The organism is Psychrosphaera sp. B3R10, assembly GCF_018861025.1.
In the GTDB taxonomy this organism is placed as follows: Bacteria; Pseudomonadota; Gammaproteobacteria; order Enterobacterales; family Alteromonadaceae; genus Psychrosphaera; species Psychrosphaera algicola.
Genome location: NZ_JAHKQH010000023.1, coordinates 1 through 57,671, shown reverse-complemented (window position 1 = coordinate 57,671; position 57,671 = coordinate 1). Strand labels below are relative to the sequence as shown.

General features: G+C 39.6%; 42 protein-coding genes. 16 read left to right on the top strand and 26 right to left on the bottom strand.

Going from position 1 to position 57,671, the window contains the following annotated elements; all coding sequences use genetic code 11:
• Positions 1 to 375: 375 nt before the first annotated feature.
• A complete protein-coding gene (locus KO525_RS07700; protein WP_215963213.1) occupies positions 376 to 1,401 on the top strand; it encodes a LacI family DNA-binding transcriptional regulator in 1,026 nt (341 codons plus the stop codon).
• Between the two features lie 63 nt (positions 1,402 to 1,464).
• On the opposite strand, the gene KO525_RS07695 is transcribed toward KO525_RS07700, so the two are convergent.
• From KO525_RS07695 to KO525_RS07675, 5 genes are all read right to left on the bottom strand, one after another.
• Positions 1,465 to 2,961 carry a tryptophan halogenase family protein gene (locus KO525_RS07695; RefSeq protein ID WP_215963212.1) on the bottom strand — a complete coding sequence of 499 codons (1,497 nt, stop codon included), beginning with the start codon at positions 2,959 to 2,961 and terminating at the stop codon, positions 1,465 to 1,467.
• A gap of 4 nt (positions 2,962 to 2,965) precedes the next feature.
• On the bottom strand, positions 2,966 to 4,456 hold the full coding sequence (locus KO525_RS07690) for a tryptophan halogenase family protein (RefSeq protein ID WP_215963431.1): 1,491 nt from the start codon (positions 4,454 to 4,456) through the stop codon (positions 2,966 to 2,968).
• A gap of 229 nt (positions 4,457 to 4,685) precedes the next feature.
• A complete protein-coding gene (locus tag KO525_RS07685; protein WP_215963211.1) occupies positions 4,686 to 6,110 on the bottom strand; it encodes a glycoside hydrolase family 32 protein in 1,425 nt (474 codons plus the stop codon).
• Positions 6,111 to 6,250: 140 nt separating this feature from the next.
• Positions 6,251 to 9,166 (bottom strand): TonB-dependent receptor, encoded by a 2,916-nt coding sequence (locus tag KO525_RS07680; RefSeq protein ID WP_215963210.1) that lies wholly within the window; start codon positions 9,164 to 9,166, stop codon positions 6,251 to 6,253.
• Between the two features lie 139 nt (positions 9,167 to 9,305).
• Entirely contained in the window at positions 9,306 to 10,580 is a 1,275-nt protein-coding gene (locus tag KO525_RS07675; RefSeq protein WP_252736740.1) for an MFS transporter, read from the bottom strand.
• A gap of 623 nt (positions 10,581 to 11,203) precedes the next feature.
• Here KO525_RS07675 and KO525_RS07670 point away from each other — a divergent pair.
• The 4 genes from KO525_RS07670 to KO525_RS07655 are packed head-to-tail and all read left to right on the top strand — an operon-like array spanning position 11,204 to position 15,577.
• Positions 11,204 to 12,370 (top strand): sugar MFS transporter, encoded by a 1,167-nt coding sequence (locus KO525_RS07670; protein ID WP_215963429.1) that lies wholly within the window; start codon positions 11,204 to 11,206, stop codon positions 12,368 to 12,370.
• Positions 12,371 to 12,379: 9 nt separating this feature from the next.
• Complete coding sequence (locus KO525_RS07665) at positions 12,380 to 14,314, top strand: alpha-amylase family protein (RefSeq protein WP_215963209.1); 1,935 nt, start codon at positions 12,380 to 12,382, stop codon at positions 14,312 to 14,314.
• Between the two features lie 10 nt (positions 14,315 to 14,324).
• The gene (locus tag KO525_RS07660; protein WP_215963208.1) at positions 14,325 to 15,287 is read left to right on the top strand and encodes a carbohydrate kinase; all 963 of its coding nucleotides are present in this window, start codon (positions 14,325 to 14,327) and stop codon (positions 15,285 to 15,287) included.
• Entirely contained in the window at positions 15,287 to 15,577 is a 291-nt protein-coding gene (locus tag KO525_RS07655) for a transposase (RefSeq protein WP_215963207.1), read from the top strand. The genes KO525_RS07660 and KO525_RS07655 overlap by 1 nt, the downstream gene beginning before the upstream one ends.
• A gap of 66 nt (positions 15,578 to 15,643) precedes the next feature.
• Here the strand turns inward: KO525_RS07655 and KO525_RS07650 are convergent, their stop codons facing one another.
• The 3 genes from KO525_RS07650 to KO525_RS07640 form a co-directional block, all read right to left on the bottom strand.
• Positions 15,644 to 16,270: a DUF4956 domain-containing protein gene (locus KO525_RS07650; RefSeq protein ID WP_215963206.1), complete on the bottom strand. Its 627-nt coding sequence runs from the start codon at positions 16,268 to 16,270 to the stop codon at positions 15,644 to 15,646.
• 46 nt (positions 16,271 to 16,316) lie between these two features.
• On the bottom strand, positions 16,317 to 17,147 hold the full coding sequence (locus KO525_RS07645; protein WP_215963205.1) for a polyphosphate polymerase domain-containing protein: 831 nt from the start codon (positions 17,145 to 17,147) through the stop codon (positions 16,317 to 16,319).
• A gap of 95 nt (positions 17,148 to 17,242) precedes the next feature.
• A complete protein-coding gene (locus KO525_RS07640) occupies positions 17,243 to 19,786 on the bottom strand; it encodes a CotH kinase family protein (protein ID WP_215963204.1) in 2,544 nt (847 codons plus the stop codon).
• Positions 19,787 to 20,070: 284 nt separating this feature from the next.
• On the opposite strand from KO525_RS07640, the gene KO525_RS07635 reads away from it, so the two are divergent.
• Positions 20,071 to 20,232: a hypothetical protein gene (locus tag KO525_RS07635; protein WP_215963203.1), complete on the top strand. Its 162-nt coding sequence runs from the start codon at positions 20,071 to 20,073 to the stop codon at positions 20,230 to 20,232.
• Positions 20,233 to 20,350: 118 nt separating this feature from the next.
• On the opposite strand, the gene KO525_RS07630 is transcribed toward KO525_RS07635, so the two are convergent.
• The 8 genes from KO525_RS07630 to gloA form a co-directional block, all read right to left on the bottom strand.
• On the bottom strand, positions 20,351 to 21,031 hold the full coding sequence (locus KO525_RS07630; protein WP_215963202.1) for a Fe2+-dependent dioxygenase: 681 nt from the start codon (positions 21,029 to 21,031) through the stop codon (positions 20,351 to 20,353).
• Positions 21,032 to 21,052: 21 nt separating this feature from the next.
• Positions 21,053 to 23,377: a TonB-dependent siderophore receptor gene (locus KO525_RS07625; RefSeq protein ID WP_215963201.1), complete on the bottom strand. Its 2,325-nt coding sequence runs from the start codon at positions 23,375 to 23,377 to the stop codon at positions 21,053 to 21,055.
• 336 nt (positions 23,378 to 23,713) lie between these two features.
• Complete coding sequence (locus tag KO525_RS07620) at positions 23,714 to 25,366, bottom strand: diguanylate cyclase (protein WP_215963200.1); 1,653 nt, start codon at positions 25,364 to 25,366, stop codon at positions 23,714 to 23,716.
• A 144-nt stretch (positions 25,367 to 25,510) separates the two neighbouring features.
• Positions 25,511 to 26,188 (bottom strand): SCO family protein, encoded by a 678-nt coding sequence (locus tag KO525_RS07615; RefSeq protein ID WP_215963199.1) that lies wholly within the window; start codon positions 26,186 to 26,188, stop codon positions 25,511 to 25,513.
• On the bottom strand, positions 26,154 to 26,735 hold the full coding sequence (locus KO525_RS07610; RefSeq protein WP_252736741.1) for a toxin-antitoxin system YwqK family antitoxin: 582 nt from the start codon (positions 26,733 to 26,735) through the stop codon (positions 26,154 to 26,156). Before KO525_RS07610 ends, KO525_RS07615 begins: the two co-directional genes overlap by 35 nt.
• Positions 26,722 to 27,498 (bottom strand): YHYH protein, encoded by a 777-nt coding sequence (locus tag KO525_RS07605; RefSeq protein WP_215963198.1) that lies wholly within the window; start codon positions 27,496 to 27,498, stop codon positions 26,722 to 26,724. Before KO525_RS07605 ends, KO525_RS07610 begins: the two co-directional genes overlap by 14 nt.
• Positions 27,499 to 27,796: 298 nt before the next feature.
• Complete coding sequence (locus KO525_RS07600) at positions 27,797 to 28,828, bottom strand: DUF21 domain-containing protein (RefSeq protein WP_215963197.1); 1,032 nt, start codon at positions 28,826 to 28,828, stop codon at positions 27,797 to 27,799.
• Between the two features lie 514 nt (positions 28,829 to 29,342).
• Entirely contained in the window at positions 29,343 to 29,894 is a 552-nt protein-coding gene (gloA, locus tag KO525_RS07595) for a lactoylglutathione lyase (RefSeq protein ID WP_215963196.1), read from the bottom strand.
• Between the two features lie 429 nt (positions 29,895 to 30,323).
• Between gloA and KO525_RS07590 the strand changes: the two genes are divergently transcribed.
• A complete protein-coding gene (locus KO525_RS07590; RefSeq protein ID WP_215963195.1) occupies positions 30,324 to 33,188 on the top strand; it encodes a pitrilysin family protein in 2,865 nt (954 codons plus the stop codon).
• Between the two features lie 858 nt (positions 33,189 to 34,046).
• On the opposite strand, the gene KO525_RS07585 is transcribed toward KO525_RS07590, so the two are convergent.
• The 9 genes from KO525_RS07585 to KO525_RS07545 form a co-directional block, all read right to left on the bottom strand.
• Positions 34,047 to 34,946: a tetratricopeptide repeat protein gene (locus KO525_RS07585; RefSeq protein WP_215963194.1), complete on the bottom strand. Its 900-nt coding sequence runs from the start codon at positions 34,944 to 34,946 to the stop codon at positions 34,047 to 34,049.
• A gap of 307 nt (positions 34,947 to 35,253) precedes the next feature.
• Complete coding sequence (locus KO525_RS07580; RefSeq protein ID WP_215963193.1) at positions 35,254 to 35,430, bottom strand: hypothetical protein; 177 nt, start codon at positions 35,428 to 35,430, stop codon at positions 35,254 to 35,256.
• 139 nt (positions 35,431 to 35,569) lie between these two features.
• A complete protein-coding gene (locus tag KO525_RS07575) occupies positions 35,570 to 35,992 on the bottom strand; it encodes a hypothetical protein (RefSeq protein WP_215963192.1) in 423 nt (140 codons plus the stop codon).
• 146 nt (positions 35,993 to 36,138) lie between these two features.
• Positions 36,139 to 37,434: an ATP-binding protein gene (locus KO525_RS07570; protein ID WP_215963191.1), complete on the bottom strand. Its 1,296-nt coding sequence runs from the start codon at positions 37,432 to 37,434 to the stop codon at positions 36,139 to 36,141.
• Positions 37,434 to 38,780, bottom strand: a complete 1,347-nt coding sequence (locus KO525_RS07565; protein ID WP_215963190.1) for a sigma-54 dependent transcriptional regulator — start codon at positions 38,778 to 38,780, stop codon at positions 37,434 to 37,436. Before KO525_RS07565 ends, KO525_RS07570 begins: the two co-directional genes overlap by 1 nt.
• Before the next feature lie 63 nt (positions 38,781 to 38,843).
• Entirely contained in the window at positions 38,844 to 40,049 is a 1,206-nt protein-coding gene (locus KO525_RS07560) for an ABC transporter permease (RefSeq protein WP_215963189.1), read from the bottom strand.
• A gap of 8 nt (positions 40,050 to 40,057) precedes the next feature.
• Positions 40,058 to 41,371 carry an ABC transporter permease gene (locus KO525_RS07555; RefSeq protein WP_215963188.1) on the bottom strand — a complete coding sequence of 438 codons (1,314 nt, stop codon included), beginning with the start codon at positions 41,369 to 41,371 and terminating at the stop codon, positions 40,058 to 40,060.
• A 1-nt stretch (position 41,372) separates the two neighbouring features.
• The gene (locus KO525_RS07550; protein ID WP_215963187.1) at positions 41,373 to 42,104 is read right to left on the bottom strand and encodes an ABC transporter ATP-binding protein; all 732 of its coding nucleotides are present in this window, start codon (positions 42,102 to 42,104) and stop codon (positions 41,373 to 41,375) included.
• A gap of 70 nt (positions 42,105 to 42,174) precedes the next feature.
• On the bottom strand, positions 42,175 to 43,431 hold the full coding sequence (locus KO525_RS07545) for an efflux RND transporter periplasmic adaptor subunit (RefSeq protein WP_215963427.1): 1,257 nt from the start codon (positions 43,429 to 43,431) through the stop codon (positions 42,175 to 42,177).
• A 1,132-nt stretch (positions 43,432 to 44,563) separates the two neighbouring features.
• Between KO525_RS07545 and KO525_RS07540 the strand changes: the two genes are divergently transcribed.
• Positions 44,564 to 45,154, top strand: coding sequence for a PEP-CTERM sorting domain-containing protein (locus KO525_RS07540; RefSeq protein ID WP_252736743.1), 591 nt, complete (start codon positions 44,564 to 44,566; stop codon positions 45,152 to 45,154).
• Between the two features lie 497 nt (positions 45,155 to 45,651).
• On the opposite strand, the gene KO525_RS07535 is transcribed toward KO525_RS07540, so the two are convergent.
• A complete protein-coding gene (locus KO525_RS07535; protein ID WP_215963186.1) occupies positions 45,652 to 46,041 on the bottom strand; it encodes a Cd(II)/Pb(II)-responsive transcriptional regulator in 390 nt (129 codons plus the stop codon).
• Positions 46,042 to 46,121: 80 nt separating this feature from the next.
• Between KO525_RS07535 and KO525_RS07530 the strand changes: the two genes are divergently transcribed.
• From KO525_RS07530 to KO525_RS07495, 8 genes are all read left to right on the top strand, one after another.
• Complete coding sequence (locus KO525_RS07530; RefSeq protein WP_215963185.1) at positions 46,122 to 46,841, top strand: transglutaminase family protein; 720 nt, start codon at positions 46,122 to 46,124, stop codon at positions 46,839 to 46,841.
• A gap of 1 nt (position 46,842) precedes the next feature.
• Positions 46,843 to 47,730, top strand: a complete 888-nt coding sequence (locus KO525_RS07525; protein WP_215963184.1) for a cation diffusion facilitator family transporter — start codon at positions 46,843 to 46,845, stop codon at positions 47,728 to 47,730.
• A gap of 79 nt (positions 47,731 to 47,809) precedes the next feature.
• A complete protein-coding gene (locus tag KO525_RS07520) occupies positions 47,810 to 48,151 on the top strand; it encodes a hypothetical protein (RefSeq protein ID WP_215963183.1) in 342 nt (113 codons plus the stop codon).
• Between the two features lie 64 nt (positions 48,152 to 48,215).
• Positions 48,216 to 49,445 (top strand): efflux RND transporter periplasmic adaptor subunit, encoded by a 1,230-nt coding sequence (locus KO525_RS07515; RefSeq protein ID WP_215963182.1) that lies wholly within the window; start codon positions 48,216 to 48,218, stop codon positions 49,443 to 49,445.
• A 10-nt stretch (positions 49,446 to 49,455) separates the two neighbouring features.
• Positions 49,456 to 52,605 (top strand): efflux RND transporter permease subunit, encoded by a 3,150-nt coding sequence (locus KO525_RS07510; RefSeq protein WP_215963181.1) that lies wholly within the window; start codon positions 49,456 to 49,458, stop codon positions 52,603 to 52,605.
• Positions 52,606 to 53,170: 565 nt separating this feature from the next.
• Positions 53,171 to 53,848 carry a response regulator transcription factor gene (locus KO525_RS07505; RefSeq protein ID WP_215963180.1) on the top strand — a complete coding sequence of 226 codons (678 nt, stop codon included), beginning with the start codon at positions 53,171 to 53,173 and terminating at the stop codon, positions 53,846 to 53,848.
• Positions 53,845 to 55,263: a HAMP domain-containing sensor histidine kinase gene (locus tag KO525_RS07500; RefSeq protein ID WP_215963179.1), complete on the top strand. Its 1,419-nt coding sequence runs from the start codon at positions 53,845 to 53,847 to the stop codon at positions 55,261 to 55,263. The genes KO525_RS07505 and KO525_RS07500 overlap by 4 nt, the downstream gene beginning before the upstream one ends.
• Entirely contained in the window at positions 55,263 to 57,488 is a 2,226-nt protein-coding gene (locus KO525_RS07495) for a DUF5916 domain-containing protein (RefSeq protein WP_215963178.1), read from the top strand. Before KO525_RS07500 ends, KO525_RS07495 begins: the two co-directional genes overlap by 1 nt.
• Positions 57,489 to 57,671 lie beyond the last annotated feature (183 nt).

Genomic DNA, 57,671 nt, shown 5'->3' with positions numbered 1-57,671 from the left:
CTAGCTAAACCCTAGGTGTTTTTTTGTTTTTCACTTAAAAAAACATCCATCTATTGATGATTGCATCCGTATTTAAAATACGAAAATGTTTTCGACCTCACCGTTAAAACCCGATCACACGAACGTAAATAAACTTATACGTTTTAGTTACATCATTTTCTATTCAACAATAATTCACCTGCAACACAAAAAAAACCAAGGTGTTGATTTAGATAAAAATAATATAAGTCATGAAATTTTTTGGCTAAAAAGGATAAGACACCACTCAAAACCAGTGCAAAAATTTGCCATTCGATGGGTGAAAAATATAAACGATTAAGTTACTATTATCTCTGCATTATTTTTAAATTGTACAACCACCAAAGATTAGAACTAATGAAAAAAACACGACTCACCCTAAAAGATGTTGCTAACCAATTAGGCGTTTCAACAGCTACTATTTCAAACGCATTTAATCGCCCGGATCAACTATCAAAAAAAAAGCGTATTGAAATACTAGAGCAGTGTAAAAGAATTGGCTTTGAAGGTCCTAACAAAGCGGCTCAAATATTGCGAAAAGGCCACTCCAATATTATCGGTATTGTGCTGTCAGACAATATTGATTACATCATTAGTGATCCGGTTGCGAGCACCTTTATGAAAGGCGCAACTGAAGTCTTACGTGAGCATAAAAAACATACTCTTTTGTACTCTGGCGATTCTGAAAACATAGGTGATATTGCCGACTTCGTTGACGGTTTTATTTGCTATGGTGCTCCCATCAATCAAGCGTTAGTTAGCGAATTAGCTAATCAGTTAAAGCCTGTAGTAACCGTTGATTTCGATATTGAAAATATTCCATCAATTAATGTCGATAATGAAACCGCTTGTTTTGAAATAGCTAAATCCACATTAAAAGAGTCAGATCAAGTTGCTATTTTGGGTCTGCGTTTAATTGACTCTAAAAGTACCTGCAGGATCTACGATTCGCCATTATTAGATTTTGAACACTCAATATCGCACCGCAGATTAGACGGTTATATTGCAGCGGCTAAAACCGTTGGGATCTCAATCGAAGGAGACCGAATTTGGACAATAGCCAAAAATACTTCCAAGTATGCGAGCCAAGCTGCAAACGAAGCTCTTACGAGTATTCCGCGTCCTGATGTTATTTTATGTATGAGTGATTTAATTGCATTAGAAGTATTAAAACTGGCAAAAGATAAAGGCATAAAAGTGCCAGAAGAATTAAGGATTACGGGCTTCGATGGTATCGATGAAGCGTTGCGTACTCGTCCTTCTTTGACAACGATTTGTCAGGCAAATGCGGAGAAAGGAAAAGCGGCGGCAGAAACTTTGTTGTTAGGGTTAACCACATCAAGGTTAGTTTCATACGAAATGAAGATCGGAGAGTCCACTTAGCTGCGATAGTTTCTGTAGTTGCTGAAGTTTCTGTAATTGCTATAAAACATGCACAGATCCAAGTTAGCTTGGCAAACTGGCCGTTTTAAAATTAAGCAAGCACTTCTGAAAAAAGTCTTCGATTTGATGCTCGTCAAATTGATCCCCAGTATTTGGTTGCTTAGTAGCTAGCGCAGGGAACGTGCCATAGCCCGCCAATAAGCAGTGCCATGACATATTACCAAAGTGCGAATTAAGCTTTTGCCTAGCAATTTCCTGACCTAAGTCGCCATTTCGGAACCAAACATCTAACAACTGTAATAAAGGTTCAGATAAGTTATTGTTGTCACGATTTGCTCGCCAATAATCGGTGTCATTTCGAGTATTTAATTTGTAGTGAGCAACAATATAGTCTCGTACTCGGTCAAATCGCTCAGTCGTTAAAGTGTTGTATTCATCCTTATGGGTATCTCTAAAATTCCCTTGTTCAAAACAGGCCATAAATGATTCAATTGAAATCTGCACTAAATGCAATGCGGTAGCTTCAAGAGGCTCGATAAAACCTTGGGATAAGCCTATAGCAATGCAATTTTTTTCCCAGTGCGAACTTACTTGTCCTACTTTCATTTTGAGGTGACCAGCAACCTGATCACTGTCTAACAATCCTAAAGCCTCACGCAGTTCATGTTCAGCGCTGTCGGCCGTTTGAAACTGAGAACTATACACATAACCATTGCCAGTACGATGCGTTAGAGGGATTTGCCAACGCCAACCGTTGGACATTGCGATAGACTGAGTTTCCATTTTTGAGGAAATCTCCATCGTCGGTAAAACAATCGCTGAGTCATTAAATAAATTGTCCTTGAACGAATTAAATTTTACACCCAGCGATTGCTGCAACAATTCAGACCTGAAACCTGTGCAGTCGACAAATAACGCTCCCTCGATAGATTCACCGTCGTTACATATCAACTGTTTAATATCACCATTTGGCGAAGTCTCAACGTGTTTAACCGTTGTTAACTTATGATGAACACCAAGTCCGATGGCATGTTGCATTAAAAACTGCCCTAATAAACCAGCGTCAAAATGATACCCATATTCCATTTTAAATGGAAAGTGCTCAGGCACCAGCGGCAGCTTGTCATGCGCTGCTAGATAAGCATTAAATAGAAATTTATCTGGCTGTGTGACAACGTCTAAACCGAGTCGACGCGTTAAACAATTAACAGCAAACGGCCGTTCAGTAAACGTATCTAATTGTGATAGAAAAGGGTGGCTATAGCAGTCTACACCTGATGCGGGACTCCATCCTGAAAATCGAATATTGAGCTTATAAGTGGCGTTACATTGTGCCATCCAATCTGGATCTGATATGCCCATTTTGTTAAAAAAACGTTGTAAAGTTGGTGTCGAGCCTTCGCCAACGCCCACCGTTTTGATGTCTGGAGATTCAACAACAACAATTTCCATTGGTGGAGTTTGCGCGGTTTCTGACAGCCACTGTTTGGCCATGAGATTAGCTGTCATCCAGCCCGCAGTGCCGCCGCCTAAAATAACAATGCGAAATGATTTAGTCATCCGCTTAACCAACATACTTCGTTAGGAAATCATCATGGGTCATCATTTGTGGCAAAGGAGCCATTTTTGCTTGTTTTATTTTGGCTAGTATAGAAAGCAACTCTTCGCTAGACATTGAATCCGCTGACGGGTGATAACTCGTCGGGTTAATGCCTTGCCCTAACATTACCTGTAACCAAGAGGCATCTAAAAAGATATCATGTTGCTCATTAAACATTGACCCAGTATCTTGGAAGAGTTGGATCTTCTGACTTAATCTTTCAGGTAATTTTAAATTACCCATATCTTGCCAAAAACCAGAATCGGTGCGCTCATTCGCGTAATAGTGCAAAATCACAAAATCTCGAATGGTTTCAATTTCGGTATCCGATTCTTTATTAAATGCATTTGTAACAGACCGAGTTATGCCTTGGGTTGAGAACATTTTGGCTAAGCGAACAACAGCAGATTGGATTAGATAGATACTTGTGGATTCGAGGGGTTCTAAAAAACCACTAGATAGACCAATGGCTACGACATTTTTATGCCACTGTTTTTCTACCTTACCGGTTCTAAACGTTAATTTTCGTGGCGCAGTCTGCATTCTTCCCTGGACGTTTTCGGTCAAAGTCTTCATGGCATCATCGTCAGACAAATGAGAAGAACTATAAACGATACCATTGCCAGTGCGGTGTGTAAGCGGTATTTGCCACTGCCAACCCACTTTATGGGCTATGCTTCTGGTATAAGGTGGTATCTGTTCCATCTGATCCGTTGCAACCGCTATGGCCGAATCTGCGGGTAACCAATGTGACCAATCTTGATATTTAATACCAAGTGTTTTTTGCAACAACAAACCGCGAGCGCCCGTGCAATCAACAAAAAAATCACCGTCGATTTGTGTGCCATCGGCCAGTTGTATCCCTTCGACAAAATCTGTATCGGCGTTTTGTTTAACATGCTTAATAATGCCTTCAATGCGCTTAACACCATTTTTTTCAGAGTAACGTCTTAAAAATTGACCGTATAAACCTGAATCAAAATGATATGCATAAGGAATTTGATAAATCGGATCTTGGGTGTTCATTTTATTAAATTTGTTTTGCTGGCAACAAAGATAATTGAGGTCGTAATCCCAAATCGAGTCTTCTAAACCTAATTGGGTTTTGGCTCGTAACCAATAATGTTGAAAATTACTGAAGCCAATACTTGTGCCGGGTGATCCGAACGTATGGAAATAGCTTTCACCGTCAACTCGCCAGTTTTCAAATTTAATCGCAAGTTTAATCGAGCCATTTGTTTCTTTTAAAAAAGCACGTTCGTCGATACCTAAAAACTTATTAAACGTTTGAATTGGTGGAATTGTCGCTTCACCGACCCCCACAATACCTATGGCTTCGGATTCTACTAAGGTAATCTCAACCGATTTAGGAAGAACTTTGGACAGTAATGCTGCTGTCATCCAGCCGGCAGTTCCACCCCCTGCTATTACTATCCTCTTAATCGTTTGGGTCATCATAATTTACCTTAACTTTTAATTGACTCTTTTATACCATTCCATAATACCAATTAAATTCCAAACACTATTATACGATGGTATTTATTCAGTATTTTAGGCCAATACAACTTATGCAAATGTAAAAAAAGACCCCTTAAGAAATAGCTCAAAAGGGGTTGAGATTACACAAACAAGCAGTGCATAGTAGAGGTTATTCTTTTGTCAGTGCCGAGCAAGTGCGCCAATTCTATTGGGCCTTCAACTCGAAGCACTTAACGGTACAATTACTTTTTACCATTAATTTACAATATGGCATCGATGGAAAAATATTTGACGTCAACGTCGATAGTCCATTCTCACAAAAAATCTCAGCCGTAGATCTATCAATTATAATGGACAAGGCGATTTCACTTTCATCAATTAACTTTAATGGGGCGACCGCAATTTGGCCAAAGCCTTTATCAATCCATCCAGATTGTGTCCTATCTATCTCAATCGCATTACCCTCGGCAATGTAGTTAATAACGAGCTTTTCGTCTGCGTTATTAGCGAAAGTGATCGTGTTATTACCAATTGATTTATCAAATTTCCAAATGACTTCATAGGCCGACGATTGCGGTAATGACTTAACTTGACCAACGTCTAATACATACTGAGTTCTCAACGCCAAAATATCTTCCGAAGGCAAATTTGATAAAAAGAAGTCGTTATCGGTTTCAACTAAAGTCAATTCTCTCGGTAACGTCATTCCGCCGCGCCATGGGTGTGTCGGTAAATCATTGGCATATAGCCAATTTGACATCCAAGCGATGAATATTCGTTTGTTACTGGTCGCTTGTAATCCGTCCCACGTAACACCTGCATAGTTATCTGGGCCGTAATCTAGCCACTTAGTTTCTGTTTGTGACGAAACAAAGTGAGTACCATCAAAATCCCCCAGAAAGTATTGTGTCGCGGACCCTTTGTTTGGACCGCCAGGGTGAATGCTCACAAGCAATGCCCATTTAGTAATGCCATTTGCAGTTGTAAGTGGAAACAAGTCAGGGCATTCCCAAACGCCGCCGTGTTCACCGTAACCTTCACCAAATTCGCTGACCAATTGCCAATCGATAAGATTTCTGGAGACAAAAAACTGAATGACTTGCCCAGCGGCTAAAGCCATCACCCATTGATTGCGCTCGTCGTCCCAAATAACTTTAGGGTCCCGAAAATCTTTGATCCCAGGGTTGGCAATTACGGGGTTATTTTCATACTCTTGCCAAGTTTTACCTGCATCTTGACTAAACGCCAAGCTCTGTACTTGCACTGCGTCTTCAGAATGATGAGTAAATGTAGCAACCAATGGAGGGTGATTGCCATTGCCTAAACCACTTGTATTATTCACGTCGACAACAGCGCCACCAGAAAAGATGTATCCTAACCCCTCTGGCGCAGCATATATTCCTATATCATGATGTTGCCAGTGAACTAGGTCAGTTGAGGTTGCGTGTCCCCAGTGCATATTTGCATGTTTGTCACCATCAGGGTTGTACTGGTAAAAAAGATGGTACACTCCTGCAAAATAAACCATACCATTTGGATCATTTAGCCAATTTTTTTCCGGTGTGAAATGGATGAAAGGGCGCCATTCATCTGTCATGAAGTTATCGCTAATTGTCATATCATCGCTCACAAATAATCCGCCATGTTTATTCTTAAATCCAGTTAAATGTCTAGCTATGGGCCTTGTAATATCCACTTGCTAGTTTATGTCGATAAAGGCCGCCAGCGATAAACTGACAGCCTCTTACACTCTAAATTAACTGTTACTCATTAATAGAAAGAGTAATTCACGTTAAGCATAAACGATGGTCCAAATTGGCGACGAGTGGTTACAACACCGTTATCATCTACCGTTTCTTCATCAACATCGGTCAAGTTGGTGCCCTGCAATGAGATACGTAAACCTTTTAAGTACTCGATATCTGAGTCTTCAAAGTCGTAACTAATTTGTGCATCCACTAGAGTCACTCCGCTACGGTTAGCTGATTCAATTTTGTTTGAACCACCACGTTGATACGTTGAGTAATCAGAGCGGTCTGTTCCAGCAACACGAACTTCAAAACCATCCATTGCATAGTAGGCTGTTAACGAGAAGTTTTTGTCTGACTGGCCAGCAATTGGCGAGCCATCATCAAGTTCCGCATCAATAAACGTGGCTGACGCTGCAACACCAAACCCTTCGAGGCTATCATCAAGCATACCAAATGGTACGTTTGCCGTTAGCTCAAGACCTTTAACTTCACCTTGTAAACCATCTTCAAAAAACGAATAGCTACCGTAGTCTGGTGGGGTAATTAAATCACCAGCTGCATATGGGACTTTCTTAGGACCATATTCGCCATCTTCAACAGCAACACGGTCATGGAATCCCGGGATATAATAGTCTGCACCGTCATTCGTTTCGTCATTTCTGAAGTTAATTAACGAACTTTCACCGCTACTTGCTTGAGTTAAGTTCACTAGATCTTTATAGAAAACAACCGCTGACAAATAACCTTCATCTTCAAAATAATGCTCAAAAGACAAGTCGTAGTTATTCGACTCCAACGGACGAAGTGACGGGTTACCTGCAAATTTTGACCACGGAGTCCCGTAATCAACGACATCGTCAATCGTATTTGGAATTGAAATTAGGTCGATGTTTTGATCAAACTTAACAAAACTAGACGCTTTCATCTGGTCGATTCTGGCACGGCTAATGGCTTTATTTGCTGCAAATCGAACAAACTGACTTTCGTTTAGTTCTAAACTTACGTTCAAACTTGGTAAGACATGACTGTAGTCCGCACCGCTTTCAATCTTACAACTGTCATCAATTTGCTTGTCGTTGTTGTCATCACACACCGCGTAATTAGAACCCACAATGCCGTTATAACCTGAAGAAGATTGGTCTGTTTGAATGTATTGCACACCAACATTACCCGTTACGTCATAACCACTGAGTTGAGTTTCAAAGTCACCTTTGATGTAAAAAGTTGTTACTTTTTCTTCAACTAAATAAGTATCACCGAGTCTATCTGGTTCAAGTAAACCAGCGTCGTTAAGCGTATATTCACCGTCTTGATAAGGTGCAAAACCGTCATAGGCAACAACATGTCCTAAACCTGCCCAGCTTAAATCTGCTAACCCGTCATAAACATATTTAGATGGAATTGAGTCCGAGAACGGATATGACGACGCAGTAGCAAAGAAACCTTTGTTGTCTTTGTCTTTTTTACGGTCACTATAGTTAATACCAGCGGTGACAGTATGGAATAAATCACTTTCGATGAAACCAACCACTTCCATTCTCATGGTGGTTAACTCTTCGCTGAAATCCGCGTAGTTTAAGAACCCATCCTGAGCATTAAGGTAGCTAAATTCATCTTCGCCATTAGCTGTTAATTCAGAAGTTTTAAAGTCGTCTTCAAGGTTAGCTAAACCACCGCCCCATACTTGTGGGCCAGTTAGTTGTAATGCGTCTGGGTCAGAAAATGCGTCTAGGCCCGACGTACCAACAAAAAAGATACCGTCTTGGCTCATTTCAAACGTACGTTCACCAAATTCACCTGAACTTAACGTGCCTGAACGCGCTAAACCAGAATAAGACTCGCCTTGCAAATCACGTTTACTTGACTCACTTTTAGCAACGTCAAATTCAACTGACCAATTTTCATTTAATTTATACCCAACGTTTAAGCCAAATACGCTCAAATCACCGTCTTTTTGTCTTGGGTTATTAATGAGAACTGAGTTTGCATTTACTTGCGTCCCCGTAGTATTAAAACCAGAACCAACAACATTCTCAGCAGCAAACGGTTCTACAAAACCACGAATAATCCCCGAATCTGAATAGCTAATATCTAATGCATCGATAACAATGTTTAGTTTATCATTCGGTTGGAACTGCAATACAGCAGAAACCGTATCTCGTTCTAAAACTGTGCTTTGTACTACGGTATCTAAACCAGACGGTAAAATTTGACCGTCGTCATTTGTGTTATAACCCCAAACACCATACTTTCTTTGATTGTTCGGAGACTCAGTCGTTGCAACCGCGATAGCAAGACCAATTGTGTCATCGGCAAATTTCTCTACAAATGATAAAGAATAACGCTTACCCGTGTTATCAAATTCTGGGTTATCCGATTCTCTGCCGCTAATCTCATAATTACCACTAACTGTTAAGGTTTCTTGAGCTTGCAGCGGGCGTACTGTTTCTAAATTAACCGTACCACCAATGCCTTGAACCATAAGTGATGCGTCAGTCGACTTATAAATTGTCGCACCTGTCATAATCTCTGATGGATACAGGTCATATTCAACACCACGGTTATCACCGATACCGATTAATTCACGACCGTTTAATGATGTCCCCGTAAAATCTTCTTTAAAGCCACGAACAGAAACACCTGAAGTACGACCGTTTACACGTTCGCCCGACATACCTGGTAATCGAGACAACGTTTCTGCGATTGAAGAATCAGGTAACTTGCCGATATCTTCCGCTGAAATAGCTTCAACGATAGAAGAGTTTTCCATTTTCACCGCTTGGGCTCGCATCAAAGAACCACGAATACCCGTGACTGCGATAACTTCGACTTCGTCGTCAACTGCGGTTTCAGCAGCGACTGCATTGTGTGAAAACATTGCCGCTGATACCGCTAGGGACAATATGGTTGGTGTGAATTTATGTGTGTGTTTCATTTAAAAACCCTGCCTTTTTTATTATATAAAACATATTATTACTGTTGATTATTTAACTATTTATTTCTTTATAACAAACCTGATACAAGTCGCTATTTGCGATAACTAACGTCAAATACAGATCCAAAATTTGATGTCCTCAAACGGTAATTGATTCCGCCACCACTTTTGAATGTTTCTTCTCATTGGTTAATAAAACCCAAGATACAAGTACAAAGAATGCGACCACTGAGCCCAATATTTTATAAGACAGCTGGAAGCCAAGTTGGTCATACATCATGCCAACACCAATGGACAATACCGCTGCGCCTATTTGTGCCATAAAGACAAAACCGACCAAGTAAATTGTTGCTGACAAATGCTCTTCAAAAGTCGCTGAGATGTATTTAAATATTGCAATTAACATGATTGGAAGCTCAGCTGCATGTAATAACTTCATAAACGAAATGCTGTAACTGTCGTCAGCAAAACCTGAGCCGATTATACGAAGCGCCATAATTGCACCAGCTAAAATCAAACCGTTTTTTGCACCAATTCGATTTACAATAAACGGTGCCAAAAACATTCCTAAGGCTTCCAACATGACTTGCAACGAATTTAGATAACCGTACATTGCGTTCCCTTCTTCTTTAGAAGGAAAAACCGAAGCAAAATAAGTCGAAAACTGTTGGTCATAAACGCCATATACCGTTGTTACACCAATAACGTAAACGGCCATTGCCAAAAATTGACGATTTTTGAATAACTTCAAAACGTCACTGACATTTAGCGCAGCCGAGGCTTTATCGAAAATAGATTCATCTCTACTTGATGTCGCTGGCACAACAAAGCTAATACACAATAAAAAAATCAGGCCTGATAGGCTGGCTAGCCAAAAATTCAAGTCGGGATTCACGTTAAAAATCTTACCGGTAAAGAAAGCTGCTATTGCCCAGCCAATTGATCCCCACATACGCGCTTTGCCAAATTCAAAACCGGTCATCCGGCCAACACGGTCAACATAACTTTCTATGACCCCTACGCCAGCACTAAACGCTAGCCCAAAATACACACCACCTAATGCGCCACCTAGCCACACATTTGACTTCAAAAGTGGTGAATAGAGGTATATGGCAAATGGTCCGACAAAGATCAGTAAACCAGAGATAAAAAACAGTACATGTTTTTTTAAACCAAGCTTGTCTTGTAGATAACCATATACTGGTAGTATAAACAGAGCGCAAAAAGCACCTAAACTAAAAACAACTCCTCGCTCCTCGCCATTTAATCCAACAAATTGCTCAAGCCAAATTGAAAAAATAGAGAAACAAAACGACCACGTAAGAAAAAACGTCAGTAAAGCCCCGCTAAGCAACCAATAGTTTCGTTTTGCAATACTCGTCTGCATTCCGTGATCTCTTTTAATAGCAACCATGTAATTTAACCTCTAGTGTCTAGCCATAGACATTTGTGGTTGAAACATGACTTACCAACTCAAAAATTTGTTAGTAACAAATTGACTAATTTAAGTGGTGCAACTCATTCATTAAATTCAATACTAGTTAACGTTCACTTTTTAATCAAGCATTTTTCTTAATCAATTAAGTAAAATATCATCACAAAAACACCAAGCAACTGATATATAAAATAAAAAAACCCACTAAAACATATAAAATATTTAGTTACAGGGCTTGTAGGTAACACTAACCTGGTTATTGGGTCCACAGTGCTAGGAACAAAAATCTTAATTTAATCATGAACTTAATATGTGAGAGCAGAACAGCGCTCAAATTAAACTAGACAAATGTTTACTATTTAACCTAATATTAAACTTAATCGTTTAAGTTATGAATAACTGCTTTAACAATAACTAAAAAAACTAGTGTTAAGCATAAGATTACAACGAGTCTTGCAGAGTTTGTTTTTGGTATTTCCAGCAATAACGATATTTTTATTACCGGAAACCTTCAGCATACTTAACTTGTCATCAACGGGTAGGAGAGGAACGTGGAAACAAAAGTGGCGAATAATCAACTGATACGAATTTTGACGTATTTAATGTTCATGATGTTTGCAATGACAACTGACGCAATTGGTGTGATCATTCCAGAGATCATAAAAGAATTCGACTTAAGTCATACGGCAGCCAGTGCATTTCACTATGGTCCAATGATGGCAATTGCCGCTAGTGGCATGTTACTTGGGTTTCTAGCAGACAAGTTAGGCAGAAAAGTGTCTATAATTATCGGCTTATTAATGTTTTCCGCCGCATGCGGATTATTTGCTATTGGCAGTAGTTTTGCGTTTTTCCTCTTCCTGTTATTAATCTCCGGCGTTGCGATTGGTATATTTAAAACAGCTGCGCTTGCGCTTGTCGGAGACATTACAGTATCTAATTCAGATCACACCAAAACAATGAACCTAGTCGAAGGCTTCTTTGGTGTTGGCGCTATCATAGGGCCATTTATCGTAAGCTATTTATTGGCAAACGATGTGTCGTGGAAATACCTATATATTGTTGCTGGCGTGCTTTGTATCGTTCTTTGTATTTTGGCGGCGTTTTCACATTATCCCACTTACGAAGCTAAACCAAATTCTAAACACAACTTAAAACAAACCTTCGAAATCGTTAAGCAACCAACAACGCTTGGGTTCTCAGCCTTAATAGCATGTTATGTCGCATCCGAGGCCGCCATTTACGTTTGGATGCCTTCCCTTCTCAGTGAATACACGGGTTCTCTTGAATACGTTGTGCCTTGGACAATTACCATATTCTTTACCCTACGAGCACTAGGCCGTTTTGGTGCGGTTTGGGTGTTAAAACATATTAGTTGGGAACTAGCGATGATGCTGTTCTCAGCCGCCATTTGCTTATGTTATGTATTAAGCATGGCATTGAGTTTAGATGTAGCAATTATTCTACTCCCTGCTTCTGGGCTGTTTATGGCCATGATTTACCCAACGCTTAATTCCAAAGGCATCAGCTGTTTTCCTAAAGAACAACACGGCGCCATTGCCGGTGTTATTTTATTCTTTACTGCTGTTGCGGCGTCAGTAGGCCCATTACTTATGGCAATTGTTAGCGACATGATGGGCGGCCAGGCCAAATACGGATTTTACGTTGCTACTGTATTTGCCGCGCTATTGTTTGCAGGTTTGTTCTACAACTGGAAATTTAAACCAGCTCAAGAACAGCTTCTCATTCAACAAATTGCAAATAACTAAGGTAGCCTGATGAACTTATCTAGACAAACACAACAGTGCCTTTCTCGAATTAAGCAATCGAGTAACTTTAAGGCATTAACCAACGCAAAGACTGACGTATTTGAGCAACGCTTAGACCAACACTTTCCTAGGTTGTTTGATCTATTTTTATCCATTTATGATAATCAGTACGACCTGTATTTTCATTTAGAGGCACTTGTTTGTGAACTAGCCACTAGTTTTAAAAAACGTCCAGTTGCGTTGCACCGATCTGACAAAAAAAGGTTAAACCAGCCCGATTGGTATCGAGATGAAAAAATGGTTGGTATGGCCGTTTACGTCGATTTAGTAGCTGATGACTTAAAAGATCTGATAAGTAAAGTCCCTTACTATAAAGAGTTAGGGATCACTTACTTACATCTAATGCCTTTATATAAGTCACCTGAAGGCGATAGTGACGGTGGCTATGCGGTTTCAGACTATCGTCAAGTTGACCCTAAATTAGGCACATCTAAAGACTTAAAAGCGTTATCAAATGCATTAGCAAAAGCCGACATTAATTTGGTGCTCGATTTTGTCTTTAATCATACATCTGACGAACATGAATGGGCGATAAACGCTAAGCAAGGTGATGAGAATTACCAAGACTACTATTTTGTGTTTCCAGACCGCAATGAGCCAGACGAATACGACAAAACACTTCGTGAAATATTTCCATCGGTTCGGCGTGGTTGCTTTAGTTTCGTTGAAGAGTTGCAGCAATGGGTGTGGACGACATTTAATAATTTCCAATGGGATCTGAATTACCAAAATCCATCTGTATTTAGGGCGATGACCCAGGAAATGTTATACCTAGCGAATTTGGGCTGTGACGTTTTGCGTCTAGACGCATTGGCCTTTGTTTGGAAAGAACAAGGCACTCAGTGCGAAAATTTACCTAAAGCTCATTTGCTCATCCAAGCCTTTAATGTTTGTACACAAATCGTTTGCCCAGGTGTTGTGTTTAAATCAGAAGCAATTGTGCATCCTGATGAAGTGGCAAAATATATCGACAAAGACGAGTGCCAAACGTCCTACAACCCTTTACTTATGGCGCTATTGTGGAATTCATTGGCAACCCGCGAAACTGACCTACTAGAACTAAGTTTACAGCGTAGATTTGCTATTGACGACTCATGTAGTTGGGTTAATTACGCCCGTTGTCACGACGACATAGGTTGGACGTTTGATGATGGTGACGCGGGTGAACTTGGTATCAATGGCTATGATCATCGCGCATTCTTAAACCAGTTTTATACTGGCAGCTTTGACGGTTCTTTTGCCACTGGTCGAGGTTTCCAATACAACCCAGAAAATGGTGATTGTCGCGTATGTGGTTCTCTCGCGTCTTTATGTGGTCTCGAAGATGCATTGGCGACGCAGGAGCAATTACACATCGACCACGCTATCGCTCGTATTTGTTTATTGCACGGGATCATCTTGACCATTGGTGGAATTCCTTTGTTATACCAAGGTGACGAACTTGCTGCTCTCAATGATTATTCATATGAAAATGACGATAAAAAACAGCATGATAGCCGATGGGTTAACCGACCTAAAATAACCAACAAGATGCTAACTGATGCGCAAAAGCCCGGCGCACCTCAGAACATTGTAAATAACACAATTAAAAACCTTATTTCCCTAAGAAAAAATAGCCCTGTTATTGGCTTAGGACATACCGACATTCTATCACTTGGTCATAGCCACCTATTTGCCTATAGACGAACATTAAACGCCCATGATGACGCTGTGTTTGTTTGTAATTTTAGTGAGTTTACGCAATCGGTTAGTCTCGAAAAAATAGACATTAATCCAAATGAAAAGCTTGTTGAAAACTTAACGGGCCAAACATACCAGCATAAACCCACCATGACACTGGCACCTTATCAGTTCATGTGGCTTACAAAATCAGCCCTAAATTAATAGGAGAATAATGATGGATAAAGTGATCTGTTTTGGCGAAGCTCTCATCGATATGCTTTCCACTGAACCTGAAAAATTCACCCAATATCCTGGCGGCGCGCCAGCAAATGCCGCCGTCGCGGTGTCTAAGTTAGGCGGTAATGCAATATTTTGTGGCATGTTAGGCAATGACACGTTTGGTAATTATTTGTTTAACAAGTTTGTCGAGTATGGCGTTGAAATTAATTATGTGGCGTGGACGCTCAAGGCAAAAACCGCGTTAGCGTTTGTTACATTAGACGCTAGCGGAGAACGTAGCTTTGAGTTTTATCGCCCACCTTCAGCCGACTTACTATTCACTCCAGATGACTTTGACATCGAAATGTTTGCGGTGAGTTCTATTTTTCATTATTGCTCAAACAGTTTAACTGAAACGCAAATAGAACAAAGTACCTATACCGGGATCCAACATGCGGTTGAGCACAACTGCATTGTCTCTATGGACGTTAATTTGCGGATCAATTTGTGGCCAGAAAATGGCGACTATAAGTCAAAGATAATCAAAAGTATGAAGTCGGCAAACATAATCAAAGTCAGCCTAGAAGAATTGCATGAACTTGTACCCGCTGACGAGGCCGATGACTTTTTAGCGGCTTTATTGACTCAACAATGCCAACTAATTCTATTAACTGATGGCGCGAAACCGATTGTGTGCATGACTAAAAACCGAACTTTTGGTGTACCAACGCCAATAGTAGATGTGGTTGACACAACAGCCGCTGGTGACGCCTTTATTGGTGGTTTTCTGTATCAATTGAGTAAGCAAAAAGTAAAACTGAATACGCTAGAGAACTTCGTCGATTCGCCACAGTTAAATAAAAGCGTTTCGTTTGCTGCTCAATGTGGTGCTCACACAGTTACGCAACAAGGCGCTTTTCCCGCTTTACCAGACCAAGCGATGGTGAGTTATTTTGAACAAGAAGGCAATGGATAATGCGCGACAACTCGCACTCATTAGAATTTAAACTTAAAGCCATAGCTATGGTTGTGTATAACGACTACAGTATTTCTGCAGCCGCAGATAAACACTTAGTATCAAATTTTAAGATGTACAGCTGGGTTAAAAAATACGCGCCCATGTTAAAAGAAATGAACAAAAAATCGCATTTAAGACTCAAAGCTGAAGATTCATTAAAGGACGTTCAATTGATAAAAGCATCGGGCGATGATAGTGACAGTAAAGCAACAGCCAATCATGCCAAACCATTACGCCAACGACTTTAACTTATTCGCGCTTAAAATTACTTTTTTAAATAACATCACGCGGCGTATTGCCGCCGCGTATCGTTATTACGACTGTAAAATTTTATCCACTTTATGATCAGTTGCCGGTAATGTTAACGTCATAGGTTGGTCGACGTAACTTACCTTCAATAACGCGACATCACGCATAAAATCGATAGATTCTATATCAACCGAAACCACATTTAAGCCGGTTCTTTGCTTGAGATCAGCAAATAAAATCGCTTTGTTTTCTGGCTTAATATTGTCAATCTTTTCATAAACAACATGTTGTATTCCAAATCGATTACGCAATAAACTCGAATCCACCACAAAGGCAAAAGCACATATTGCACCGTTAAGAATAAGCAAGTCTACTTCTGACATTTTGCCCACTGACGTTAATAAAGCAATCGCGGTCACCAAAAATAAGTAAGTCATCTCTTTTATGGTGATCGTTTCCGTTCTATACCTAAGCATAGTGAAAACAGCAAACAGTCCAAACGCAAACTCCATCGACATATCAACGCCATGCAATAGATACGTTATGATAAAGATGCCTAAACCAAACAATAAAAACGAACCCGCAACCGTTGCATTTTTGTTTATTCGAAAATAGCAGCCATAACAAAGCACACTAATAGACACCATATTAATAAAAAAACGTAGGATAAATTGTAAATCGATTTCAGTCATAACAACCTCTTAATAAATTTGAAGTATTCGGTGGGTTAACGCGCAATCATTCGCCCATATTGAGGCACGCTAAACGAGACAATGTTGGTTTAAAGCGGTTGGCTTTTAACGTTGATCCCTTTAATAACGAGCAACCAATGCAATATTTACTAAAACTGGTTGGCGCAATATTATTGCTACTCATGAGTTGATAAAATGGCGAATGTTTTGATATTTTTTGTTGCTTTAATTCGGCAATAAAAAAGCCTGGAAGTTCCACTCGTTTTGTTCCATCGGTTGATAAATACCAAAGGTTAAAATCAAGAGTAAGACGCTCTGCTTGTTGCTCATTTGCCAGTGCGATTCGTTGGTAACCACCGCGTTGAATAATTTCCAAATCGTTGTATTTATCCCGTGTTTGGGACTTAATAAACGGCATCACTGCGTCAAAACCTTGATCTTTTGGAAACAGTTTTTCCCTCGTTTTTATCGTTCGTTTTTTGTTGTTTTTAAACTTAACCTCGATAAAGTGCGTGTCCGTATCAACGTAGTGGCGATGCCTCACTTTATAACGATTTAAGCGGCCATTATGGTGGTCTTTGTACAATCGCATATCCGGTGTATCTAAATATTCATTTTGATAGGTTGAAACACGTTTTCCGGCAATTTCTAATACGCTGTAGGACTGATGAATTTGGCCTAATATTTTTGGTAACATACTAATCGGTAACATAAACTTACTGTCGACTCGATCCATCAAATTAGCCTTATCCAGATCGGCCAGACCGTGGCTTTTAAACAACGTTAACGCCCTGGACAGCCCAGAATTTCTTTGAGGGTCAGAGTATTTGGGTGCTGCCGGGGTGTTGTCTATTTGTTCAGTTTGTACTGCTATCATTGTTGACTCGCTTTGGTCGCTAAACATTAAATAAAGTTAGTGGAAAATGTTCCACTAACTTGGCGAGTACTTCTAATTGAATACTCTTTTTGTTACTAACCGCAGAAGCCTCGACCTGTACCTGAAGATGGAATATCACCTTCAAGCTGTTGACGAATATTAGCGACACGGTAGTTGATAAAGCTTGTAAGGCCATAAAATCGGCTAACAGTACTATTTAAGTTTTGTTCAAACTGCGAAGCGCTATAAAACGCGGTTGGATCGTTTTCAACATGAGGTCGGATTAAGTCAGCGATTTCTTCAACACGGTTAGCAAATGTTGTTGGTTCAAGCGGACCTTCGATAAGTTGCCACAGATAGCCGTGGTATACATCTAAGTTAGCTTGTTGCGAAAATACATTGTTAATAAGTGGTTTTTCCGACATGGGTCCGTCTGTCGGTTCGTCAATGTATAACTCACGAATATCAGTACGACACCCCATATTGAATGACCCAAACGACTCATTAAAATCCCATGGCAACAAGCTAAATACATCATCTTGTTCATAGATATAGTAGTTGTGAGCCAATGCACCGTGGTAACTATCTAAGTTAGATAAAGCAACACTCACCGACATGTAACGTAATAAACCGTCAACATCTATGAGGTCGGTAGAACCGCTATCTAGCTCAGCCACAAAGTTTAAAAATGCACCGTTATCTGTGGTGTCTTCGTTTGTCTGTAAATTGATATCACTGTAGCTTTCAATATTGCTACTTAACCAAACCAGATCTGAACCCACACCGTCTGGCTTATAAAGATCACCGTTTGCATTGCTAAAATTGTTTTCTAAAAATTCACCGTCAATAGCTTCAACCATTAGGTACAAACCGAATAATTCATCGTTAATATAAACATTTACAAAAGCATGCTGTGGTGTCGCAACGCCCATTTCCTTTAGCAGGTCATAGGCAAAAACTTCACGCATATAAGAAGGGTCATTAAATGAGTTTTGCAGGGTAAATTTTTTCAAGCCAAAAAACTTTTGGCCATCGACATACTCATTTATATCAATTTTAAAGCTGTACCGGTCACTTGTTGACTGCGCAACACTGCGTAAACTGGAACCACCTTTGGTACGAATAGCCACACTGTCGAGCGTCGCGCCATTGAACGTGATTGCCGTTTCGTGGTATTCCTCGGCTTCTGGATCCGATAAAATACTTTGCCAATTATCCGTCGTAATATTGATGTATAAATCCCTTACAACGCTTGAATTAAAGGCGACTACAGCGATATTGTCAGCGCCCTGGCTTGGCTCTAATGTATCTTGCTCCCAACCATAACCACTTCCGGTTTCGTCCAAATTCAAACCAAAACTGTAACCTTCAGGAACGTCACTCGCATCCCAGCTTAAATAATCGACAGTTTCATCATCTTTTAATAAGCTCAATTCATCATTGTTACCAAGACCAAAGGGGACAAAGTAGTCACCAGGATCAGTGTCTGTGGCATAAATAACGAAATATTCCCCCGCCAACAGTTCCACATCGGGTAAATCAATTGGGTCGATATCATCACTTTCATCGATAACTTGGTAGTCAGACAGGGAGATACTGTCTTCACTATTGTTATAAAGCTCAAACCAATCCATGCCATCATTAGCTGCATTGGCCACAACTTCCGTGATTATTAACCCCGTATGATAAGCCAAACTATTACCCGCTTCGGCGGTTGGTATTAATATGTGAGTCGCGTCACTTCCATCTGGGTAACGACCATAGCTTGTACCAATTAACGCTTGGCCTTTTTTCCATTCAAGCTGATCAATTAAATCATCTCCTTGATAAAGACTGACAACGTCTGACGAGGACAATTTAAATGCGACCGTTGTGGCATCTTCAACCGTGTCAGTTGTAGCATAAATACGGTAAAACTCACCTTGGCTCAAAGTGACATCTGGTAACGACGACAAAATGCGATCTTCGTCCGCGATAGTATAATCGGCAAGGTTAATCGTGCCGCTTCCTGTTACATAAAGCTCAATCCAGTCAAAACCACCGTCACTATCTTTAGCAACAATTTCATTGATTCTTAATTCTGCGTCGTTGTTTAAAATTAGATCTGTAGGCGCTAATGCAGACTCACCTAATTCAATATTAGCTGCACCTGGGGTTGGCGATAGCGTTTGTGCTGTGCCGGTCCCGTCAGCAAACAAACCAAAGCTATAACCTTCACTCGCTTCGCCTTCTTGCCAGTCGAGTAGATCGACCTGCACATTGTTTTCATAAAGTGCGACTGCATCGTCAGAACCCAGCTTAAATGTCACAAAATAGCCATCCGTTGTAGCCGCGTCGGCTTCGTCAATCGCATGAATAACAATAAACTCTCCAGCATTAAGAGTCACGGAAGGCAAAGACTGAGGTTCACGACCGTCTTTATCGTCGGTAATTGAAAAGTTTGATAAATCGACAGAGCCTTCTTTTACATACAACTCAATCCAATCGTTACCGCCGTCACTGGCGTCCGCGACAATTTCATTAATGACGAGTTGGCTGTTGGTTGATGTATCTGTTGACTCTTCTATACCTGCGCCGCATCCATAAAGAATTCCAGCTCCGATTTGCAATGCCAATAAGGCGTATAACTTTGTTTTCATTTGGCGATCTCAATTGTAGATGTGACCATGAAGATATCGATTGAATGTGTAAAGAATGTGCACCAAATGAGAAAGCGTAGGAATTACGTTAATAAAATTGCTGAAACAAGATAAAGGAAAATTGGATGAGACGACTTAGTGGGTATTGATGATGATGTTCTGCAAGTCATTATTATTAAGCTTGCGACGTTCTATTTTTTAGAAGGTAATGTTTTATTTATTCCAATTTTACTCTTGGGTGGATTTGGTATTGTAAATGCGCATTTAATCTTAAGGAGACAACTATGCATTCTTTGATAAACAAAATGAAAACGATATTAACTGGCGACGGTCTAAGCCTAGTTGCGAAGATCCAAGACGATACCGCAATGAATAGCAACCAAACTCAAGTGTGTAATTACCAAGATAACTATTACGGTGACCAGATTTGTGTATTAGCCGAATAACAATACAGAAAGAAAAGTGACAGGTGGCACAGACAATCTTCTTTGCCACTGCCTTTATCATGAGTCTAAATTTTTTACTTCATGCTTTTAGCTCAAACTTTTAGATCTGGGATTTGTATTAAATAATGGCAAACTGCCTGATGAGATTGTGGTAAACATTATTTAAGCTGTCGAGTTCGCTACGCTGTGTTGTACCGCTATTAATCAATGCCTGAATGGTCTTGTCCATTTGATACAGAGTATCGCGTAGACTAGGGTCAGCAATCATACTTTGCATCCACGTTACCGCTGCTATACGAGTGCCTTTTGTCACGGCGTTAACTTTATGAAGGTGTCTAGAGGGATAGACAACTGCGTATCCTGCCGGAAGCTTTACAGCTTGTTCTCCGCTGTCTGAACGCAATACAAGTTCACCGCCTTGATATGACTCCGGGTCAGACAAAAATAGGGTCATGGATACATCACTTCGCATGACATTTTGAGAATTGGGTAAACGCATAACTGCTGCGTCGACATGGTAACCATATTCTTCACTTTCACTGTATCGATTAAACACTGGTGGGAAAATATGGTGAGGTAACGCCGCCGATACTATGTCCGGCGTGTTACCTATTTGAGCCAAAATACGATTGGCGAGTGCCTGTACTTTGGGATCATCACAGTCTGCCTGATTGTTATTTTTCACATCAGCCGCCATGCCCATTGCGGTTTTTGATCCATCTTCCCATGAAGACGAAGGCAAAGATGCAATGAGTTCAGCAACCTCTTGTTGGTTAAACAATTGTGAAATAACAATCATGGCAGTTTTCCTTTGGTCAATTTAGAACTGATAGTTAACAGTTAAACGTGTGCTTCTGCCGTCACCTAGGTACATAAATGAACCCGAGCGATAAGCAGCTGTCCAATATTCAGTGTCTAACGCATTACCAATATTAAGACGTAATGTCATTTTGTCATTTACGTTGTAATTAGCAAATAAGTTAATGACTTGATAGTCAGGTACTACGATGCTGTATTTATTTGTCGTTGAGTCATAACCCGCCGCAGTATCCGGTTGGCCGCCATACATTTCACTTTGGTATGAGTAGTCACCACCAAATGCAAAATCTTTAGTTAACTGGTAACGCAATTGTAAATAAACACTATTGTCTGCAAAGTTGCTCAGAACACGTCCGATATTGTCTTCATTGTAAGAATCCAACACCTCAGAGCTCATTGACGCAGCAGAAAATTGTAAGCTTAACTGATCATTGATGTCGCCGATTAAACCAACTTCAATGCCTCGAATTTGGTTTTCACCGGTATTTAACGTCCCTAATGTAGAGTAGCTATCGCCGACACTTTCCATAACATCACTTTTTGTCATTTGGAAAAGCGCTAGCGAGAACATCACGTTATCGTCAAATACCATCCATTTGGTGCCTAACTCTAAGTTTTCTACAATTTCTGGGTCCGCTTGCGCTGCTTGCTCCGGTGTACCACATATTCCACCGTAACCACAGTTCGCACCTAAGTCAGATTCACCGCCGTTGATGTTTGTTGCGGTACTGTAATTAAAGTAGATATTACCGTCTTCAGTGATTGCATGCACAATACCAACGTGACCGTTATACATATTGTCAGAGTAGTCATATAAAATATCACCGCTTCTGCCGCTCGTATCATTGCTGTAGTCAAAGCTATCTTGACGTAATCCAAAGAAGACTTGCGTGTCATCTGTTACTTGAACAGTATCCATGAAATACAAAGATGTTGTTTGAATTTCAAATGTCGCATCAGCGTCACCAGTCACATATGAACGGCCCATTAAGCCTTGAATATCATCTATTTCTTTTCCGTTTTCGTCTATATAACAGTAGCTATCCGAAGCGCCACGGCGACCACTAACAACGCAGTTCGTATCGTTATTGTTGGTAATGTTATATACGCCGTTAACCACTTTTTCATTGGTAACGTCGAGTCCAAATACCAGCTTGTTGTCTTTACCTAACAGCTTTTTATCCCAAAATAAGTTAAATGCAGTGGCCCAATAATCTACTTCCTGCCACCCCTGGTGAGTACTTAACGTCATCGTGCTCACACCTGGTGCTATTGGGTCCGTCGCATCACGTGTAGTTGCACTTGTACCTGTCGTAATATATCCGTTTTCAGTGGAACCAATACGAGTTGAGTTTAAAAATAAAAGCTCGTCGCTAATCTGATAATTGGTACGGAAAGTAAACGTCGATACCTCAGAGTCAAGAAAGTCATTCGACTGCGCATATACGGCGATGTCTTCAATTGGGTGTTCTGCTTCACGATCGTAATAACTCCCTAGATCAGGAACGTCGTTCGCTTTTAGATAATATCCATCGGCAATAAACGATAACTTTTCGCTCGCTTCATACACGCCAGAAGCCTGAACACCTTGACGTGCTTTGGTTATACCGTCACGGCCAGGTTTCGTTTCATCGGCATCCAAAATATTTAGACGAACTGCACTTTCGTCTGTTAACGCTAGGTTATAGTCTAGAGTCACTCTGTGGTGATCATCAGTGCCTAAACCCACATCAACACGGCCAAAGCTATATGAAGTTGATGCTTTTTTGGTAACGCTATTTACCGCACCGCCTGATGAACCACGTCCGGCAAATGTCGAACTTGGTCCTTTAGTGATTTCAACACGCTCTGTCGCAAAACTTTCACGAGTGGTCATGCCTGGGTCACGCAATCCATCAACAAATACGTCACTGCGAGCTTCGTGTCCACGAATAATATAACGGTCGCCAAATGCATTACCATTTTCGCCAGTCCCCAACGTTACGCCGGATTGAGCTGATAAGATGTCTTTAAGATCAGATTTACCTGATTCTTGAATTTGATCTAGCGTAAGAACCGTAATGACTTGTGGTGTATCTACAAGCTTTGCCGTGCGACGAGGATCACCTGATTTATCGTAGCGATAAATTGAATTTCGAATACCGTGAACTCGAATGTGCTCAATTTCTTCAGCGGCTTTTTCGGCGATACAAGCCTGAGAGTCTTTTTCGACGCATACAGATTCGTTTGTGTCTGCGATAGCCTGGCTAGCGCCAAACGACAGCGCAAGTGCGATAGTTTGCGCACCTAACGCAACCACTTGATTGCTTTTAATATTTTTTGTCATCGTTTGATTCCCAACGTTTTATTTTATGAATTTATTGAAGTGGCGGGATAATACTGTCAATCGACTATCATGTAAATGATAATCATTCCTATTTAGATGTTTATTTTGGGAATAAGATATTTTTTTAGATAATAAGACACTACAAAAATGCACATGATTGCGATTTTCGTAGGATAATTTTGAGATGGTGCATATTAGTGGGTAAATTAAGAAGTACAACAAGCGAACGCAATGCAAACGTTTAAGCTTAGTGGCAACTGGTCATGCACACCTGTTGAGTTTTGTTAATTATAGACATGCACTGTCGGCTAAATGCCGTAATGGTGTTTAGCGCTATTATAACTTTAATTTTCGGAGTGTTTTTTGTTGGTACATACGCTCGTCTGCTTTAGACAAACAATTAGAAGGGGAATCGCTTTCTATACTTGTCGCAATACCAAAACTGATCCCTGATTCTGGCCAACGAAAGGTCACGGACTCATCAATACTATTCAAGATGGTTTTGATTTTAGAGCCCATTAACGATAAACGGTGTTCAGAAACCGCCTCACAAACCCAGATAAACTCATCGCCGCCGGTTCGAAATACTTGCCCCAAATCTCCCAACTTATTATTCATTAAATCCGCAACGTACTTTAAAAATACATCACCTTCCGCGTGACCATGTTTGTCATTTATCGATTTAATACTGTCGCAATCGATAAATACCGTCATATAAAATTCACTTAATTCTTTTAGCTTTTCATTTAAATAGTGGCGATTTCCCACTAGTGTTAATGAATCAAAGCGGGCATCGTTAAGTACTTTTTGATGTTCAATTTGTTTGATTCTCAGCCATTCCGATAATGAAAGTTGAATACAGATGCAATCAAGAGCTAACGCTACCAATACAACAATTTCAGGGTATTTCAAGTCAAAATCAGACAAATGTGACACCATAAAATAGCCCAAGGCTAAGCTATACAAAACGTTACCGACTAAGAAATACTTAGCTTTAAAATCCCTAACGGTCAGCATTTTAATACCAACAAAAATACTAAGAACGATCCACGCACAGGCCAAAATATGCGTCATGTAAAATGCACTTTTGAATGGTAATAATATTCCAAGTACGCCAAACAACAATGCAACTTTAGCGTAGAGGACTAAACCTTTAGCAATCCAATTTTTGGATTTTTCTAAGTCGAACAAATAGAAAGCAAAATAGCTAGCAAAAGCTATTGCAAACGGGAAAATATAAACCCCGCCATAGGTTGTATTCATCAATGTTGACGACAAAAAGCTTTGTATCAACCCTGACGCAAATGCCCAGCCGATACCATGTAAACCTATATAACCTGCACAATAAAATGCCACGAAGTGTTTTGTTCTTAAATACACCACAAAAGCCATTAGGGCTAATGTTAGCATCACTGACACTGACAAAACGCTAAATGTATTTATCTTAAGTTGCGTTTGAGAAAAGCCGAACTCGGATTGAATTACAATATTTGCGGGTGTTGGGTAGAGTTTAGCTTTTATGTAAATCCATAAATAGCCCGATGTTGACTCGGTAAAATTAAGCCTGAATGCCTGCATGTGAGCCAAATAAGCTTGACTGTTTTTATTCAATTGAGAAAAATCAGCGACAAGAGTCATAGTTCCGTATTCGTCCTGCCAAAATGCTACGCCACTATCGACAAAATTTGCCATTGGCATGACATACCAAGCACCGGCTCCGCCTGTCGCTATTGGAATTTTGGCGACAGCAGCTCCGTTTTTTCCAAGCAGCGAATTGTATGTTGTATTTGATTGTTGCGCTGCTTTAATGAGGTCAGCTGCATTATGAGGATTTTTTAATTCGACGGCGTGCCACAAAACTTTATCATTGATTTTTAGATAAATGTCATCGTCGCTTAACTGCACTAAGTTGGTAGAAAAAGCCGCAAAAGAACTGCAGAACAATAAACAACTTAAAACGCGGAAGAGGCCTATATAGTATCGTTCCATTAATGCCTAACTTAGTTAATGTGTTGTACTAATTATTGACCATAGCGCCTTATTGTCAAACGCATTTTTGCTACGTAACAAAGAACCACACGACTAAAAATAGTCGCGCAACAAAAATGCGAAAAAGCCGCGCTTAAAATTTGCTCAATTTATTTTACCAGTGCTCTTCAATTCCTGTTCTAATAATTTGATATCACCAATCAAATTACCAACAGAAGCATTGTTAAGACCATTATATATTCCACGAATATGTTTATTGTGATCAATTAGCACTAGATTTTCTGTATGCAGAAAGTCTTTATTACTTACATATTCACCCAAGTCTTCGTTGGCAAAATAGTCATTTCGAGCCAAGTTATAGATTTCATCCATGTTACCCGTGACTAAATGCCATTGATTAGCATTAATGCCATTTTCTTTAGCGTAAGTTTGCAGTATTTCCACTGTGTCGTTGGTGGGTTGTATCGAGTGGGAAATAATTTTGAAGTAATCTTTATCTGCATAAGCTTCTTGTACTTTAGACAATTGAGAACGCATTTTGGGACAAATTCCGGGGCACGTGGTAAAGAAAAAACTTGCGACATAAATCTTATCTCTAAATGTGTCTGCCGTAACATATTTGCCACGCTGATCAATAAACTTAAAATCCGATATTTGATGCATATCGTTAAGCTCTAGACTGTCCGATTTTAACCACTTAGGGGTGAACTCAGCAGAATCGTAATAAGGCAATCGTTCCATTTCATCGGCTATTGCATTAGCGAATAAAAGGTTGCTGCAAAGTACGCTAATCAGCGTTATTAGACGGTAATAATTTTTCATCGTTAAGTTCCACACACATATTTGCTCGTTTTAGGCCATACACACGACCGTTCACATATTCATAATTACTATACAATTTGCCGTTTTTACGCCACGCTTGCTGTAGTCCAGACTCTCGACCAAATTCATAGTGTAATTTTTTAAACTTTTCACCCGTAACGTACCATTGCTCAACATCACCGTGGACTTTGCCATTTTGATAACCCGTGACCGAACGAAGTGTGCCATTACTCCACCAGCTTTTTGTTTCGCCCTCTAGCACCCCCAACTTATAGGTTGAGTGAAAGCTTAATTGACCATTTGAAAACCACTGTTTTAAATAGCCATCTCTTAGGCCCTGCTTAAAACTTGACAGCTTTGCCAGTTGCCCAGACGGGTAATAAGTCGCAACCTCACCTGTATATGGCTGGTCCTGATATAATCGCAAACCACTGGTTTTAGATATAGCAATCTGCTTTTTGTCTACACGCGTTTGTTCTGACGCGGTCAAATCAAAGCTGGTGCTTATTAACAGCACCATGATGGCAACCCAATTACTGGATGGCATTTGGCGAACCTTGATAGTTCCCAGGGAACAAAATGTAGTAAGCATTTAGGTAGAGTTCATTCTGGATATGGTAGTGATATTCATCTGCAGTCGAATGTTGAGTCATTGCAGTATGACCACCGGATTCGTCTAGATCTGTTGGGTAAGTTCCCGTTGAATTACACTTTCGACCATATAAGAAAAAACCATCAGAGATAACACCAATTAGATTACTGTCGTCATCTGAGAATGAAATGGGCTCTAAATGATAATGGTAACTTTGTGGACCAGTATGAGCACCGTTAAAATCTAAGCTACCAGCTGCATTGTCTAGTGGAATTCCGGGACCTTCTTCGTCGTTATAAATGACCGAACCACTAACGGCGATACCAATTGCCCCTAAACCTGTTGCTGAAGAGCTACCCGACTTACTTGGACTGTTAGCAACCGTTAAGGTATATGTGCCAACAAAATCATCAATATCACCGGGAGCCATTTTTTGCGTTGTCGTCACGGTTGGGTCAACATATAACTCATGGCTGCTCGACCAGTATGGAGAGGTATGATTGGGTAGACCGTTGGTTTCGATTATCACATTGGAACCACTGATCGCTACATCAACATTGTCTGTATCAAATTCACTGTAGGCGCTATGTAAAACCTCAGACGTTGTTGTATCGTCATTATCAGTAGTATCACTTGTCTCCACCATGGTGTCGTCGCAACCGGCTAGGCCAATTGTTAATATTACGCATGTTGCTTGCAGTACCATTAATGATTTCATGTTTTTGCAGTCCTATAATTTGGGTCAATACGAGCTTACATAAAAAGCTACTTTAACTGTTGAGATAATGTTAGTGGGGAAGTGTGCAAATAATACCCGCCAATTGTGCAAACAATGAGGAACTTGCAAATAGACGACTGACTATTGATTTGTTTATTACCAGCCAATGAAGAGTATTTAAATTGGGCAGTTCTAAAATTTAGATTGGATGTGATAACAAGATGGGTTTATCAATAATTCACCGCTGGCAGTATCCGCACACGGTGAATGTATTAGGATCATCGCTAAAGGCAGGTGCTTATATATTATGTTCCGACGCCTGCATTCCTTTTAACAATCGACCAAAAATATCAGCCCCAGTTATAATGCGTTTTGACTCGCCCCATAACAATAAAACATCATTTTCAATCGCACCATCAAACGACTTTTCAAGCGACTCATTGGTTTTCATCTTAATCACAGCTTCGCTTAATGACGCCGAACCGTCCGTAAGCACAATTGGCCGATGACAATATTGATACGGGTCGAACTTTTCCGGTTCAAACAACGCGGCTCGCAGACAACCATCTGCGTCAATAACCAACAAAGGTTCATCGTCGTCATTGGTAAAGACTACCCAACGATGACCAGACTTATGTAACTGTTTTAAGAATGGGTCGTCTGCACTTGGCGTTATTTCTGGAATAATCGGTAAATCCAGCTTAGCCGGCAACTTAATAATTGAAGCCGGGTCAACAAATTCCCCTTCCTCACTAACCGTGATCTTATCGAATTTAAAAAAGTTAAGCGCACCGATACCTTCAACATGATTAATTTCGGTGTCTTCTGATTCAATGTGTTTACGGATAATGCTCGTAAGTTCATTCTCAGCTAAATAAGTGATGCCTTCTTTTCCTAACCACATGTCTAAAATCAGCCCCGTTGGTTTTGCCACCGGATACAAAATAAACTGATAGAAGCGAATAACAGGCGACAACAACGCCCCCATTTTTAACGCATTACGGGAAAAATAAGCCTGCGGGGTAATCTCACCAATGATGGTAATTGCAACAGCGGAGAATAAAAACGAACTAGCGCCAGCAAGTACCGAATCTGACAATAGGGTCAGTAGTACATTGATACCAACGTTCCCCCACAAAATTGTGGTTAGCAAAAAGTTAGAGTCGCCACGTAATTGTAAAATCTTTGCAGCGTCTTTATTTCCCTTGGCCGATTCAACTTCAAGTTGCAAACGACTTGGTGCGAAAAACGCTAAATTAAGACCTGAAAAAATTGCAGATTGTGAAATACACACTGCAATACCTATCCAAGTAATGATTTCAAATGACATTATGTTTCCTATCTTAATAAATAATTAGCAGGCAAATGCCATTGCTACGTACTTGCCTTAAAAACCGGAGTATATAGCGAAAAATCAATTTTAGTACAAAGATATTTTTTCGCCTTTTTCAATCGTATCTTCCGTGTGTTCAACCTTATTTTAATTCTTTTTAAATTATAAACTTAGCAACTTAAAAAATGACTATTGTAAAATTGGACCTCACAAGCACGGTGACAAACTTACAATTCACGGCTTTAACTACCCAGCGTTAAATCTATTTAGCGTCTAGCTAATTGACAAGACGCGCTTATGTTTTGTTAAAAGTAGAGCAAGGCTATTGATTTGGTTTTGCTGTTGTTTTGGGTCGGTTTTGTATGGGGATATTTAGTTCGCCTCTTGTTATCCGCAGTCGTACCTTGAGCAAATAAACAATATCGTCCTAACAGTGTTAGTTGTAAAAATGGCTAACGGTATAATGGCGTTAGCCATATTTTGCGCGCACTTGAAAGCGGGCAGATAAAAATTACAGGTGGGCCTTTAATACCTCTGGAAGTCGCTCTGGCGTGAAAATTTCAATCCAGTAACCATCGGGATCTTTGATAAAAGCAATGCTTTTCATCTTGCCATCGTTTGGTTTCTTTTTAAATTCAACACCCAGTGACTCAAATCGTTCGCATGCCGCATCAATATCCGGAACCGAAAACCCGATGTGACCAAACCCTTTTGGGTCATCATTACCACTGTGGTATTTGACGTTCATGTCATCTTCGTCGCCCCAATTATGGGTCAGTTCCAACATTGCTGGTCGGCCAAATGTTTGCACCATACGTTCATCTGAGTCTGTGGACCAATCCGAATGTTCCTCCGGTGAAACCGTCGCCATAAAATAAAGTGAAAACTTCATTTCAGGGAAATCCAAACGTTTAACTAACGTCATCCCTAATATTTCAGAATAAAATGCTAAGGATTTAGCCGGGTCTTTAATTCTAAACATGGTTTGGTTGAAAACAAATTTGTGGGTAGCCGGATCATGATTTTCTACTAACCCATCTGCTTGGTCAAAATGGCGACTCATAGTGTGTTCCTTTCTTTTGAGCCCTCAAGTGTGGAGCTCTTACTGACTAGTCTAAAAGTGATTAATTGGGCATCTAACGTTATTTTTCAAATCGAATATTGTTTTATATGCAAAATAGCATTGAACAAAAGCTAATTTCTCAACGCGAATTTAGCGAACGATAAACTTTTCCTGAGTGAATTCAACAAATTGACTCAGTCGCTTTGGCTGTTGAATTAACTGTGGATGCAGAATATATATCTGATTCTGTTGCGTTATGTAGTCATCTAAAACCTTTACTAAGTCGCCATTATCTATCTCTTGTTGAACAAGATATTCAGGGATTTTAATATATGCATCGAGTTGCTGTATTTAGTTGTGTTTATTCAATGTAACTTTTACATTAGATACGTCGAATAAATTATCAAGTTCCATTAATAGGGGATATGCGTGATTTCTATCAAACAAATATTTTCAGTTGTGGTGTTAGCCGCAACGGTTGCCGCCTGTACCGATCCAGAATCATCTGGGTCTGTGCAAATTGAGTCTGCTAAACAAAGTAAATCACTCAGTATCGAAAAATACCAACTTAAAAACGGACTTGATGTTGTTTTGCATCAGGATAAATCTGATCCTGTCGTCGCTGTAGCGATTGTCTACCACGTAGGTTCTAACCGAGAATTACCAGGCAAAACTGGTTTTGCGCACTTTTTTGAACATATGCTGTTTCAAAATTCTGAGAACGTAGGCGCTGGCAACTTTATTAACAACATTGGTAGTATGGGCGGCACGTTAAACGGCGGCACGTGGCAAGACGGCACGATATATTATGAAGTTGTCCCTAACGACGGCCTTGAACAAATCCTGTGGATGGAGTCAGACCGCATGGGTTATTTCATCAATACAGTGACACAAGAAGGACTTGAGAACGAAAAACAGGTCGTAAAAAATGAAAAACGCCAAAGTATCGATAACCGTCCGTACGGACATACAGATTCTGTTGTTATGGAAGCTATTTACCCAAAAGGTCATCCGTATAGCTGGAGCGTTATTGGTAGTTTAGAAGATCTACAAAATTCGACATTACAAGACGTTAGAGACTTCTATCAGAAATGGTACGGGGTTAATAATGCCACCTTAGTGCTCGCCGGTGACTTCGAAAGCGAACAAACCAAAGCTTGGATTGAAAAATACTTTGGTGAATTACTACCACAACCAGAAGTCTCAGCATTGCCACCAATGCCAGCAAAACTAGATAAAAACGTATCATTGTTCCACGAAGATAACTTTGCTCAATTACCAGAACTTACCTTAACCTTCCCTATTATTGAGCAATACCATCCTGACGCGTATGCCTTAGAATTGTTAGCCGATGTCTTAAATGATGGAAAAGACAGTGTCTTTTATCAAACCCTTGTTGAGCAAGATAAACTGGCTCCTTCGATACACTTATCTGCCTACATTGGTGAAATTGCCGGTACTTTTAGTATTTCTGCCCGGGCGTTTGACGGCACTAAATTAGACAATGTAAAAGCCAGTATCGACAAAGCCGTCGCTCGATTTTCTAAGGAAGGGTTTAATGATGAACAACTTGCTCGGATTATTACTCGCAAAGAAAAAGCCTTTTATAACAACTTAACGAGCGTTTTTAATAAGGCATCATCGCTGGCGATTTATAATGAATTTGCAGGTGATCCAAATTTAATTACGACAGAAATTGAACGTTACAAAAACGTGACTCGCAAAGACATTATGAATGTTTTTAACAAGTACATTAAAGGCCAACACTATGTCGCCACCAGCTTTGTTCCGAAAGGCCAGACTGAGCTTGTATTATCAGGTGCAATCAAAGCTAATGTCGTAGAAGAAAAAGTGGTCCAGGGCGCTGAAACAACTGCAGTCGACAAACCAGAGACCGAATTAACACCTCTGGTACAGGCAACTTCGGCGTTTGACCGGTCAGTTAGACCTGAATTTGGTAAAAAGCCAACGATAACGCTGCCTGACGTTTGGAATGCAACATTAGACAATGGTATTCAAGTGCTTGGTATCGAACACAACGAACTGCCTCTAGTTTCGTTTTCGATTCGCATAATGGGTGGCCATGCATTTGATACTAAAGGTAAAGTCGGCACTGCAAACCTAGTTACCAGTATGATGATGGAAGGCACTGCTAATAAGACACCACAGCAGCTTGAAAAAGCTCTCGGAGAATTGGGTGCTGATATTCAATTTACCACGAGCGACGAATACCTAACACTGACGGGTAATACACTTGCTGCGAACTTTACAGAAGTTATGTCGCTTGCTCAGGAAATACTATTGCAGCCACGTTGGGATGAAGCTGAATGGGATCGCATTAAAAAAGAAACCATAGCTCAAATTCAACAATCAAAGGGGAGTCCCGGCGCAATTTCAAATAACGTTTATAACAAATTAATGTACAGCGCAGACAATATGTTATCGACGCCAATTTTAGGTACAACTGACGATCTAAATAATATTGACCTGCAAGATCTGAAAGCCTTTTACGCCTCTAATATTGTCGCGAACTTAACCAGCGTTCATGTCGCTGGTGATGTCACGCAACAACAAGTCAAAGCAAGTTTAGGCGCTCTTTCAAAAGGATTAACAGTAAAAGACGTCACAATGCCACCAGCAAAAGCGGCAACGCCAATTGATAAAGCTCAATTATATTTTGTTGACGTGCCAGGGGCTAAACAGTCGTTTATCCGAATTGGCTCAAGAGCTATGGTTGCAAACGCAGATGATTATTACCCCTTAGTAGCGGTAAACCACAATTTAGGTGGCAGCTTTTCAGGTCAGTTATTCCAAATCTTACGATTGCAAAAAGGCTATACCTATGGCGCTTATTCAAGTGTAAATCGCAGAAACCTAGGCGGTGTATTTACGGCAAGTTCAAGTGTACGGTCAAATGTGACATTAGAGTCACTACAAACATTTAGAGAGATTATGGCTGATTACGTCGCGGCCTTTGATGCCAATGCTCTAAAAGAGACTAAATCAGTATTATCACGTTCAAGTGCCCGCGCTTTCGAAACCACAAACAGTTTGATGGGTGTATTACAAAATATCAGCAGCTACCAACTGCCAAAAGACTACGTTGCCAAACAACAAGCGACATTAGCTAATTTGACCCTAGAGCAAGCGCAACAAACACTTGCTAACTACATCAACCCAGGCAAAATGTTATACCTTGTCGTTGGTGATGCAGAAACTCAACTTGAGCGCGTTAAGGAATTAGGTCTAGGTGACCCAATTGTTTTAGATACTTCGGGCAACCCGGTAAACTAAATTCACTTCAACTTTATGAGTGAATTGGTATTCACCTTCTTTAATTGATAAAGAGGTAAATGACTGCCAATTAAAAGCCAACCTTAACGACTAAGGTTGGCTTTTTTGTTCTGATCATTATGAGCCAATTGAAGGTGGATTAAGACCTGTGGGGTCAGAGTCGCTGATTTTATTACTTCCTCTGCACTCGGTTGGAGGTTCCAAATATCGCTCAGGCTCGACTCATATTACAAGCTAGGGGATGACGGTTTTTCCTGGGTATTTGGAATGACGTTTTTGTTCTGGTTATTGTGAGCCAATTTAGGGCGAATTATGAACTTCCTCTGCACTTGGTTGGAGGTTCCTAATATCGCTGTGGCTCTTTTGGGAAGACGGTTTTTCCTGGGTATTGGGAATGACGGTTTTGTTCTGGCTATTTTGAGTCAATTTAGGGCGAATAATGAACTTCCTCTGCACTTGGTTGGAGGTTCCAAATATCGCTAATGCTCGACTCATATTACAAGCTAAGGAATGACGTTTTTGTTCTGGCTATTTTGAGCCAATTTAAGGCGGATTATGAACTTCCTTTGCACTTGCTTGGAGATCCCTAATATCGCTGTGGCTCGACTCATATTACAAGCTAGGGGATGACGGTTTTTCCTGGGTATCTGGAATGACGGTTTTTCCTGAGTATTTGGAATGACGGTTTTTGTTCTGGCTATTTTGAGTCAATTTAGGGCGAATTATGAACTTCCTCTGCACTTGGTTGGAGGTACCAAATATCGCTAATGCTCTTTTGGAATGACGTTTTTTGTTCTGTTTAATTATTGCTTAAAATTGACGTTTTTCTGTTCTGATAATTTTATCGAATCAAAATCATTACAAGCGTTTTTGTAATTTATGAAACAATTCAATGTCGTGTGCCATAAAACGTTTTGTTTCAATGCGATTGAGTGACTCTCTCAAGCCTTCTACGTCATTCACTTCATTTGCAATTTCCGCCAGTCTTAAGTAGCTAAGACTTTGATATGAAATTTCTTTTATTAACGATGCTTGTTCAATCACTTCTCTCAATCTAATCTTAGCTTCATCAAATCGTCCTTGAAAATGTAAAGCTCGTGCCACGTTATAACTTGTCATCAATTGATAATGAATACCCACATCTTTATGTGCAAAATCATAAGCTAACGAAACATAGTTCAAGGTCGCATCACGGTCGTTTAAACGGTGGGAAAGATGACCAAGTATCGTATAAATCTGCTTCTTAATGTAATAGTTATTGTGACTCAAAAATTTTCGTTCTAACTCTAAAAGTAATGATCGCCCTTTTGTGTAGTCACCGGTATAAATTTGAAAGGTAGCATAGTCGATAATGCTTTGTGGCGCGCTACTCGTTAAATTGGAAAACGCGTCATCTACACGTTTTATATAAGGAGTGAGATCTTCATCACCGTTGAGCTTACCCATTTTTACTTTGTACATCAGAGAATTGATTTCAACTCGGTGCGGCAACGATGGCAGCGATAACAAAGCGTTAGTTTCTTTTAGTACTGCAGGGTAATCTTGGGCTTGGAATAATAAATCTAATAAATTCAATTTACGATGAAACCACAAATGTGAAGCAACAGGAGTTTTTTCAATTCTCTGAGTTAAGTCATCAATGCATAGGGCCAAATTTTTATCACACACAGTACGTTTTGAGTCGTTCGCTTTGACCGGTAACGTGGCAACAAACAACACTAGAAATATTAACTGATGTAATCCGAGATATTTATACATGACCAACTTCAACAAACTCATTTCTATAATTGACTAATTATTTGCAGAATAGCAACAAAAACCGCGCATAAAAAGAAGCTTTTTAATCGGGATAGATTATCCATCTAAGCGCACGCCAACCCCTGCTCAACTCATAATAGCCGAAATTTTTGAGAACCTGTGGGCGAATTGTTTTTTTTAAATACTTACTAAAAAATAACTGACCGCAAACACATAAAACCTTGTGTATTTATTTATACTTGAACCCACAAAAATGTAACTTTGATCGCAAGAAAACAATTCCCATTGAAAAACCTCACGAGACAAATTATGGATGTTCAGAAACCAAGTCTGGATTCCATTTCCTGAATGTTTTATCCAGAATTTCATTCGCTCGTTTTTTGAAGTCGGGGTCATTGCCCATACCTATCAAACTAGGAAAAGTCAGTAGGTTCTTTTCAATTCCAATACTATAGCCGTCAAACAAAACGTTGCGGTTTAGCATGTTACGTATATTTTCAGATGACTCTCCGTCACGTAAATAAAAATAAATCGCACATGGCCAACCAGCACCACTTATTGCCTTGCCACACAAAATATTTGATTTTTTTAATATAGGTAAAACCGCCTGGGCATAACGGTCATCACCCCTGAGATTTATCTGAACTCATGTCCTGAAACGGAAGTACTGCAATTGAACGTTCTAGACTATCGTCAGCACTTGAGTCATTCCACTTATCGTATGAAATGAACCCCAGAGCAAGCAAAAGTGCCACAGCCAACATATAGTTTATTTTGCTGCCTGTTTCATGTCGAATAGACTCAGCTTCGTCAACTTCATGAGAATATTTCAGCCCCTCTGGCGTTAGCTCAAATGCCCAGGCAAAAATGCAGGCTACCGGAAATCCGATCGCCAGCAACACAGTAATGATGGTGCTAAATACAGTGGGTAGATGTAATGCGGGGGAAATAACAGAAACAATTTGCAGAATTAGCCAGCTCGTTATTAGATAAACCGTAGCAACTTTAAATACGTTCCGTCGTTTGAGTTCGCTAATAAAGCTCATGCAACCTACTCCATTCGATTAGAGTAAATAACAATAACTAAGTTACCCAAACGGTGCAATTATTAATCAGATAAACGCAAACCGACAGCTATATGAATTTACAGCCTAAAGCTTGTGATGAATAGAACGGAAAAATCGCTGGCAGGTTACTGAAAAGGTAGTACAACCCTTACCGTCAATCCACCTTCATCACGGTTAAAAAGTCCGATGTGACCATGATGCGCATCAGCAATTTCTCGGCACAAAGCAAGTCCAAGTCCGCTGCCACTAGGTTTGGTAGAATAAAAAGGAATTAGTGCGTTTGCCATCACGGCTTCTGAGATGCCTTTTCCTTTATCCATAACAGAGATACAAGATTCGTTTTGGCGTTGTTCAAGTTTGATACACACATCCGCCGCTAGAGAACCAGACTCATGTGCATTTTTTAACAGATTAATTAGCAATTGTTCTAATTGCACAGGATCTGCATAGACAATTTGTCCGGGCTCAGATAAATCGACAAACTGCCATTGAGACTTCAACATCGCTATAATCTGTCCCCAGTCATTTGCTTGCACTTTAGGTTCAGGAAGTTTAGCGAATTTACCGTACCCCTGCACAAAGTCGCTCAAGTGCTGAATACGCTCATCAATGGTAGAAAAAACCCGAGCCAAACGAGCCTCTTTGATGTTTTCACTTAAAATTTGTCCACTGTGTAACATAGAGGAGATGGGGCCAAGTGAATTATTTAGCTCATGGCTTATTACTCGAATAACCTTTTTCCATACCGCCACTTCTTGACGACTTAACTCACGTGTCATTTGCTTTAAAATAAAAAGTGTATGACCTTGATTATTTAACGAAAAATATCCTGTAGACATGTGCCATGTTTGCGGCTCATCATCATCAAACGTAATAGAAAAAAGTCCCTCTCTTTTTTCTTCAATCGCAACTTCAACACCTTTGGGAGCTGACTTCAATAAAGTCGATATTCGATTGCCATCCAGCCCTTTTGAAGAATTAAAAAAACGTCTAGCCGCGATATTGCTAAAAATCACTTGCTGCTGATCATTAACAAGAAATAACACTTCTGGAGAACTTTGGGTTATTTTATCTAACAGCAATTCTCGCTGATATAACCAATGCTTTTCTTCTCGAAGATTCAGCGCGGTGCTGTTATACAACGAGCATAATTTGCCGAGTTCATCGTCATTTTGATAGGACAACGTTGTCGAGTATTCGCCATCTTTAAGATTTAATAAGCCTAGCTCTAGTGCAGATAGGCCCTCTCGGATATCCCTTAACAAATAACGTGCTAATAAAACACTTCCGATAACCACCGCTATTGCGCTTATTATTTTCGTATTTAAAGAAAGGTCGTCTAAAAAAAACAGTGGCATAGTGCAAATGCTACTCACAATAACAACGACGGCTATAATTCTAGGAAGCACATTGGCAAACATCAGTAGGGTATCTCAAACTTATCTAAGCGCCGATATAGAGCTTGTCTACTTAAGTTAAAGTGACGAGCGACGCGCGCAATCACCCCTTTGTGCTCTCGCATTGCAATTTCTAATTGTTGTTTTGTAGGTCCCGCATTGGCTTGTTTTGCTACAGTTGGTTCAAGTCTGTTATTCACTTGCTCACTAAGCGCAAAATCTTCAGCTTCAATCACACCGATTGGCTTTAAGACAGCGACCCTTTTACAGCCATTTTCAAGCTCTCTAACATTACCTTGCCAAAGATGACTTTTAAGCGCATTTTCTGCAGATAAACTTAGCTCTCTATTTGGCAAAAAATGATGCACCAGAGGCATGATATCGTCTACTCTGTTGGCTAGTGAAGGTACGTGCAATTCAATTACATTCAGTCTGTAAAACAGATCTTCCCTAAATTCACCAGTTGCAATGGCGTCTAAAAGATTACTGTTTGTTGCTGAAATCACTCTAACGTTAGTTTTTATTGTATTTACCGAACCGAGACGTTGAAACTCACCCGTTTGAATAACCCGCAACAACTTTGTCTGCCCAGAGTAGGGAAGATTGCCAATTTCATCTAAGAACAAGGTTCCGCCATCAGCGGCTTCAAATAAACCAATTCGCTTTTTGTTTGCGCCAGTATAGGCACCCGCTTCAGCACCAAATAATTCGGCCTCAATTAAGTCAGCAGGTAACGCACCACAGTTCACTTTGATAAAAGGCGCGTCAGGTATAAGGGAGTTAGCTTGCACGACTTCTGCTATTTTTTCTTTCCCGCTCCCGTTAGCACCTGTAATTAATACTGAAATGTCTGATTTTGCGACCTGAACCGCCATGTCAACAACACGCTGCATAGCAGGGCTCGCATATACGAGACCGACATTGTTCGCAATTGACTTTGTGCTTTCAGTTATCGCTTGTTGACGTTGTAGCTTCTCACTTGCTTGATTTGCTTTACCTAATGCCACTAAATTTACAATTGTATTTAGTAGCTTTTGGTCATCCCAAGGTTTTGCTATGTAGTCCACCGCACCGGCTTTAACTAATTCAATTGCTTGCTCTAAATCAGTCCAAGCTGTGATTAGAATAACAGGCAGATGGGGATCTAAATGGCGCAGTTGGTAAAATAACTCTTTACCTTCATCGCCGGAAGTCGTGTCTCCGGTGAAATTCATATCTTGAATAACAAGGGAGACACGCAATTGATTCGCGTATTGTAAAGCCTGGACAGGTGATGTTGTTGTAATAACATCGTAACCATGAATTTCAAGCAATAACGACAGAGCTTGGAGAACTGCCGGTGTATCATCAACGATTAATATCTTATCCATTGCCTGCTCATTGCTTGAATATATCCTTTTTGGAATAAGCATATAGCCTACCAATTATGACCATTAAATACTACGAGTCGCAATGCTCGGAGATATGTTAGCAGCTTTAGTTGCCGGCATGACGACCGAAAGTAGACTCGCAATAAAAACAAATAGTGCGGTCATTAATACATAGAATGTATCAAGCGCTGGCATGGAATAATTTTCTAATAGCAACTGACCCATAAATATTGCAGCAATCGAACCAAGCACAAGCCCGAACACACAAATAATGGCGTTCTCAATTAAAAAGTAACGCACAATCGCTGACTTTCTAGCCCCTAATGCGCGCCGCGTTCCTATTTGTTTGGTACGTTTATTAATATTAAACACCGTGAGGCCAAATATTCCAAGACCCGTTATCAGCACAAGGACAATGATAAGAGTGATGAGCATACGTAACATTAAAATATCTGAAGCGTTATTATCTCGTTTATCTTCATCCATGCCTTGTAAGCCAATAATCACTCGCTTGTTGTGATCTTGGATCATCAAGTCTTCAATCTGGCGCATGATGGCAGTTCGTTGCTCAGGCTCGGTACGGACAATTATTTTCTGAAATATCGAGGCACCGACAAACGGTATGATGGATACGTTATCAGGACGACTGTCTTTCAACCAAGCACTCTTCATCGGCTCCGCAATACCGATAATTTTCAGTGGTGCAACGCCAAAATAAACGGTTTTTCCAAGTGCATCCCCGGTTGGAAATAGCTCTAAACCTAGTGCTTGTGTAATGATGGTAACTTCAGGGAAGACATCTCTACTTGCAGACATAATCACTTCATCTGGACGGAAATTTCGCCCTTCAAGTAAGTTTACACCAAGCGTATCTAATGCGTTTTCATCCGCTAAAAAATAGGCGGCTCGAACATCTGGGCCCTCTTCAGTCGCAGGTTTTAGGCTTAAACCACCCGCTGAACCACTGCCAGACAAAGGAACTGCGTTAAACAAACTTGCATTCTTAACGCCAGGAATATTCCGCAACATCGTTTCGGTTTCTTCAAATTTTTGCACTATGTCGAGTTCTTTATCAAACGTCATAGTGGTAAAACTAAATATCTCATCTTCTGGATAGCCAGTTTCTTGCGATAAAAAGTCTATTCGATCTTTTGCGATAAAAGCCGCGTTGCTCACAATAGCGGTTGTAATAGCGATTTGGATAAGCAACATTATTGCACCCGCTTTGGAGCGAAGCAGTGAATTAAATATAGGTTTAATTTCTAACATGATAGCTCCTATTGCGTTTTTAAGTAGATGGCAGGTTGCGTCTTACATACAAGCCAAGCGGGATAAAGACCGGCGATTATACAAGCGCCTATCGCTATTGCTGGCGCGGTTAAAACCATGGTCAGATCCATACCAGCAAGATCAGCATATTGGCTACTCGTCACTCGCACTCCCCATAAACCAAGCTGGGCGATACCAATACCAATAACTCCACCGAGTAAACCAAGTACCGAGACTTCCACAAGGTGCTGAAGAAAAATTTGACGCTTGTTTGCACCTAACGCTCTTCGTACTCCAATTTCAGGCGCTCTACGAATAAACTTACCAAGCAGCAGTCCCAAAATGTTAGCTAAACAGACTGCTAAGAACATAAAGCTGAGTCCGACCAATATTTTATTATCTTCCGATACCACTTTGTTGTATTCCATCCATTCGTTGACATCTTGTAAATTGAACTCTGGTTTTTCACGTGTATATCGGCCTTTAGTACCTTGTTCAGTTAAATAGGAAAACAGAAAATCATGATATTGTTTCACGTCATTTTCTGTTGGTAATTCTGCCCAGAACTGCACCCAAAACATTTCAGACTGCAGTTGGCCTTCAAACGTAGTCACATTCTCATGCTTCCAGCCATTGGTATTGCCACGACTGACAAGTTGCATAGGTTCCCACAAGGTGAGGGGGATAAAGATAGGCTCCGGCGCATTAAACGAACCGTTGTTTAGGTCGTAATACTTAGTATGAATTTGCCACTGTTTAGTCACGCCAACGACGGTAAAAATTGAATCGTCGAGATAAATTTGTTTTCCAACCGAGTTTGTACCACCAAACAACTTATTGTTTGTTTCTTCATTAATAACAACAACAGCGTCAGCGGCTTTTTCCTGCGCTAAACTCCAAGGAGAACCATAAATAAAGTGTTGGTCAAACATAGTGAAAAAATCTTGTCCTGCCGCCCTAACCGACGATAAAAAAGGTTTCACGTCTTGGTTATTCATATGAACAGTAAAGGCGGTGCGTATAGACGCCGTTTTACGAACTGGCGTTTCAGCATTGTGCAAATACATTGCGTCTTTGTAAGTCAGCTGTAACGGCACATTATCAGACGTCCACCATTCATTTCCGTCGTCAGTTGTATTAAGTTGCACCGCAAAAAGTTGGTCGCTCTTATGCGGAATAGGGTCCATCGACATCATGTGGTAAACCGACAAACTGGTCATCGTGATGCCAATACCTATAGCGATGGCCATGACCATTAAAGCCGATACTAACGGCGTGCGCTTTAAGCTGCGCCAACTTAAATCGATATAATGAAAAAACATGTTACACCTCTGCCATAGACTGTTGTACGCGCTCAGCAACAGAGTCCGAGGATTTGTTTTGATACAAGGTAAAGTCCGCTAACTGCCCATCAACAACTTGAATATTGCGTGGTGCTCGACGCGCGAGCTCTTGGTCGTGCGTCACCATAATGATGGTTGATCCTTCACTGTTAATATTTTCTAACAGTTCCATCACTTGACGCGCCATTAGGCTATCTAAGTTACCAGTTGGCTCATCGGCAAGTAAAAACCTCGGTTTGCCAGCTAACGCTCTTGCAATTGCAACCCGCTGTTGTTGACCGCCTGACAATTGTTGAGGTAAGTGTTTTGCTCTGCTGGCTAATCCAACTTTCTCTAAACACTCTTCGATACGTAGTTTACGTTCCGCTGCCTTGATACCTCGATAGCGCAACGGAACTTCAATGTTTTCATATAAGCTTAAGTCGGGTATTAGGTTAAAGCCCTGAAAAATAAAACCTATTTTTTGGTTTCTTAGGTCCGCTCTTTCATTGTCACTTAGAGAACCAACATTCACGTTATCAAGCATAAATTCGCCACCAGAAAAGGGTTCTAACATGCCCGCTATATTTAAAAACGTTGTTTTTCCCGAACCCGATGGTCCTGTCACAGCGATGAATTCGCCTTCTTTAACTTCTAAATTAAAATCTCGTAACGCGTGGGTTTGAACTTTTTCCGTTTGATATACTTTGCTGATATTTTTCATGCTTAACATGGTTGTGTTCCTTTCTATGTTTAACTGGTTTGCTGCGCAAATTTTGTTTTATTCTTTATTAATCCGCTTCTTAATTTAATAAGAAGGAGTCGGTTTTACTGTATTCGTCATAGTTCGAAATAATAATTTGATCACTAGGGTTTAAACCGGACAGTATTTCTACTTCTCTCATGCTTTTAGCCCCAAGTTGGATCTCAACTTTTTTAGCAATGTCGCCCTCGACCTTAAATGCATAAAAACCGCCTGATTGCATAAAGCTGCCGCGGCGAACTTTCATTACGTTCGTTTTGCTTTCAAGCAGAACTCTTGCGGAAACTTGTTGATTCTGGCGAATACCGGTAAGTTGTTGCTGATCAAAACGCACTCTGGCAGTAACTTGTCGATTTTTTACTTCCGGCGAAATGGCTGATAATTTGCCCAAGAAGGTAGTTCCCGCAATGTTAATTTCTGCCTGCATTCCAATTCCAAGATCATTGGCATAGCTTTCTGCTACGTTCAGCTCAACCTCATATGCACTTAAATCGACAAGAGTCATCAACGCGTCATTCTTTTTAACCAATGCACGCTGTTGAACTAATAAATTTCCCACTACGCCTTTTACCGTCGCGAGTATATTTAAGTCATTAATCTTACGTTTTAGTTCTTCCAACACTAAGGCCTGACGCGAGACGGTACTTTTGGCACTCGCCAATTCGAAAGCTAAACGCTCTTTTGCAACACTCACTTCTTCTTTTGCATGTTTATAAGTCAATTCTGCTCTAGCCAGATCATCAACCGCCATTTCAAAGTCGATTTCACTGATAAGGTTACTTTTCATAGATGCATGAGCACGTCGGCTTTCTCGTTCTGCCGCTTCTAAATCCACTTGTGCTATATCAAGCAACTTAGTCAATTGTAGTGTTTGGCTACGAGCATCTAGCTCCTTGCGTGCTAACTCACCTTCAAGGCGTTCTATTTCCGACGTTTCTTGTTTTAACAGATTGGCTAGTTCGGGGCTGTCCACTGTAGCAACGATCTGGCCGAGATTTACGGTATCGCCTGCTTTAACTTTGAGCGACACAAACCCTTGCTCAGGGCTGTAAACTTGTGGGGCGTTAGCAGCGACAATACGACCATTAGAAACGATATCACGCACTAACTCCCCCATTTCAACACGAGCGATTTGCATAGAAGCGCGATCAAATGAATGGCTAACTGCGGATTTGTTCATTAATGTTTTAGCTGTAAAAGTAATCACAATTAGCGCTATGAGAATGATAATCGCTATTTTTTTAATGTTCGGTTTTGATTCAATAGCAACATCCTGCGCACTTGTATCCTTAATCATCTTCTCAACTCCATCGACCATGAATGCAGTCATTCATATGCCTTTTTAATAATTTAATACTCTGGTTAAAGCGAGGACCATGCCAACAGGTAAGTAACTGATTAATATGGGTATAAACAAAATAACAATAAGAATAAAGTGTCCGCGGACAGTTTAAAGTGTCCGAGCGGACACTTTTGATTTAAGGACTAAGCTATGTTTATAGTTTTGAGTAAATACGCGCCATGGGGAGGAATTAGAGTGCTTTGTTTTCACTTGATTCTCTGGCATGCAAAATATCAACCCCCACAAAAATGAGAAGATTAGGGTAAGAAATTTAATTGGGTTTGTAACATTTAGAAATAACGCGGTACTGGGCAATTATGAGTTAGTATCAAAGGTTGGCTCTGTGCTATCAGCGGACCTTCAAGCGTAACTCCTTTCTGCCCCTAAGTGCGTTAACGTAAATACTCTAAGGTCTGCTTTGAGCGAAAAACAGCCGGACAAGCACCTTCTGATTGTAATCATTCTTTCCCTATAGCTGACGTTCGAACTTTCCTCACTAATAAAGGATATCACTCCGTTAGTATGCAAAAATTAAATCTAATTATCATATTTCATGCAAATTTCATAAATATGAAGCTAGTTCCGTTATTTAATAAATTCAACAAGTTGATGATGTAGTAATACCAACGAATTACATATCAAGCCAACTGATTAAAAGTCAGTTGGTAGGAGGTGAATATACTGGTTTATAACGGTATATATATAGTGATTGACAACAGTTAGTACCACTGAAATTTAATCAATAACACTACTATAATAGCTGTTTTAAGTGGTTAAAACTGGTTGATTCAGTTATTTTTCACTGTTTAATAGTGAAATTCAATCATCTAAAGGAGTTTTTACGGTAAAACTATTCCATATTAAAGTTTGTTAAAAGTTTGTTGTTATTTCAACTGATTGACGCGTTTTTGGTGTCGGAGTTTTTTACAATATCACAGTGTAAAATATCCTGTAAATTTTTATTGCATTGAAATTGTTGAATATTTTAATTTGGTATGGTTTTTGTATTATAGTAAAAGTATTAATAAATTACTATTTTAATGATTACCTACCAAATTTGATGGAAGGGATTAAAAAGGAATATCAAATGAAATTTAAACTTTTTGGAAGAGCTCTTGCTGGATTAATATTCCTTTCTAGTTGTGTAGCTAATGCAGGACTTATAGAAGCCGATCTGTCAGTTGCGAATGACAACCTTGCTGTTTACGACACATCAAGTAATTTAACTTGGTTAGACTTAAGTCAAACATTTGGTATGTCAATAAACACAGCTATCAACAATTTTAGTGAATTTAGACTTGCGAGCCAAAGTGAAGTCATAGGTTTATGGACTTCACAATATCCCTTGATTGATTTCAACCTACAGTTCAACTATTTAGCGGCTGACGTAAATACCGGAAATCAGATAATGAGTTTATTAGGTTCGATTTATGGTCATACTTTCGGAATGTATGTGCAAGACAACAGTGTTATTGCAAATATAGGTACAAGAACAGACGGAAAATTGTTTACTGATGAGAACTGGATAAGTTATACATCAAGTTTAGATTTTCAAAGCAGTTGGCATGGTGTTTATATGGTTAAAAAATCGGAATCTGTACCAGAACCATCAACACTTGCTATTTTTGCATTAGGAATGATTGGTTTAGCATCACGTCGATTTAGGAAACAATCTTAATATAGATTCTTTGTAGTAAATTCCAGAAAACATCAATTGTAATGATTGGTGTTTTTTCGTATCTGGTAATTAGTAAGTTAGGTTTTTAATAGTTAAACCTTACCATAGGATAATTAATCCTTTGCTATGCCATATTTGTATAGGACTTCAGACACTTTAGCTTAATATTTAGCACTACTGGCGTTAGTTTTATTTTTTTTGACAAAAATTCACCAGTTCAGACCTGTTTTTTACGAGTCATTGTCGCGATGGTTGATGTTAGATAAGCTAAGGCTAATGTCGAATCTTTATTATTGTTATGTTCGCAAATTGCAACGTGTGCTTTATTGCTAATAATTAAGACAACTAACCGACTAGCTGAGATTGGTACAAATCAGCCCTTAGCTTCTAAATTGGTTTTGTCCAAATGCGAGTTACAAACTAACTCGCCTTTGCCCCCCTTATGAGTTAACGCAAATACTCTAAGGGCCCCATTAAACGGTCAACCGACCGTTCAATTACACCTCTAGCGTTTTCATTATCCCGCACCTTTCAACTGTACTGTCTGAAGAACAGGCTTTCTTCATTATTTGAAGTTCTGATTTTAATGCATTTAACTCCTTTATTCGCTGGTTAACTAAATCGAGCTGTTTTGCAATCAAGTCATTTATCGAGGAGCAACTTTCCTCTGGTCTGTGCTTAAGGTCAATCAATGTCTTAATATCTAACAAAGGAATATCAAGGTTTCGACAATGTTTTACGAATTCTAGTTCTTTCAAAGATTTTTCATCATATAGCCGAAAATTTCCTTCGCTGCGGCTGGGTCGATTAAGCAACCCTTCCTTTTCGTAATATCTAATTGTCTGTATGGAGCATCCAGAAACCTTAGATAGTTGGCCTATTTTCATATTTTTTAACCCTTGCTTGACTCTATAGTTACTATAGGTTTTATAGTTGTGCAAAGCAAAACTAACTAAGTGATAATGATATGAACAAGAGCTATTTAGTTGAAACAAAAATACTAAATTTTAGTCACGATGCGATTCAACGATTGATTAAAGAACGAGGTTGGCAGAATTTAGACGATTACAATAAGGTTGGTGCCGCCTACACTTTTGTTAAAGACGAGATTCAGTTCGGATATAACCGCAGCGATGACATAGCCGCAAATGAAGTTTTGGCTGATGGATATGGACAGTGCAATACCAAAGGAAACTTGTTAATGGCCCTATTAAGGGCACTTAGCATTGAGTGCCGATTTCATGGCTTTACGATTGACCAGCAACTTCAAAAAGGCGCAATACCTTCATATGTATTTTGGCTTGCGCCTAAATATATTATCCATAGTTGGGTTGAAATATTCTTAGATGGTGAGTGGATCAATTTAGAAGGCTTTATTCTGGATGATACATATCTAACTTCAATCAAGTCTAAGTTTAGCCAAATTAAAGATAGTTTCTGTGGATATGGAATCGCTACAACATGTTTGTCAAATCCTGAGACCGAGTGGACTGGAAAAGATACATACATTCAAAAAGAAGGCATTCATGATGACTTTGGTTTATACAACTCGCCAGATGAATTTTACAGCCAGAAAGGGACTAATTTATCAGGAGTAAAACGTTGGTTATATCAATCAATGATTCGTCATCTTATCAATATGAATGTCAATCGACTGAGAAAGACTAGCAACCAAAGCAGAGGTTAGAATGCACAGCCACAATCATAGTCACCACCATGCGCATGATAAAAATGAGCGCATTGGTTGGACGTTTTTTCTTAATGTCACTTTTACCATCATTGAATTTATTGGTGGTTGGCTAACCAATAGTACTGCAATCATGGCTGACGCGGTTCATGATTTAGGTGACAGCATATCTATCGGTTTTGCTTGGTTGTTGAGTCACTTTTCAGATAAACAAGCGTCTTCAACGTACAGTTACGGTTATAAGCGTTTATCACTGTTTGGTGCTTTAATAAATAGCGTAGTTTTAATTGTTGGCTCTATCTTTATATTAGTTGAAGCTATCCCTAGGTTAGCTCATCCTGAAATGCCGATGGTAGAGGGGATGTTAGGATTGGCACTACTCGGTGTTACAGTCAATGGTTATGCCGTATATAAACTTAAGGCAGGAACTACGTTAAATGAAAAAGTATTATCGTGGCATCTCTTAGAAGACGCTCTTGGCTGGGTGGCAGTCCTAATTGTTTCTATTATCTTGATGTTTGTGGATTGGCCTATTTTAGACCCGTTATTATCGATAGCTTTCACACTGTTTATTTTGTTTAACGTGGTCAAAAACTTAAAATCGACCTTAGCACTATTTTTACAAGCGTCACCTGATGAAGAAACACAAACCAAGATAACGGATGCCTTGTTATCTAATTCTGAGGTGAAAGAGATTCATCACATACACTATTGGTCTTTAGACGGGGAAAGCCATGTGTTAACTGCACATTTGCTATTAAAAGAACAATTTGATGTATCTACTATAAAATTGCTCAAAAAGACCATAGCTGAAGATTTAGCCACTTTTGACTTGTCTCATACAACCATCGAGTTTGAGTTTCCTGACGAAGTTTGCCGAGATGATTAACATAAATGCTATACAACGAATTTAGATTTGTACTCATAAATTTGTTATCTTACAGCCGTCTAACGAAGAGAATTTAATTTTGAACACTAACGTTGCTTTAAAAATACTGCTGATAATATTGATTGTTTTACAATCGTTTGTCACCGTATCTGCGAGTATGGAAACTCACCAGTTAGACGTTGAGCATCTACAAGTCATTCATGACCACGAAACAGATCACTTTTCTCAACTAGATATTGGTAACGAGCACGATATAGACGACTGCCACCATTGCGGACACTGTAGTGGCAAACATACCAGTTGGATTTTGATAAAAGCGCTTACACCAAACCTATCTTTAAATCACTCAGACAACTTTAACAAGTTAATTTTGTTGCCTCTAGGTACTTCAACTAGGCTCTATCGACCACCGATCAGTTAACTTTACTCCATGCAGTGCGCTTTTGCGCAAACACAATTTGGTTTAATAAAAGTTAAGAGTCATTATGAATAATATTTTTCGAATCACGGGCATTGCCTTAGTGATCATTATTGGCGTGTTTTCAATAAACACAACACTGGCTAATGAAAGTCAAAACATCACAACACCCGATGAACATTCACATGAGCATGAAAAGCCCACTAAGGAGCTTGCTCATGACCACGATCATGCTAACGACAAAGGAAATAACCCTGAAAATCTTGCAGTAGTTGAAGATGAGCATGAAGTTGGGGTTACCTTAAGTACTGAAAAAATTAATTTAGCAGGCATTAAAGTTAATGCTGTTTTCCCAAGGGCACATCTAAATACGGTGTACGCCCCCGGAGAAGTGAAAGCAAATGGCTATAAGAGCTATATAGTTTCACCTCGTACCGATTCTGTGGTTATTAATCGCCATGCGAGCTTGGGAGACCACGTCAAATTTGGACAACAATTGGTTACCTTGTTCAGTGAAACTATGGCTCAAACTCAAGCTGACTTTTTAATTGCGTCTTCTAACTGGAAGCGAACAAAAAAGCTAGGTACTAATAATATAAGCGAACGTGCACTTGTTGAAGCAGAAAACATCTACAAAGGTGTATTCGGCAAGTTGGTGGCTTTTGGTTTAACAAAGCAGGCAATCGAAACAATAGCCCAACAAGATAGCGCTACGTTTGGACAGTATGATCTCGTTGCTGAGCGAGAGGGCGTTGTTTTACAAGATGATTTCATGCAAGGCCAACGTATTGAGGCGGGTGAAACCATCATGTTACTTGCTGATGAAAAAGACCTATGGGTAGAAGCGAATGTTCCCCCAAATAAAGAACTAAATTTATCATTAGGTAGTCCTGCATTAATTGATTTGAATGGTTTTAAATACCAAGCCAACGTTATACAAGAAGCTCACACAATTGACCCTATCACTCGAACCCGAATTGTTAGACTGTCGATTACTAACCCTGAACATAAACTTCATTCCGGTATGTTTGTGAAGGTCTATTTTCAGTTCGAGTCGAGTAATGAAGTCATTGCCGTACCAGAAGAAGCACTAATAAGAAGTAGCGATGGTGACTGGACAGTGTTTATTGAAGATCACCCAAATGAATTTAAAGCGGTTGAAGTAACAAGAGGTCGGTCTTTTGGCGATTATTGCGAAGTTTTGGGTATTGAAGCCGGAACGAAAGTCGTTACACGCGGTGCTTTTTTTGTCGCGTCTGAGATAGCGAAGGGCGGATTTGATCCGCACAATCACTAAGGAGGCCAGCATGTTTAATCGAATTATAGATTGGTCTATTAACAACAGATTGCTTGTATTGATCTCAGTAGTTGCTCTGATAGCAAGTGCTTCGTTCACTATACCTAAGTTGAATTTAGACGCGTTTCCAGACGTTACAAACGTACAAGTAGCCGTTAATACTGAAGCGCCGGGGTTAGCTGCTGAAGAAGTAGAGCAACTTATTACCTATCCAATTGAAGCTGTGATGTACGCATTACCAGATGTAGAACAAGTCCGCTCTATATCAAAAACAGGTTTGTCGGGTGTTACCGTAGTATTTAAAGAAGGGACAGATATATATTTTGCTAGGCAATTGGTTTTTGAACGCCTACAGGCTGCCAAGGAGCTTATACCTGTTGGAGTTGGAACCCCTGAAATGGGGCCTAACACTTCAGGCTTAGGGCAAGTATTTCAATATTTGCTGATTTCGGATGACACAAGCAAGTACGATTCAATGGCGCTTAGAAGTCTGAACGACTGGATCATTAAATTACTAATAATGCCTGTAGACGGTGTAACAGATGTGCTGTCATTCGGTGGTAACGTTCGTCAATATCAAGTTAATGTCGATCCTTCCATATTATTGTCCTACGAGTTAACTCAAGAGGATGTGGTATCAGCGCTTGAAAATAACAACGCCAATGTCGGTGGTTGGTATTTGAATCGTGGGCAAGAACAGCTAGTCATTCGAGGCACAGGTTGGTTTGAAAGTGGTGATAAAGGTATTGCTAATATTCAGCAAGTGCCTGTGAAAACACTTAATGGTGTCGTAGTTACAGTGTCTGACGTTGCTAAAGTAGAACTCGGTGCCGAGATTAGACAAGGTGCTGTCACGATGACACGTAAAGCTGACAATGGCGCTGTTGAAAACTTAGGTGAAGTGGTCTCTGGCATTGTTTTAAAACGCATGGGTTCGAATACCAAAGCGACGATAGATGGTATTAATGCCAGAACTAAGCTTATCAATCAGGCTTTACCTGAAGGTGTAAGGTTTGAGCCTTTTTATGACCAAGCAGACTTAATTGAAAAAGCGGTGGCAACTGTAGTTGAAGCCCTTACTTTAGCTTTTATCTTGATTACTATTGTACTGGCGCTCTTTTTAATGAATTTAAGAGCCACATTTTTAGTACTGATTTCTATTCCAATTTCTATTGGTATTGCATTAATGGTAATGGCTTGGTTGGGTATTTCAGCTAACTTAATGTCGCTTGGCGGTATCGCTGTGGCTATTGGTATGTTAGTCGATGGTTCAGTTGTTATGGTTGAAAACATGTTTAAACACCTAAATAGGCAACTAGAAAGCGACAGTGATGAAGCAAGAATTGAAACTAAGCAAAAGTTAAAATTGGCAGGTAAAGAGGTAGCTCGCCCGATCTTTTTTGCGGCTTCAATTATTCTCGTTGTTTTTACGCCATTGTTTAGTTTCGAAGGTGTAGAAGCAAAGTTATTTCAGCCAATGGCTATCAGCATTATGCTAGCAGTGGTGTCAGCTATTGTCGTTGCTTTATTTATTGTTCCTGCACTTGCCACTTTCATGTTTAAAAAAGGAGTCAAAGAAAGGGAAAGTTTGATTTTAAAGCCTATCGATATTTTGTATCGAAAGTCTTTAAAAATCGCGTTAAAGCAAACCAAGTCTGTTGTTTTTGTATCACTAGCATTCTTTGGATCGGCAGTGGTTGTTCTTCCACAAATTGGTACTGAGTTCGTGCCAGAATTAGAAGAAGGAACGATTAACCTGAGAGTTACGTTAGCGCCTTCTTCTAGCTTGGAAACGGCACTTTCTGTTACCCCAATATTGGAAGAGAAGTTGATGGCATTTCCTGAAGTGACTTATGCACTTAGCCGAATTGGTAGAGCAGAAATTGGTGGCGATCCCGAACCTGTGAACAACATTGAAATCTACATTGGCCTTAAGCCTGTTTCAGAATGGACAAGCGCCTCTAATCGTTACGAGCTACAAGACAAAATGGAACGCTCATTGGAAGAGTTTCCGGGGCTGTTACTAAATTTCTCTCAGCCTATCGCTACTCGTGTCGATGAGTTGTTATCAGGAGTTAAAGCACAGCTTGCCATTAAATTATTTGGCTCTGATTTACAGGTGCTTGCAAACAAAGGGCGAGAAATAGAAGCTGCCATTAAGTCAATTGACGGTGCCAAAGACGTTGCACTAGAGCAGATTGCAGGTGAAGCACAACTTGTTATTGCTCCAAATCGACTTGAGCTTTCTAGATTTGGCCTATCTGTTGGCGATGTCATGGAAGTGGTTCAAGATGGGATTGGAGGCGTTGAAGCAGGTCAAATTATTAACGGCAACGAACGCTATAACATATATGTGCGCCTAGATGAGGAATTTAGAGCGAACAGTGAAGCAATAGCCGATATAAGGCTTCAATCTCCTACTGGGGCATGGGTGCGAATTGGTGATGTAGCATCTGTCACTTTTGAGTCTGGACCTCCACAGGTTAGACGAGATGATGTGCAGCGTAGAGTGGTAATTCAAGCCAACGTCCAAGGCCGTGACATGGGAAGTGTAGTTGAAGATATTCAAGCAAGGATAACCTCTGAAGTAGAGTTGCCAGCAGGTTATTCAGTATTGATTGGTGGACAATTCGAAAGCCAGCAACGAGCGCAACAACGTCTTTCTATAGTCGTACCGCTATCATTGGCTTTGATTGCACTACTCCTTTATTTTGCATTTGGTTCAGTAGGACAGGCTATTTTGATCCTGCTAAATGTTCCACTAGCCGTTATCGGTGGTGTATTTTCACTTTACTTTTCGGGTCAGTACCTATCGGTTCCAAGCTCTGTTGGCTTTATTACCTTGTTTGGCGTGGCTGTGCTTAATGGAGTTGTCATGGTGGAAAGTATTAACCAACGAGTCAAAGATGGATTTGAAACCACTGAAGCAGTATTTGACGGTGCGACTTCGAGGCTACGCCCTGTGCTTATGACTGCAATTACATCCGCACTAGGCTTGATACCAATGCTGTTATCAAATGGAGTTGGTTCGGAAATTCAAAGGCCACTTGCTAGTGTCATTGTTGGAGGCTTAATTACAGCAACATTACTCACGTTATTTGTTGTACCAAGCCTATATCAGTTATTTTCTAAAGGAAAATTAAAAGATATTAGGTCTTAGCAACTCGATATAGCCCCATTCATCCTTTGCGCGGGGCTATTCAAAAGGTCATATAGAGACGTCCTTCACGCAGATTAAAAGTACCTTAAAGGTCTCTTAATGGCACAAAGCACGCATTCGTTCTAACTCATAATTGTCCATTGTCTTTGTTTTCCCCTCCAAATATCCAGCCTCTCAGGTTTTTAGTTTCAATGACAAATATTCAATATGGACTTATTAGAATATGATCTATTTGGGTGGTTCCATCGGGTGTTTTAAGTGTGACGTCATGGAATGTGGGGTATCTTTGGCCATTATCTTCACCTAATACTGCTATGATTCAATCATAACATCCTCTAATTAGGTGGCCAAAATCACTATGCCACTACATTATTTAATTTTGAATAAATATAGGATTAAGTCGAAGGTACAATCGCCCCCTACCGAGATAGAGCTAATCTTCACTCTTGCCGAGTTTATGAGCTAAACCAGTTCTCAAAATTAATAGAATTAAGGATAAATTCAGTTAATCTTAAGGTTTATGGGTTAACTTACGAGATATTTTATTTGTTAGGTAATACAAACTTTGAAAGTTTTAATTATAGAAGACTCAATCCCGCTAAGAAGAAGTTTAAGAGTTGGCCTATCCAACCTTGGTTTCACCGTTGACGACACAGGTGATGGTTCTGAGGGGCTAAGTATGGCGTTAGCAGGTAATTATTCATTGCTGATACTCGACCTTATGCTTCCTACCCTTAACGGTACTGCGATCTTAAAGGCAATTCGTCAAGCAAATAAAGATATTAGGGTATTAATATTATCTGCTAAAGATCTAACCGAAGATAAAGTGGACGGCTTACTTAATGGCGCTGATGATTATTTAACTAAACCTTTTTCTTTTGATGAACTTCATGTTCGTTTGCTGTGCCTAATGCGACGCGGCAGTTTAAACGTTAATGATAGTAGTATAAATATTGGTGCTATTTCATTAGACCTTCATTTAAAGCAGCTAAAGTGCGGAGGGACTGACGCTAATTTGACACCCAATGAATATAAAGTTGTTGAGTGCCTTTTTTCTAATCAAGGTAAAGTTATCTCACCAGAAAAGCTTAGCGAATATCTAGCGGGACAATATGATGCTGTAGCTAAAAATTCTATCGAAGCACATTTATCGTCAGCAAGAAAAAAAGTGAAAGCTCTGGGGTTCGAGTTACCTATTAAAACTAAACGCGGATTTGGTTATTTCGTAGAGAGTGATTTGTGAATTCTATTAAAAAGAAGCTCAGCCGCTACTTATCAATTTCGATATCAATACTCTTGGTTTCTATTCTTCTAGCAACAGATATAAGCGTTGACACGTGGATCAGTAGTGAATTTGATCGTGCTATGACTAACAAAGCTAGTTTACTCGAAACATTAGTCGAAGAAGACGAGCAAGAGGTTGATTTTGATTTTGCGGGTGAATTTATGCCTGAGTTTGAAGGTAAAGAAAATCCTGAATATTATCAGCTATGGCACAAAAATAAGGTATTTGAAAAATCTGATACTTTAGAGCTTTTTGAGGTCAATGAGCTACCCAGATTAACAGTTAACCTTGGGGGATCTAAGTTTAAAAATATTACTTTGCCTGATGGACGGCAAGGTAGGATGATTTTTACCAAATTCCTACCTCAAATTGACTCGGAATTGAGGAAAAAGCTTGGGGTAACTAGAGCTGAATTTGCAAAAACACAACAACCTATGGAATTTGCTTATGCCCTTAGTACAGAAGAGTTAGACTATATACTTTGGTACGTGGATATTATTTTTATTCTTGTTTCTCTACTTGCGGTATTCACAATAAAAAAAATAGTCTCAGTAGTTGTCGATAAAAGCTTAAAGCCAATCGATAATTTTAATAGTCAATTAGGAGAAATTAATCTTAACTCCGAGCAAATAAAAGTGCCTACCGACCAACTTCCAGAAGAATTACTACCTACGGCTAGCGCGGTAAATCAATTTATTATGGAAACTCACGAACTTTATAAACGTGAAAAACGGGTAACATCAGATATCGCACATGAACTCAAAACCCCTATTGCGGAGTTACTCAGCTTGAGTGAAGTTGCCATTAAGTTTCCACATGAAGAGCAAATCACCAGCCAGTTAGCCTCTGATGTGCAACAAATATCCAATAGGCTCAAAAATATAGTTAATGGAATTTTACTACTTCAAAAAAGCAGTACGACAACGGCTCTAGAAAAATCAGATATCAATCTAGTGCAACTAATTGAAAATACATTAAAAAGAGAAAACCTAAATAATAGAGAAATATCTTTCATAAAAAACCAAAATGGCTACACGGTAAAAACAAATAAAGTTGCCCTTGATACTATATTATCAAACCTGATTAATAATGCTTTTTACTATAGTCCAGACAACTCACCTGTAACCGTTGATATTTCAGAAGATAAAGACAATACGGTAGTTCAAATTTCTAATCTCTGCACTAATGGTTGTAACGAGGAAGATCTTAACCGATTTTTTGAACCTCTTTGGCAGCAAGATTCATCAAGAACTTCTACACAAAGATATGGCCTAGGGTTGGCAATAGTTAAGTCTTATTGTGAAAGGTTAGGCGCTTCTATCTCTGTGTCACTTGGTCCAGACAAACAAATAACTTTCACCCTCGTTATTTAATGAAAGCGCTTATCTATCTATTTGTTTTATTAATGCTACCGGTGAGTTTCCCTAGTAAAGGAGCTGTTCGCGATATTGGAGTCGATGGTTTACTCGACGAAGAGTTATGGCAAAAAGCGACTAATCATGATGAAACTTACCAAGTATCGCCTCAAACATTTAGAAAATTAAATAACAACCTTTCTTATAAATTTATTACTTCTGAGCAAGGAATATATTTAGCTTTAACGGCAATTATAAAAAATAAACTGAGGTTAAGAACCCAGGAAAATGACAAACTTTTTACCAATGATCACTTCCAAGTAATGCTCGATATGGATAATTCAGGCCAGACTAGCTATGTATTTTCAGTTAACCATCAGGGCAACTATTTTGACGGTATTTATAAACAAGACAAAGAATTAGATCTGGACTGGAGTGCCCAATGGCAATATGCCGTTAATGTTACTGATGATTTTTGGACAGCAGAAATATTTATTCCTTGGTCATCAATGTCTTTTAGCATTCAAAAGCAAAACCAATTTGGCTTAGCAATTAGCCGCTTAGATGAAGCTAGTAATTCCACTTATGCATCTATTCCCGCCAATTCGACTATGAATAGTTTTTTACAACTTTTTTCCAAACACAATGTTGTTGTAAAAAGTCATTCAGGCTTTGATATTTACCCTCATATTTCACTTAATCGAGATATTATTAACAACGATGAATCTGCGGATATTGGCGCTGAAATATTTTGGAAACCCACAAAAAATCAACAAATAAGCGCCACGCTTAACCCAGACTTTGGACAAGTAGAATCCGATGAACTCGTTGTTAACTTTTCCGCTATCGAAAGTTTTTTCACCGAGAAAAGACCTTTTTTTAATGAAAATCAGAGCATCTTTGATGTATCAGGGCCTGAAACACTCAGAATAGTGCATACGCCAAGAATTGGCGGGGATGCATATTATGATGACGATTATTCCAGCGACCTTGATGCCGCACTTAAATACACCTATGCCAATGATAACTTTGCGTTAGGGCTAATGTCAGCTTTTGAAAGTTCGTTAGATAAAAACTCTACCGGGCGAGATTTTTGGTTAATGCGGGGGCAATATTATTTTGGCGAGAATAAATTAGGTATTTCTTTAAATAACGTTTCAACTCCCAGCGTAGAACGTCAAGCACAGATATTATCTACCGACTTTATATACACGCTTTCAGACAGTACAGAGTTTAATGTCGGTATTATAAATTCGAGAGTTGAGCAGCAAACTTTACCTATAGATGGCGTTGGTTGGTGGATTACAGGCAGCTCTGAGTTTTCAATAAATCATAGCCATGAGTTTAGCTTGTTTAGCTACGGTGAGAACCTACAGCTTAATGATATAGGTTACGTCAAACGAGTAAATAGAAAACAGTTTGAATATGAGTATCAATATCAAATTCCAGACTTAAACCTATGGTCAATTAGAGACATGGCCTTTTCCTTAGAGTCAGAAATAAAAACCAACTTTCAAGATAAAAAGTTACCACTTCTCTTTGGGTTTGGTATTGAATTTGTCACAGAAGATGAATTCGAATATCAGTTTTCTATTGAACATGGCTCATCAGGTTATGATGACTTCCTAACTCGCGGTTATAATTCATTATGGTTGCCCTCATTTTACATAACCGAATTAGAAGTTAGCTCACCAGAATACCTTTGGGGGAAATTTGATTTCCAATTTGAATTAGGCACAGAAGGGTTTTCTGGTCGCTTTTACAATATACAAAGCAGTATTGAACAACAGTTCAATGATAATCTCTATGTTTCTTTTACTATGTCGCAATACAATAGTGACAGTTGGCTAGAGTGGGATGAAGGAAACATTATTGATGAGTTTGATTTTACTGAGCAAGGGTTTGAGATCAGCGTAAATTACCAAATAACGGATAATCATGAAATTAGAATAAAGTTAGAATCAGTGATTGGTAAAGCAAAGCACCTTGCAAATTATCAAGTTGATTCTAATGGCAAGGCTATACAAACCAATGAATCAGGTGATTTCTCTTTTGCAGAAAATGAGTTTCAACTGCGATACAAGTATTCATTTAGTAAGCTCACCGCCTTTTATTTAAGCTATGGTTTTGGCGGAGAATTCGAAGATGAGATTGCTAAGTTTGGTAAAAGAAATCTCTACAAAAAAGCGATTGAATCAAAAGAAGCACATAATATCTTCGCGAAGTTAAGGCTACATTTTTAAATTACTTGAATCACACTAGACTTTACTAATTGAGTGATTATTTTAACTCTATCGAGTCTATAATCATTGTTGCGACTTCATCACCATCTTTTTTCTGCAATACTTTAACGGGAACAAAATTATACTTTTCACTAAACCAAAACGTTGTTTTTCTAGTACTATTGTAACCCTCCCATATTTAGA

Bases quoted from the DNA above. Each gene is read 5' to 3' on its own strand.
- KO525_RS07675 (WP_252736740.1), bottom strand. From the start codon at position 10,580: ATGGTTGCTATTAAAAGAGATCACGGAATGCAGACGAGTATTGCAAAA.
- KO525_RS07580 (WP_215963193.1), bottom strand. From the start codon at position 35,430: ATGCTAAACCGCAACGTTTTGTTTGACGGCTATAGTATTGGAATTGAA.
- KO525_RS07700 (WP_215963213.1), top strand. From the start codon at position 376: ATGAAAAAAACACGACTCACCCTAAAAGATGTTGCTAACCAATTAGGC.
- KO525_RS07560 (WP_215963189.1), bottom strand. From the start codon at position 40,049: ATGTTAGAAATTAAACCTATATTTAATTCACTGCTTCGCTCCAAAGCG.
- KO525_RS07660 (WP_215963208.1), top strand. From the start codon at position 14,325: ATGATGGATAAAGTGATCTGTTTTGGCGAAGCTCTCATCGATATGCTT.
- KO525_RS07545 (WP_215963427.1), bottom strand. From the start codon at position 43,431: ATGATTAAGGATACAAGTGCGCAGGATGTTGCTATTGAATCAAAACCG.
- KO525_RS07650 (WP_215963206.1), bottom strand. From the start codon at position 16,270: ATGACTGAAATCGATTTACAATTTATCCTACGTTTTTTTATTAATATG.
- KO525_RS07670 (WP_215963429.1), top strand. From the start codon at position 11,204: ATGTTCATGATGTTTGCAATGACAACTGACGCAATTGGTGTGATCATT.
- KO525_RS07635 (WP_215963203.1), top strand. From the start codon at position 20,071: ATGCATTCTTTGATAAACAAAATGAAAACGATATTAACTGGCGACGGT.
- KO525_RS07540 (WP_252736743.1), top strand. From the start codon at position 44,564: ATGAAATTTAAACTTTTTGGAAGAGCTCTTGCTGGATTAATATTCCTT.
- KO525_RS07550 (WP_215963187.1), bottom strand. From the start codon at position 42,104: ATGTTAAGCATGAAAAATATCAGCAAAGTATATCAAACGGAAAAAGTT.
- KO525_RS07625 (WP_215963201.1), bottom strand. From the start codon at position 23,377: ATGACAAAAAATATTAAAAGCAATCAAGTGGTTGCGTTAGGTGCGCAA.
- KO525_RS07640 (WP_215963204.1), bottom strand. From the start codon at position 19,786: ATGAAAACAAAGTTATACGCCTTATTGGCATTGCAAATCGGAGCTGGA.
- KO525_RS07510 (WP_215963181.1), top strand. From the start codon at position 49,456: ATGTTTAATCGAATTATAGATTGGTCTATTAACAACAGATTGCTTGTA.
- KO525_RS07680 (WP_215963210.1), bottom strand. From the start codon at position 9,166: ATGAAACACACACATAAATTCACACCAACCATATTGTCCCTAGCGGTA.
- KO525_RS07655 (WP_215963207.1), top strand. From the start codon at position 15,287: ATGCGCGACAACTCGCACTCATTAGAATTTAAACTTAAAGCCATAGCT.
- KO525_RS07615 (WP_215963199.1), bottom strand. From the start codon at position 26,188: ATGAAAAATTATTACCGTCTAATAACGCTGATTAGCGTACTTTGCAGC.
- KO525_RS07565 (WP_215963190.1), bottom strand. From the start codon at position 38,780: ATGGATAAGATATTAATCGTTGATGATACACCGGCAGTTCTCCAAGCT.
- KO525_RS07605 (WP_215963198.1), bottom strand. From the start codon at position 27,498: ATGAAATCATTAATGGTACTGCAAGCAACATGCGTAATATTAACAATT.
- KO525_RS07630 (WP_215963202.1), bottom strand. From the start codon at position 21,031: ATGATTGTTATTTCACAATTGTTTAACCAACAAGAGGTTGCTGAACTC.
- KO525_RS07600 (WP_215963197.1), bottom strand. From the start codon at position 28,828: ATGTCATTTGAAATCATTACTTGGATAGGTATTGCAGTGTGTATTTCA.
- KO525_RS07665 (WP_215963209.1), top strand. From the start codon at position 12,380: ATGAACTTATCTAGACAAACACAACAGTGCCTTTCTCGAATTAAGCAA.
- KO525_RS07570 (WP_215963191.1), bottom strand. From the start codon at position 37,434: ATGTTTGCCAATGTGCTTCCTAGAATTATAGCCGTCGTTGTTATTGTG.
- KO525_RS07610 (WP_252736741.1), bottom strand. From the start codon at position 26,735: ATGCCATCCAGTAATTGGGTTGCCATCATGGTGCTGTTAATAAGCACC.
- KO525_RS07695 (WP_215963212.1), bottom strand. From the start codon at position 2,961: ATGACTAAATCATTTCGCATTGTTATTTTAGGCGGCGGCACTGCGGGC.
- gloA (WP_215963196.1), bottom strand. From the start codon at position 29,894: ATGAGTCGCCATTTTGACCAAGCAGATGGGTTAGTAGAAAATCATGAT.
- KO525_RS07585 (WP_215963194.1), bottom strand. From the start codon at position 34,946: ATGTATAAATATCTCGGATTACATCAGTTAATATTTCTAGTGTTGTTT.
- KO525_RS07645 (WP_215963205.1), bottom strand. From the start codon at position 17,147: ATGATAGCAGTACAAACTGAACAAATAGACAACACCCCGGCAGCACCC.
- KO525_RS07525 (WP_215963184.1), top strand. From the start codon at position 46,843: ATGCACAGCCACAATCATAGTCACCACCATGCGCATGATAAAAATGAG.
- KO525_RS07575 (WP_215963192.1), bottom strand. From the start codon at position 35,992: ATGAGCTTTATTAGCGAACTCAAACGACGGAACGTATTTAAAGTTGCT.
- KO525_RS07495 (WP_215963178.1), top strand. From the start codon at position 55,263: ATGAAAGCGCTTATCTATCTATTTGTTTTATTAATGCTACCGGTGAGT.
- KO525_RS07555 (WP_215963188.1), bottom strand. From the start codon at position 41,371: ATGTTTTTTCATTATATCGATTTAAGTTGGCGCAGCTTAAAGCGCACG.
- KO525_RS07515 (WP_215963182.1), top strand. From the start codon at position 48,216: ATGAATAATATTTTTCGAATCACGGGCATTGCCTTAGTGATCATTATT.
- KO525_RS07620 (WP_215963200.1), bottom strand. From the start codon at position 25,366: ATGGAACGATACTATATAGGCCTCTTCCGCGTTTTAAGTTGTTTATTG.
- KO525_RS07690 (WP_215963431.1), bottom strand. From the start codon at position 4,456: ATGACCCAAACGATTAAGAGGATAGTAATAGCAGGGGGTGGAACTGCC.
- KO525_RS07530 (WP_215963185.1), top strand. From the start codon at position 46,122: ATGAACAAGAGCTATTTAGTTGAAACAAAAATACTAAATTTTAGTCAC.
- KO525_RS07535 (WP_215963186.1), bottom strand. From the start codon at position 46,041: ATGAAAATAGGCCAACTATCTAAGGTTTCTGGATGCTCCATACAGACA.